At 61.1% G+C, this 57,375-nt stretch carries 52 protein-coding genes and 1 rRNA gene (2 of these 53 cut by a window edge); 38 read left to right on the forward strand and 15 right to left on the reverse strand.

The window, feature by feature from the left end; genetic code table 11:
- The 3 genes from J3P77_RS19400 to J3P77_RS19410 all read right to left on the reverse strand — a co-directional run.
- Positions 1-1,016, reverse strand: a 16S ribosomal RNA gene (locus tag J3P77_RS19400) (it extends 521 nt beyond the left edge of the window).
- A gap of 551 nt (positions 1,017-1,567) precedes the next feature.
- Positions 1,568-3,061 (reverse strand): CoA-acylating methylmalonate-semialdehyde dehydrogenase, encoded by a 1,494-nt coding sequence (locus J3P77_RS19405; RefSeq protein WP_434678184.1) that lies wholly within the window; start codon positions 3,059-3,061, stop codon positions 1,568-1,570.
- Between the two features lie 72 nt (positions 3,062-3,133).
- Positions 3,134-4,480 carry an aspartate aminotransferase family protein gene (locus J3P77_RS19410; protein ID WP_434678185.1) on the reverse strand — a complete coding sequence of 449 codons (1,347 nt, stop codon included), beginning with the start codon at positions 4,478-4,480 and terminating at the stop codon, positions 3,134-3,136.
- A gap of 111 nt (positions 4,481-4,591) precedes the next feature.
- Between J3P77_RS19410 and J3P77_RS19415 the strand changes: the two genes are divergently transcribed.
- The 9 genes from J3P77_RS19415 (at position 4,592) to J3P77_RS19455 (ending at position 15,911) form a co-directional block, all read left to right on the forward strand.
- Positions 4,592-5,512 (forward strand): LysR family transcriptional regulator, encoded by a 921-nt coding sequence (locus tag J3P77_RS19415; RefSeq protein WP_434678186.1) that lies wholly within the window; start codon positions 4,592-4,594, stop codon positions 5,510-5,512.
- A 90-nt stretch (positions 5,513-5,602) separates the two neighbouring features.
- The gene (locus tag J3P77_RS19420; RefSeq protein WP_434678187.1) at positions 5,603-6,265 is read left to right on the forward strand and encodes a TetR/AcrR family transcriptional regulator; all 663 of its coding nucleotides are present in this window, start codon (positions 5,603-5,605) and stop codon (positions 6,263-6,265) included.
- Between the two features lie 32 nt (positions 6,266-6,297).
- Positions 6,298-6,891 carry an IMPACT family protein gene (locus tag J3P77_RS19425; protein WP_434678189.1) on the forward strand — a complete coding sequence of 198 codons (594 nt, stop codon included), beginning with the start codon at positions 6,298-6,300 and terminating at the stop codon, positions 6,889-6,891.
- Between the two features lie 510 nt (positions 6,892-7,401).
- Entirely contained in the window at positions 7,402-8,955 is a 1,554-nt protein-coding gene (locus J3P77_RS19430; protein ID WP_434678190.1) for an ABC transporter ATP-binding protein, read from the forward strand.
- A gap of 11 nt (positions 8,956-8,966) precedes the next feature.
- A complete protein-coding gene (locus J3P77_RS19435) occupies positions 8,967-10,067 on the forward strand; it encodes an ABC transporter permease (RefSeq protein ID WP_434678191.1) in 1,101 nt (366 codons plus the stop codon).
- Positions 10,067-10,993, forward strand: a complete 927-nt coding sequence (locus J3P77_RS19440; protein ID WP_434682076.1) for an ABC transporter permease — start codon at positions 10,067-10,069, stop codon at positions 10,991-10,993. The genes J3P77_RS19435 and J3P77_RS19440 overlap by 1 nt, the downstream gene beginning before the upstream one ends.
- A 181-nt stretch (positions 10,994-11,174) precedes the next feature.
- Positions 11,175-11,861 carry an SDR family oxidoreductase gene (locus J3P77_RS19445; protein WP_434678193.1) on the forward strand — a complete coding sequence of 229 codons (687 nt, stop codon included), beginning with the start codon at positions 11,175-11,177 and terminating at the stop codon, positions 11,859-11,861.
- A 130-nt stretch (positions 11,862-11,991) separates the two neighbouring features.
- Positions 11,992-13,347 carry an 8-oxoguanine deaminase gene (locus tag J3P77_RS19450; protein ID WP_434678194.1) on the forward strand — a complete coding sequence of 452 codons (1,356 nt, stop codon included), beginning with the start codon at positions 11,992-11,994 and terminating at the stop codon, positions 13,345-13,347.
- Between the two features lie 92 nt (positions 13,348-13,439).
- A complete protein-coding gene (locus J3P77_RS19455) occupies positions 13,440-15,911 on the forward strand; it encodes a hypothetical protein (protein WP_434678196.1) in 2,472 nt (823 codons plus the stop codon).
- A 308-nt stretch (positions 15,912-16,219) separates the two neighbouring features.
- Here the strand turns inward: J3P77_RS19455 and J3P77_RS19460 are convergent, their stop codons facing one another.
- Complete coding sequence (locus tag J3P77_RS19460; RefSeq protein ID WP_434678198.1) at positions 16,220-17,311, reverse strand: calcium:proton antiporter; 1,092 nt, start codon at positions 17,309-17,311, stop codon at positions 16,220-16,222.
- 234 nt (positions 17,312-17,545) lie between these two features.
- On the opposite strand from J3P77_RS19460, the gene J3P77_RS19465 reads away from it, so the two are divergent.
- The 7 genes from J3P77_RS19465 (at position 17,546) to J3P77_RS19495 (ending at position 24,567) form a co-directional block, all read left to right on the forward strand.
- Positions 17,546-18,466, forward strand: coding sequence for a Fe(3+) dicitrate ABC transporter substrate-binding protein (locus tag J3P77_RS19465; protein ID WP_434678199.1), 921 nt, complete (start codon positions 17,546-17,548; stop codon positions 18,464-18,466).
- Positions 18,467-19,456: an iron-dicitrate ABC transporter permease FecC gene (gene fecC, locus J3P77_RS19470; RefSeq protein WP_434678200.1), complete on the forward strand. Its 990-nt coding sequence runs from the start codon at positions 18,467-18,469 to the stop codon at positions 19,454-19,456.
- Positions 19,453-20,421 carry an iron chelate uptake ABC transporter family permease subunit gene (locus J3P77_RS19475; RefSeq protein WP_434678201.1) on the forward strand — a complete coding sequence of 323 codons (969 nt, stop codon included), beginning with the start codon at positions 19,453-19,455 and terminating at the stop codon, positions 20,419-20,421. Before fecC ends, J3P77_RS19475 begins: the two co-directional genes overlap by 4 nt.
- 4 nt (positions 20,422-20,425) lie before the next feature.
- Entirely contained in the window at positions 20,426-21,217 is a 792-nt protein-coding gene (gene fecE / locus J3P77_RS19480) for a Fe(3+) dicitrate ABC transporter ATP-binding protein FecE (protein WP_434678202.1), read from the forward strand.
- 177 nt (positions 21,218-21,394) lie between these two features.
- Complete coding sequence (locus J3P77_RS19485; RefSeq protein ID WP_434678203.1) at positions 21,395-22,489, forward strand: BMP family ABC transporter substrate-binding protein; 1,095 nt, start codon at positions 21,395-21,397, stop codon at positions 22,487-22,489.
- A 60-nt stretch (positions 22,490-22,549) separates the two neighbouring features.
- Positions 22,550-23,524, forward strand: coding sequence for a 2-oxoglutarate and iron-dependent oxygenase domain-containing protein (locus tag J3P77_RS19490; RefSeq protein ID WP_434678204.1), 975 nt, complete (start codon positions 22,550-22,552; stop codon positions 23,522-23,524).
- 89 nt (positions 23,525-23,613) lie between these two features.
- Positions 23,614-24,567 carry an adenosine deaminase gene (locus tag J3P77_RS19495; protein WP_434678205.1) on the forward strand — a complete coding sequence of 318 codons (954 nt, stop codon included), beginning with the start codon at positions 23,614-23,616 and terminating at the stop codon, positions 24,565-24,567.
- 72 nt (positions 24,568-24,639) lie between these two features.
- Here the strand turns inward: J3P77_RS19495 and J3P77_RS19500 are convergent, their stop codons facing one another.
- Together J3P77_RS19500 and J3P77_RS19505 are read right to left on the reverse strand one after the other, a co-directional pair.
- Positions 24,640-25,332, reverse strand: a complete 693-nt coding sequence (locus J3P77_RS19500) for an ArsR/SmtB family transcription factor (protein ID WP_434678206.1) — start codon at positions 25,330-25,332, stop codon at positions 24,640-24,642.
- 448 nt (positions 25,333-25,780) lie between these two features.
- Entirely contained in the window at positions 25,781-26,692 is a 912-nt protein-coding gene (locus J3P77_RS19505; RefSeq protein WP_434678207.1) for a LysR family transcriptional regulator, read from the reverse strand.
- 114 nt (positions 26,693-26,806) lie between these two features.
- Between J3P77_RS19505 and J3P77_RS19510 the strand changes: the two genes are divergently transcribed.
- Complete coding sequence (locus J3P77_RS19510) at positions 26,807-27,826, forward strand: zinc-binding alcohol dehydrogenase family protein (protein WP_434678208.1); 1,020 nt, start codon at positions 26,807-26,809, stop codon at positions 27,824-27,826.
- A gap of 48 nt (positions 27,827-27,874) precedes the next feature.
- Here J3P77_RS19510 and J3P77_RS19515 read toward each other — a convergent pair whose 3' ends face one another.
- Entirely contained in the window at positions 27,875-29,074 is a 1,200-nt protein-coding gene (locus J3P77_RS19515; RefSeq protein WP_434678209.1) for a multidrug effflux MFS transporter, read from the reverse strand.
- 94 nt (positions 29,075-29,168) lie between these two features.
- Positions 29,169-29,366 (reverse strand): heavy-metal-associated domain-containing protein, encoded by a 198-nt coding sequence (locus J3P77_RS19520; protein WP_434678210.1) that lies wholly within the window; start codon positions 29,364-29,366, stop codon positions 29,169-29,171.
- A gap of 159 nt (positions 29,367-29,525) precedes the next feature.
- Between J3P77_RS19520 and J3P77_RS19525 the strand changes: the two genes are divergently transcribed.
- The 3 genes from J3P77_RS19525 (at position 29,526) to cueR (ending at position 32,567) form a co-directional block, all read left to right on the forward strand.
- The gene (locus J3P77_RS19525; protein ID WP_434678211.1) at positions 29,526-29,906 is read left to right on the forward strand and encodes a hypothetical protein; all 381 of its coding nucleotides are present in this window, start codon (positions 29,526-29,528) and stop codon (positions 29,904-29,906) included.
- Positions 29,907-29,976: 70 nt separating this feature from the next.
- The gene (locus tag J3P77_RS19530; protein WP_434678212.1) at positions 29,977-32,175 is read left to right on the forward strand and encodes a heavy metal translocating P-type ATPase; all 2,199 of its coding nucleotides are present in this window, start codon (positions 29,977-29,979) and stop codon (positions 32,173-32,175) included.
- Positions 32,172-32,567, forward strand: coding sequence for a Cu(I)-responsive transcriptional regulator (gene cueR / locus J3P77_RS19535; RefSeq protein ID WP_434678213.1), 396 nt, complete (start codon positions 32,172-32,174; stop codon positions 32,565-32,567). Before J3P77_RS19530 ends, cueR begins: the two co-directional genes overlap by 4 nt.
- A gap of 305 nt (positions 32,568-32,872) precedes the next feature.
- Here cueR and J3P77_RS19540 read toward each other — a convergent pair whose 3' ends face one another.
- Both J3P77_RS19540 and J3P77_RS19545 read right to left on the reverse strand, forming a co-directional pair.
- The gene (locus J3P77_RS19540; RefSeq protein WP_434678214.1) at positions 32,873-33,769 is read right to left on the reverse strand and encodes a PA4780 family RIO1-like protein kinase; all 897 of its coding nucleotides are present in this window, start codon (positions 33,767-33,769) and stop codon (positions 32,873-32,875) included.
- Between the two features lie 202 nt (positions 33,770-33,971).
- Positions 33,972-34,775, reverse strand: a complete 804-nt coding sequence (locus tag J3P77_RS19545) for an AraC family transcriptional regulator (protein ID WP_434678215.1) — start codon at positions 34,773-34,775, stop codon at positions 33,972-33,974.
- An 86-nt stretch (positions 34,776-34,861) separates the two neighbouring features.
- Between J3P77_RS19545 and J3P77_RS19550 the strand changes: the two genes are divergently transcribed.
- Positions 34,862-35,890 carry a bile acid:sodium symporter family protein gene (locus J3P77_RS19550; protein ID WP_434678216.1) on the forward strand — a complete coding sequence of 343 codons (1,029 nt, stop codon included), beginning with the start codon at positions 34,862-34,864 and terminating at the stop codon, positions 35,888-35,890.
- Positions 35,891-35,897: 7 nt separating this feature from the next.
- On the opposite strand, the gene J3P77_RS19555 is transcribed toward J3P77_RS19550, so the two are convergent.
- From J3P77_RS19555 to J3P77_RS19565, 3 genes are all read right to left on the reverse strand, one after another.
- Positions 35,898-37,352, reverse strand: coding sequence for a DUF726 domain-containing protein (locus tag J3P77_RS19555; RefSeq protein WP_434678217.1), 1,455 nt, complete (start codon positions 37,350-37,352; stop codon positions 35,898-35,900).
- Positions 37,353-37,380: 28 nt separating this feature from the next.
- Positions 37,381-37,659 carry a hypothetical protein gene (locus J3P77_RS19560; RefSeq protein ID WP_434678218.1) on the reverse strand — a complete coding sequence of 93 codons (279 nt, stop codon included), beginning with the start codon at positions 37,657-37,659 and terminating at the stop codon, positions 37,381-37,383.
- Between the two features lie 92 nt (positions 37,660-37,751).
- Positions 37,752-39,029, reverse strand: a complete 1,278-nt coding sequence (locus tag J3P77_RS19565; protein ID WP_434678219.1) for an acetyl-CoA C-acetyltransferase — start codon at positions 39,027-39,029, stop codon at positions 37,752-37,754.
- 105 nt (positions 39,030-39,134) lie between these two features.
- Here J3P77_RS19565 and J3P77_RS19570 point away from each other — a divergent pair, with 105 nt between their 5' ends.
- The 6 genes from J3P77_RS19570 (at position 39,135) to J3P77_RS19595 (ending at position 43,741) form a co-directional block, all read left to right on the forward strand.
- Positions 39,135-40,490, forward strand: a complete 1,356-nt coding sequence (locus J3P77_RS19570) for a 3-oxoacyl-ACP reductase (RefSeq protein ID WP_434678220.1) — start codon at positions 39,135-39,137, stop codon at positions 40,488-40,490.
- Positions 40,491-40,519: 29 nt separating this feature from the next.
- Positions 40,520-41,377: a MaoC/PaaZ C-terminal domain-containing protein gene (locus J3P77_RS19575; RefSeq protein WP_434678221.1), complete on the forward strand. Its 858-nt coding sequence runs from the start codon at positions 40,520-40,522 to the stop codon at positions 41,375-41,377.
- A 69-nt stretch (positions 41,378-41,446) separates the two neighbouring features.
- Entirely contained in the window at positions 41,447-41,752 is a 306-nt protein-coding gene (locus J3P77_RS19580) for a MazG-like family protein (protein ID WP_434678222.1), read from the forward strand.
- Positions 41,749-42,498: a methyltransferase domain-containing protein gene (locus tag J3P77_RS19585; protein ID WP_434678223.1), complete on the forward strand. Its 750-nt coding sequence runs from the start codon at positions 41,749-41,751 to the stop codon at positions 42,496-42,498. Before J3P77_RS19580 ends, J3P77_RS19585 begins: the two co-directional genes overlap by 4 nt.
- A 19-nt stretch (positions 42,499-42,517) precedes the next feature.
- A complete protein-coding gene (locus J3P77_RS19590; protein ID WP_434678224.1) occupies positions 42,518-43,162 on the forward strand; it encodes a DUF4136 domain-containing protein in 645 nt (214 codons plus the stop codon).
- Positions 43,163-43,180: 18 nt separating this feature from the next.
- Positions 43,181-43,741: a DUF4136 domain-containing protein gene (locus J3P77_RS19595; protein WP_434678225.1), complete on the forward strand. Its 561-nt coding sequence runs from the start codon at positions 43,181-43,183 to the stop codon at positions 43,739-43,741.
- Between the two features lie 19 nt (positions 43,742-43,760).
- Here the strand turns inward: J3P77_RS19595 and J3P77_RS19600 are convergent, their stop codons facing one another.
- Positions 43,761-45,428, reverse strand: coding sequence for a diguanylate cyclase (locus J3P77_RS19600; protein ID WP_434678226.1), 1,668 nt, complete (start codon positions 45,426-45,428; stop codon positions 43,761-43,763).
- 322 nt (positions 45,429-45,750) lie between these two features.
- On the opposite strand from J3P77_RS19600, the gene J3P77_RS19605 reads away from it, so the two are divergent.
- The 10 genes from J3P77_RS19605 (at position 45,751) to J3P77_RS19650 (ending at position 55,077) form a co-directional block, all read left to right on the forward strand.
- Positions 45,751-46,908 (forward strand): DUF2515 family protein, encoded by a 1,158-nt coding sequence (locus J3P77_RS19605; protein ID WP_434678227.1) that lies wholly within the window; start codon positions 45,751-45,753, stop codon positions 46,906-46,908.
- Positions 46,905-47,558, forward strand: a complete 654-nt coding sequence (locus tag J3P77_RS19610) for a hypothetical protein (protein WP_434678228.1) — start codon at positions 46,905-46,907, stop codon at positions 47,556-47,558. The genes J3P77_RS19605 and J3P77_RS19610 overlap by 4 nt, the downstream gene beginning before the upstream one ends.
- 49 nt (positions 47,559-47,607) lie before the next feature.
- A complete protein-coding gene (locus tag J3P77_RS19615) occupies positions 47,608-47,733 on the forward strand; it encodes a hypothetical protein (protein ID WP_434678229.1) in 126 nt (41 codons plus the stop codon).
- A 374-nt stretch (positions 47,734-48,107) separates the two neighbouring features.
- Positions 48,108-48,611 (forward strand): Hcp family type VI secretion system effector, encoded by a 504-nt coding sequence (locus J3P77_RS19620; protein WP_434678230.1) that lies wholly within the window; start codon positions 48,108-48,110, stop codon positions 48,609-48,611.
- Complete coding sequence (locus J3P77_RS19625) at positions 48,611-49,108, forward strand: hypothetical protein (protein ID WP_434678231.1); 498 nt, start codon at positions 48,611-48,613, stop codon at positions 49,106-49,108. Before J3P77_RS19620 ends, J3P77_RS19625 begins: the two co-directional genes overlap by 1 nt.
- Before the next feature lie 115 nt (positions 49,109-49,223).
- Positions 49,224-50,303: a DUF2333 family protein gene (locus J3P77_RS19630; RefSeq protein WP_434678232.1), complete on the forward strand. Its 1,080-nt coding sequence runs from the start codon at positions 49,224-49,226 to the stop codon at positions 50,301-50,303.
- Positions 50,303-50,848 (forward strand): NUDIX hydrolase, encoded by a 546-nt coding sequence (locus J3P77_RS19635; RefSeq protein ID WP_434678233.1) that lies wholly within the window; start codon positions 50,303-50,305, stop codon positions 50,846-50,848. The genes J3P77_RS19630 and J3P77_RS19635 overlap by 1 nt, the downstream gene beginning before the upstream one ends.
- A 175-nt stretch (positions 50,849-51,023) precedes the next feature.
- Positions 51,024-51,395, forward strand: a complete 372-nt coding sequence (locus tag J3P77_RS19640; RefSeq protein ID WP_434678234.1) for a translation initiation factor Sui1 — start codon at positions 51,024-51,026, stop codon at positions 51,393-51,395.
- A gap of 104 nt (positions 51,396-51,499) precedes the next feature.
- Positions 51,500-53,413, forward strand: coding sequence for an arginine decarboxylase (speA, locus tag J3P77_RS19645; protein WP_434678235.1), 1,914 nt, complete (start codon positions 51,500-51,502; stop codon positions 53,411-53,413).
- A gap of 149 nt (positions 53,414-53,562) precedes the next feature.
- Entirely contained in the window at positions 53,563-55,077 is a 1,515-nt protein-coding gene (locus J3P77_RS19650; protein ID WP_434678236.1) for a type VI secretion system Vgr family protein, read from the forward strand.
- Here J3P77_RS19650 and J3P77_RS19655 read toward each other — a convergent pair.
- On the reverse strand, positions 54,979-56,319 hold the full coding sequence (locus tag J3P77_RS19655) for an MATE family efflux transporter (protein ID WP_434678237.1): 1,341 nt from the start codon (positions 56,317-56,319) through the stop codon (positions 54,979-54,981). The genes J3P77_RS19650 and J3P77_RS19655 overlap by 99 nt on opposite strands.
- A gap of 254 nt (positions 56,320-56,573) precedes the next feature.
- Here J3P77_RS19655 and J3P77_RS19660 point away from each other — a divergent pair, with 254 nt between their 5' ends.
- Positions 56,574-57,375, forward strand: partial view of an alpha-2-macroglobulin family protein gene (locus tag J3P77_RS19660; protein ID WP_434678238.1) — the beginning only. The gene runs 4,148 nt beyond the window's last position; only the first 802 of its 4,950 coding nucleotides appear in the window; the start codon lies at positions 56,574-56,576; its stop codon lies off the right edge, out of view.

Raw genomic sequence — 57,375 nt, forward strand, 5'->3', positions numbered from 1 at the left:
AATCCATCTCTGGAAAGTTCATTGGATGTCAAGGCCTGGTAAGGTTCTTCGCGTTGCTTCGAATTAAACCACATGCTCCACCGCTTGTGCGGGCCCCCGTCAATTCATTTGAGTTTTAACCTTGCGGCCGTACTCCCCAGGCGGTCAACTTAATGCGTTAGCTGCGCCACTAAGAGCTCAAGGCTCCCAACGGCTAGTTGACATCGTTTACGGCGTGGACTACCAGGGTATCTAATCCTGTTTGCTCCCCACGCTTTCGCACCTCAGTGTCAGTATCAGTCCAGGTGGTCGCCTTCGCCACTGGTGTTCCTTCCTATATCTACGCATTTCACCGCTACACAGGAAATTCCACCACCCTCTACCATACTCTAGCTCGCCAGTTTTGGATGCAGTTCCCAGGTTGAGCCCGGGGATTTCACATCCAACTTAACGAACCACCTACGCGCGCTTTACGCCCAGTAATTCCGATTAACGCTTGCACCCTCTGTATTACCGCGGCTGCTGGCACAGAGTTAGCCGGTGCTTATTCTGTCGGTAACGTCAAAACAGATACGTATTAGGTAACTGCCCTTCCTCCCAACTTAAAGTGCTTTACAATCCGAAGACCTTCTTCACACACGCGGCATGGCTGGATCAGGCTTTCGCCCATTGTCCAATATTCCCCACTGCTGCCTCCCGTAGGAGTCTGGACCGTGTCTCAGTTCCAGTGTGACTGATCATCCTCTCAGACCAGTTACGGATCGTCGCCTTGGTGAGCCATTACCTCACCAACTAGCTAATCCGACCTAGGCTCATCTGATAGCGCAAGGCCCGAAGGTCCCCTGCTTTCTCCCGTAGGACGTATGCGGTATTAGCGTCCGTTTCCGAGCGTTATCCCCCACTACCAGGCAGATTCCTAGGCATTACTCACCCGTCCGCCGCTCGCCGGCATCCCGAAGGACCCGCTGCCGCTCGACTTGCATGTGTTAGGCCTGCCGCCAGCGTTCAATCTGAGCCATGATCAAACTCTTCAGTTCAAACATCTATCTGGGTTTTGAGAAAACCCTAAACTTGGCTCAGCAATCTGGTTACATCTTTGATTTCTCGCGGAGTAACTTGGGTTGCTGATAATCTGTTGACTTCAGTCTGACACCACAAGCACCCACACGAATTGCTTGATTCAGTTGTTAAAGAGCGGTGGGTTGATTCTTTCGTCTCAACCGAGGCGCGCATTCTACAGCGTCCTCTGTATCTGTCAAGCGGTTATTTTCAGAAGTTTCAAAGTTTCCTTATTCACTTCAACCACTTGCGCCTCGATCAACTCTGCGTTGCTCGTCAGCGGGAGGCGAATTCTACAGCGTTACAACCGCGTGTCAAACTCTTTTTTCTCACCGCTGTCGATCAACCTGACCGACGCCACTTCTTCGCTGACCTCTCCGTTAAAACCTTGCAACTCGTTGATTCGCAAGGCTTTTTCGTTTCCGTCTGCGCCGGAAGTGGGGCGAATTATAGAGAGATTCAGGAGCGCGTCAACCGTTAATTTCAAAAAACTGTCACAAATCTCCGCCCCCCCTGAAATCCGTCGTTGCTAGAGGCTCGGGAACGCAAATTGCGACGCCTCATGACTCGCCCGCTGTGGCCAGCGCTGGGTAATGGCTTTACGCCGAGTATAGAAGCGCACGCCATCCGGCCCATACGCATGCAGATCGCCGAACAAGGAACGCTTCCAGCCGCCAAAGCTGTGATAAGCAACCGGGACCGGTAGCGGCACGTTGACGCCGACCATCCCCACTTCGATCTCATCACAGAACAGACGGGCCGCTTCCCCGTCCCGAGTGAAGATGCAGGTGCCGTTGCCGTATTCATGCTCATTGATCAGCTGCATGGCCTGCTCCAGGCTGTCCACGCGCACGATGCACAGCACTGGCCCGAAGATCTCTTCTTTATAGATACGCATCTGCGGTGTGACACGATCGAACAGACAGCCACCCAGGAAGAAGCCCTCTTCATGACCGGGAACTTCCAGTCCACGTCCGTCTACCACCAGTGTCGCACCCGCCCGGACGCCATCTTCTATATAGCCGCTGACCTTGTCGCGATGCTGCCCGGTTACCAGTGGCCCCATGTCCAGGCCGCAAGTGGTGCCCGCACCGATCTTCAGACTCTGGATCTGTGGCACCAGCTTGGCGACCAGCGCATCGGCGATCTGGTCGCCAACGCACACCGCTACCGAAATCGCCATGCAACGCTCGCCGCAGGAGCCGTAAGCGGCGCCCATCAATGCGCTGACTGCGTTGTCCAGATCGGCGTCCGGCATCAGAACCGCGTGATTTTTGGCGCCGCCCAAAGCCTGCACGCGTTTGCCCCGCGCTGCGCCTTCCTTATAGATGTACTCGGCAATCGGTGTGGAGCCCACGAAACTCAGCGCTTTGACTTCGGGCGCTTCAATGAGCGCATCCACGGCAACCTTGTCGCCGTGTACGACATTGAGCACACCGGCAGGCAGACCGGCTTCATGCAGCAACTGAGCGATAAGCAACGTGGAGCTGGGATCCCGCTCCGACGGTTTGAGGATAAAGCAGTTGCCGCAGACGATAGCCAGCGGGTACATCCACAATGGCACCATTGCCGGGAAGTTGAACGGGGTAATACCCGCCACCACGCCCAAGGGCTGGAAGTCCGACCACGCATCAATATTCGGTCCGACGTTGCGACTGTATTCGCCCTTCAGAACCTCCGGCGCCGCACAGGCGTATTCCACGTTCTCGATACCGCGCTTGAGTTCACCTGCGGCATCTTCCAGTGTCTTTCCGTGCTCTTCGCTGATCAGTTGCGCGATACGGGCTTCGTTCTGCTCCAGCAGTTGCTTGAAACGAAACATGACCTGAGCGCGTTTGGCCGCCGGGGTATTGCGCCAGGCGGGAAACGCCGCTTTCGCAGAGTCGATGGCCTGTTGGACGATCTCGCGGCTGGCGAGCGCGACCTTGTGGATGGCTTGCCCAGTGGAGGGGTTGAACACGTCTGCACTGCGTCCGTTGTCGCCAACCAGTTCGCCGTGAATCAAATGCTGGATGTTGCTCATGCGATGACTCCATAAATTTCGTAGCCGCGAGGACGCCGCCGTTCAGATATAAAGAAAGAGACCGGTAGCCCGTCAGTCGATCTGGTTCAGGGCTTCGCCTACGGCGTCAAACATCCGGTCCAGATCCTGAGCCTTGCTGTTGAAGGTCGGACCGAACTGCAGGGTGTCGCCGCCGAAGCGCACATAGAAGCCGGCCTTCCATAACTTCATCCCGGTCTCGAAAGGCCGGACGATCGCGTCGCCATCACGGGGCGCCAGCTGGATTGCGCCAGCAAGACCAAAGTTGCGAATGTCCACGACGTGCCGAGCGCCTTTCACGCCATGCAGGGCGCTTTCGAAATGCGGAGCGATCTGCGCGGCCTGTTGAACAAGATTTTCGCGCTGCAACAAGTCGAGCGCGGCGATGCCTGCCGCACAGGCCACAGGGTGTGCGGAATAGGTATAGCCGTGTGGAAACTCGACCGCGTACTCAGGCGTCGGCTGGTTCATGAAGGTCTGGTAGATTTCGCTGCTCGCAATCACCGCGCCCATGGGAATCGCGCCGTTGGTGATTTGCTTGGCAATGCACATCAGATCCGGCGTGACGCCAAAGCTGTCGGCCCCGAACATTGCGCCGGTGCGGCCAAAGCCGGTGATCACTTCATCGAAGATCAGCAGAATGTTGTGTTGGTCGCAGATCTCGCGCAGCCGCTTGAGATAGCCCTGGGGCGGAACGATCACGCCCGCCGAGCCCGCCATCGGCTCGACGATGACCGCGGCGATGTTGGAAGCGTCATGCAGCTCGATCAACTTGAGCATTTCATCCGCCAACGCGACCCCACCCGCCTCGGGCATGCCTCTGGAGAAGGCGTTGCCGGGCAATAGCGTATGCGGCAGGTGGTCGACGTCCATCAACTGGCCGAACATCTTGCGGTTGCCATTGACGCCGCCAAGGCTGGTGCCCGCAACGTTGACCCCGTGGTAACCGCGAGCACGGCCGATCAGCTTGGTCTTGCTCGCCTGACCTTTGAGCCGCCAGTACGCACGCACCATTTTCACCGCGGTATCGGCGCACTCGGAACCGGAGTTGGTATAGAAGACATGGTTCAGGTTGCCCGGCGTCAGCTCCGTGATCTTTTCCGCCAGCTGAAACGACAAGGGATGACCGAACTGAAAGCCCGGCGAGTAATCCAGCACGCCCAATTGTCTGGCAACGGCCTCCTGAATTTCCTTGCGCGTGTGCCCCGCTCCACATGTCCAGAGTCCCGACAGCCCGTCATAAATCTTGCGGCCCTGGTCGTCGGTCAGATAACTGCCCTGCGCCGCGACGATCATTCGCGGGTCGCGCTGGAAATTACGATTCGCCGTGTAAGGCATCCAGTGAGCATCAAGTTTCAAGGGCGTGGTAACCGGCATTTCGGACGATTCGAACATGTTCATGGAGCGACCCTCATTAACAAGTGAGCAACCGATGATTGCGGCTAAGGTGCCACGCCGCTAAAGTCCGGAAAACTCAACTTTTCCGATCTTCAGTCAAGTGATGACTAAACAATGAGCGCTCGCCGTCCCGATCCACTTGCCCAGGTCAGCGATTTTGATATCCGCCTGCTGCGCATTTTCAAAAGCGTCGTGGAAGCGGGAGGTTTCTCCGCCGCCGAAGGCGTGCTGGGTATCGGCCGTTCGGCTATCAGCCAGCAGATGAGCGACCTGGAGCAACGTCTGGGCTTGCGCCTGTGCCAGCGTGGCAGAGCGGGATTTTCGGTTACCGATGAGGGCCGCGAGGTCTATCAGTCATCCCTGCAGCTGCTGAGTGCGCTGGAAAGTTTCCGCACCGAGGTCAACGGTCTGCATCAGCATTTGCGAGGCGAGTTGAATATCGGTCTGACCGACAATCTGGTCACTCTGCCGCATATGCGCATTACCCACGCTCTGGCTCAGCTCAAGGAGCGCGGCCCGAACGTGCATATCAACATTCGCATGACCGCACCGAATGAAGTGGAACAAGGCGTGCTTGACGGCCGACTGCATGTCGGTGTGGTACCACAGGCCAGCGCCCTGCCCGGTCTCGACTACCAGCCGCTGTACAGCGAGCGCTCGCTGCTTTATTGCGCGGTCGGGCATCCGCTGTTTTACGTGGACGATGGGCAACTGGCCGATGAACGCCTCGCGGCCCAGGAAGCCATTACCCCGACTTTTCGTCTGCCCACCGAAATCCAGGACCACTACCGCGCACTGTCGTGCACGGCGAGCGCGTCCGACCGCGAAGGCATGGCCTTCCTGATCCTGACTGGACGCTATATTGGTTATCTGCCGGACCACTACGCCTGCGCCTGGGTACAGCAAGGACGGCTGCGCGCGCTGAAGCCCGAATCGCGGTTCTATGATCTGAGCCTTGTAACGGTGACACGCAAAGGCCGCCGCCCGCATCTGGTACTGGAAAGCTTTTTGCAGAGTCTTGCCGCGACGCGGTAATCGGCGGCGCATGATCCGACGCTTGTCGGATGACCATCCCTACGTTATCTGTTGAATCGTCGCAGCCCCATGATCTGTCTGGAATCGCCCATGACCCTCGAAGTCCCAGCGCACAGCCAACACACCACCAAGCCTGCCAGCCGCATCCGCCAGAAGAACGAAGAAGCCATCATCAAGGCGGCCGAAGATGAGTTCGCCCGGCACGGCTTCAAGGGCACGAGCATGAACACCATCGCGCTCAAGGCGGGGCTGCCGAAAGCCAATCTGCACTATTACTTCACCAACAAGCTGGGCCTGTACGTTGCCGTTTTGAGCAACATCATCGAGTTGTGGGACAGCACCTTCAATCACCTGAGCGTCGACGACGACCCTGCTCAGGCCTTGGCCCGCTACATCCGCGCAAAGATGGAGTTCTCCCGCCGCAACCCTCAGGCGTCGCGGATATTCGCCATGGAGATCATCAGCGGCGGCGAATGCATGAGCGAGTACTTCAGCCAGGACTACCGCTTGTGGTTTCAGGGCCGCGCGGCGGTGTTCCAGGCCTGGATCGATGCGGGCAAGATGGACCCTGTCGACCCGGTGCACCTGATTTTCTTGCTCTGGGGCAGCACCCAGCACTACGCCGATTTCGCGACGCAGATCTGCCGGGTGACAGGCCGCACTCGCCTGACCCGACAGGACATGGACGCTGCCAGCGAGAATCTGATCCGGATCATCCTCAAGGGTTGCGGCCTCGTACCGCCAGCCTTGTAGAATCGCTGTCCTGTCGACAGCTGGAATAACGCATGCCTTTTACCCTTGTCGGCCCTTGTGAATTTCGGGAAGAGATTCGCAAGAGCCGCTTCATCACGCTTGCCGCGCCTATTGCCAGCGCCGCCGAGGCGCAAGCGTTCATTGAACGCAACAGTGACCTGAACGCTACGCATAATTGCTGGGCATGGAAGCTGGGTGCGCAATACCGCAGCAACGACGACGGCGAACCGGGCGGCACGGCCGGGCGCCCGATTCTGGCGGCTATCGAAGCGCAGGACTTTGATCAGGTCGCAGTCCTGGTCATCCGCTGGTACGGCGGAATCCAGCTCGGCACTGGCGGTCTGGCCCGCGCCTATGGCGGCGGCGCCAATAAATGTTTGCAGCAGGCCGAGCGGCTGCCGCTGATCAGTCGCCTGCGATTCGAACTCGAATGCAGCTTCAGCGAGTTGGCGTTGGTAAAGCTGCGAATTGCCGAGCACAGCGGCCTGGTGGAATCCGAAATCTTCGCCGCCAACGGCGTGCAAATGTCGATAGCCGTCGGTCCCCCGCAAGTCGAGCTGCTTCAGCGGCAACTGGCCGACCTGAGCAAAGGACGGATCTTGTTAACCCCATCGCCCGATACATAAAGAGCCGATGAGCGCCGTTCGACACAGTTGCCCACATCTACTGTGCATCCAGCTGTGGATAAGCTGAGCACACCACGCTGTAGGCCTTGTCCGACCTGCGGTTCAGACAAGTGATCATTTTTTGCACATCCTTTGGAACCAACGCAGAAAAACGCCTCAAAACAGCAAGTTGGCCTTGCTTAGCACTCTTTATTCCCTGCCCCGCGCCCGTTATTCCGGCGGATCCAGGTTGCGCACAGTTGCTGTGGAGCAATCTGTGGATAACAGGTGCAAGCCTGCCGCAATCGCTTGGGGCATCGCCATCAGCCCGACCTGATCATTTTTTGTACACATCAATTAGCCATTTCGCCTCATGACCGCCCTTGGCTGGTGCCGGGCACGCATTCGTGCGTCAAACAGGAGCACCAAGCCAGGTGGGCGCAACCGCTCTGCCCGTCTGGATCGAAAGCTGACCCCCTGGCCAGGATTTTGCTTTGCTCGACCCAGACCTTTCCGGGATCAGGGCCAGTCATGCCAAACCACGCAACGCCACCGCGCCTGCACTTGCGCCATATCACCAAACGCTATCCGGGATGCGTGGCCAACGATGCCATCGACCTGAGCATCCAGCCCGGTGAAATCCACGCCTTGCTCGGTGAAAACGGCGCGGGCAAGAGCACGTTGATGAAGATCATCTACGGCGTCACCCAGCCGGATGCGGGCTCCATCGTCTGGGAAGGCCAGCCGCTGGTGATGCGCAATCCTGCACAGGCGCGGAGCCTGGGCATCGGCATGGTGTTCCAGCATTTTTCCCTGTTCGAGACTTTGACCGTTGCACAGAACATCGCGCTGGCCATGGGCTCGGCAGCCGGCACGCCGAAGCAGCTGGAACCGCGCATTCGCGAGGTTTCGCGGCGTTACGGAATGGCGCTTGAGCCTCAGCGTCTGGTCCACAGCCTGTCGATTGGCGAGCGGCAGAAAGTCGAGATCATCCGCTGCCTCATGCAGGACATTCGCTTGCTGATCCTTGATGAGCCTACCTCGGTACTGACACCGCAGGAGGCTGACGAATTGTTCGTCACGCTTCGACGTCTTGCCGCCGAAGGCTGCAGCATTCTATTCATCAGCCACAAGCTGGCTGAAGTGCGCGCACTGTGTCACACCGCAACCGTACTGCGCGCAGGCCAGGTTTCCGGGCATTGCGTGCCGTCGGCCAGCACGGATCTGGAGCTGGCGCGGCTGATGGTAGGCGATGCCGAAGGACTGACCGCACGCTACGAAAAGGCCAGCGGCGGCGCTCCGTTCCTGCAGATCGACAAATTGTCGTGGCACAACCCTGATCCGTTTGGCTGTTCACTGCGCGATATCAGTCTTGAGGTGCGCGCCGGGGAAATCCTCGGTATCGCTGGCGTTGCGGGCAACGGCCAGGACGAATTGCTCGGTTTGCTCAGCGGCGAGCAACGGCTTTCCAGAGAGCAGGCGGCGACCCTGCGGTTCGCGGGTACCGCAGTCGGCGATCTGCGGCCCGATGCGCGTCGCAAGCTCGGCCTGGCATTCGTGCCCGCCGAGCGCCTGGGGCACGGTGCCGTCCCGGATCTGAGCCTGAGCGACAACGCTCTGCTCACCGCTTATCAGCAAGGTCTGGTCAGCAAAGGGCTGGTCCAGCGCGGCAAGGTTCGCGCGCTGGCGCAGGAAATCATCCGCCGCTTCGCCGTCAAGACGCCTGACGAGCAGGCAGCGGCGCGCAGCCTCTCCGGCGGCAATCTGCAGAAATTCATTCTCGGTCGCGAAATTCTGCAAAACCCCAGGCTGCTGGTCGCGGCTCACCCGACCTGGGGCGTGGACGTCGGCGCTGCGGCGGCTATTCACCGAGCGCTGATCGCCTTGCGTGACGCCGGTGCGGCGATCCTGGTGATATCCGAGGATCTCGACGAGCTGTTCCAGATCAGCGACCGCATCGCCGCGCTGAGCAGCGGCAGACTTTCAGACCCCGTGCCTGCCGGGCAGACGTGCGTCGTGCAGGTCGGCGGCTGGATGGCGGGACAGTTCGATCATTCTCACCCCCAAGCCGCCGCGCTGGGCTAACGGAGCAAAAGATGCTGCTTTCTCTGGAACCGCGCGGTCAGCAGTCGCGCGCCATGTTATGGGGCTCGCCCTTGCTGGCCGCGGTCCTGACCCTGGTGTGCGGCTCATTGCTGTTCATTGCGCTGGGGCTCGACCCGTTGGTGACGCTGCACACGCTGTTGATCGCACCGGTCAGCGACCTTTACGGCCTGTCGGAGCTAATGGTCAAGACTCTGCCGATCTTGCTCTGCGCCCTGGGACTCGCGGTAGCCTATCAAGCGCGGATCTGGAACATCGGTGCCGAGGGTCAGCTATTGCTGGGCGCGCTGGCCGGCAGCGCCGTGGCGGTCAACCTGATCGACATGCAGAGCCGCTGGGCGCTGGTCTTGATCCTGATCGCCGGAATCCTGGCCGGTGCGGCCTGGGCCGGGCTGACCGCGTGGCTGCGAACGCATTTCAATGCCAACGAAATCCTTACCAGCATCATGCTCAATTACATCGCGCTGAATCTGCTGTTGTATTCGGTCCACGGCCCACTCAAGGACCCGGCCGGCATGAACTTCCCCGAGTCGGCCAGCTTCGGCGATGCCAGTCGTCTGCCACTGCTGATGGAGGACGGTCGCGCCCATGTCGGCGTCTACTTCTCGCTACTGGCGCTGGTGATTGTCTGGGTGCTGCTGCAGCGCAGCTTCGTCGGTTTCCAGATCAAAGTGCTCGGGCTGGACAAGCGGGCGGCCGGCTTCGTGGGGTTCAGGGAAAAACGCCTGGTGTGGCTGGCGCTGCTGATCAGCGGTGCATTGGCCGGTCTGGCCGGCGTATGCGAAGTCACCGGCCCGATTGGCCAGCTCGTCCCGCAGGTGTCGCCAGGTTATGGCTATGCCGCCATCACAGTCGCGTTTCTCGGGCGCCTCAACCCGCTGGGCATTCTGTTCTCCAGCCTGCTGATCGCCCTGCTGTACCTGGGCGGCGAACAGGCGCAGATGGCCTTGAACCTGCCGCCAGCCATCACGCAGTTGTTTCAAGGGATGATGCTGTTCTTCCTGCTGGCCTGCGACGTACTGATCCTTTACCGCCCGCGCCTGAACATGCGCTGGGCAAGACGCCGCATGGCACCCGTCGCAGGAGTCGCATGATGGACATCGATCTGCTGAGCAATATCTTCTATGCCATGGTGCGCTGCGGTACGCCGCTGCTGCTGGTAGCGCTGGGCGAGCTGATCTGCGAGAAAAGCGGCGTGATCAATCTGGGCCAGGAAGGCATGATGCTGTTCGGCGCGGTCGTCGGCTTCATTATCGGCCTGAGCACCGGCAACCTGTGGCTCGGTGTACTGCTGGCGATGCTCGCCGGGATGCTGTTGTCGGCACTGTTTGCGGTGGTGGCCCTGGTGTTCAACGCCAATCAGGTGGCGACCGGGCTGGCACTGACGATCTTCGGCGTAGGCCTGTCCAGCTTCGTCGGCGCGGCCTGGGTCGGCAAGCCGCTGCACGGTTTCGAGCCGGTGGCGCTTCCGTTTTTAAGCGACATCCCGTTGATCGGGCGCATGCTGTTTGCACAGGATGTTCTGGTTTACCTCTCGTTTGCGCTGTTCGCTCTGGTGGCCTGGGCGCTGCTGAAAAGTCGCGTCGGCCTGATCATTCAGGCTGTCGGCGAAAACCCTGATGCCGCCAGCGCCATGGGCTTGCCGGTGCTGCGAGTGCGCACGCTGGCAGTGCTGTTCGGCGGCGCGATGGCGGGGCTCGCCGGCGCTTATCTGTCACTGGCTTACACACCGATGTGGGCCGAGAACATGAGCGCCGGTCGTGGCTGGATCGCTCTGGCATTGGTGGTATTCGCCAGCTGGCGGGTCTGGCGCCTGCTGCTGGGCGCCTGGCTGTTCGGCCTCGCGAGTATCCTGCATTTGGTGGCTCAGGGGATCGGGCTGGCAGTCCCGTCCAATCTGCTGGCGATGTTGCCGTACGTGGCGACCATCCTGGTTCTTGTTCTGCTGTCACGCGATGCCGTGCGGACCCGGCTGTACGCGCCGCTCTCGCTCGGTCAACCGTGGCGCGCAGGGCACTGATGATCGCCAGTTCATAAACAAGCCATGACACCGCGCCGGCGGCTATCAAGGCTACGCTGTGGAAACAGAGCCGCAGGTGCTGTTCAATGTTCGGCCCGCGCCCGCGCCTCGGCTGAACGAAATTGGCCAGCATGTTGCCGAACACTGGACGAGGCCTGTACTTACTGCCAAGGAGTTTTGCATGACCACTAACAAAACCGCGCTGATCATCGGTGCATCCAGAGGCCTGGGGCTAGGGCTGGTGCAGCGCCTTACCGAGCAGGGCTGGGACGTTACCGCGACAGTTCGCGACCCTAACAAGGCCGCCGATTTGAAAGCCCTGTCCGGGGTGCGCATCGAGACGGTGGATATCGACGAAATCGCCTCGCTCGAAGTGCTGATGCAAAAGCTCAAGGGCGAAGTGTTCGATGTGCTCTTCGTCAACGCCGGGATTATCGGCCCCAGACACCAGACCGCTGCCCAATCGACCGCTGCCGAACTGGGCCAGCTGTTCCTCACCAATGCGGTCGCGCCGATTCGGCTGGCCGAGCGGCTGATCGAGCAGATCCGTCCCGAGACCGGCGTTCTGGCCTTCATGAGTTCGGTGCTCGGCAGCGTCGCGTGCCCTGAAGGAGCAGACCTTGCGCTGTATAAAGCCAGCAAGGCAGCGCTCAACTCGATGACCAATACCTTCGTCAGTCAGCTGGGCGAATCACGTCCGACGGTTCTTTCGCTGCATCCCGGATGGGTAAAGACCGACATGGGCGGCGAAGGCGCGGACATCGACGTGCACACCAGCACCACCGGCCTGGTCCAGCAGCTCAAGGCTTACGCTGGGAAGGGCGGACACCATTTCATCAACTACAAGGGCGAGACGATCCCCTGGTAACCGTCCACGCGCGAATGGGCCGATTGCTCGACAATCGGCCACCCCGCTAAACTGACGCGCACACCCTGGATCAGCAGACAGGGCAACACTGAGCTGGCTAACCCTGAACCCATTTTCAGAAGAGCCGCCCATGTCTGCGATTCGTACCTGGTTGAAAAATCCCCTTGCCGCTTTCACTGCCAACGAACTGGACGCCCGTGGCGGTCTGGTGATCGACGGCGGGCTGATCGTCGAAGTGCTGGCTGCCGGTCAGACCCCAGCAGCGCCCTGTGCACAGGTCTTCGATGCCCGCGAGCACGTGCTGCTGCCAGGGCTGATCAACACCCATCACCACTTTTATCAAACGCTGACTCGCGCCTGGGAACCGGTGGTCAATCAGCCGCTGTTTCCCTGGCTCAAGACCCTGTACCCGGTATGGGCGCGACTGACGCCCGAGCAACTGCGCGTTGCCAGTACCGTTGCGTTGGTGGAGCTATTGCTGTCCGGTTGCACCACGGCGGCAGATCACCACTATCTGTTTCCCGACGGGCTGGAACAGGCCATCGACGTTCAGGTCGAGAGCGTGCGCGAGCTGGGCATGCGCGCCATGCTCAGTCGTGGCTCGATGAGCCTGGGCGAAGCGGACGGCGGTCTGCCACCGCAGCACACGGTGCAACAGGCCGAAGTGATACTGGCTGACAGTCAGCGCCTGATCGAGCGCTATCACCAGCGCGGCGATGGCGCGCAGATCCAGATCGCGCTGGCGCCCTGCTCACCTTTCTCCGTCACGCCAGACATCATGGTCGAGAGTGCCGCAATGGCCGAACGGCTGGACGTGCGGCTGCATACGCATCTGGCGGAAACTCTCGACGAAGAAGATTTCTGCCTGCAACGCTTCGGCCTGCGTACCGTGGATTATCTGGACAGCGTCGGCTGGCTAGGCCCGCGCACCTGGCTGGCCCACGGCATTCATTTCAACCCACAGGAAATCGCCCGGCTCGGCGCGGCCGGAACCGGCGTCTGTCATTGCCCCAGCTCGAACATGCGTCTGGCGTCGGGCATCTGTCCGACGCTGGACCTGATTGCGGCCGGCGCGCCGCTGGGTCTGGGTGTCGACGGTTCTGCGTCCAACGACGCCTCGAACATGATCCTCGAAGCACGGCAGGCACTGTACCTCCAACGGCTACGTTACGGCGCGCAAAGCATCACTCCGAAGCGGGTTCTGGGCTGGGCCACCAAAGGCTCGGCGCAGCTGCTGGGACGTACCGATATCGGCGAGCTGGCGGTCGGCAAACAGGCGGATCTGGCCCTGTTCAAGCTGGATGAGCTGCGCTTCTCCGGCAGCCACGATCCGCTTTCGGCCTTGTTGCTGTGCGGTGCGGACAAAGCGGACCGGGTGATGATCGGAGGTCGCTGGCGCGTGATCGACGGGCAGGTCGAAGGGCTGGATATGGCTGGATTGATCGCTACGCATCGTCAGGCAGCGAGACGCTTGTTGCAAGTCTGAGTCAGGATCGCTTAGGTGTGTGAACGGATCGACGCCAGTTTGAATTCCGATTCGCTAGAGTGTCGCTTCCTTCAGCAACCCGGCCAGCTACCGTGCCCAATTCCGCTTCCGCTCCCGATCAGGATGAAAAATCGCTCGGCCGCCTGTTGATCGATCTGGCCTGGCAACTGCTGCTCCTGATCGGTCCGATTGCTGCGCTCGCGCTGCTGCCGCCATTGCAAGGCCTGCTGGTGGTTCTCGCCTGCGCCGCGCTGACCGGGCTCAGCGCCTGGATGGGCTGGGTAAGCATTGCGCGTCTGCTGGTTCAGCTGTGCAGTTCAGCAGTAATCGGCCTGGCGTTCAGCGTCGGTCGCACCTTGCCCGATTACTGGAACGTGGCAGCGGCGGCGGTCGTGTTGTTCGGCGGGCTGGCGCTGGTCGGCAAATGTGAGCGCAGACTTGGGCTGGCGATGCCGGCGGAGCCGGTCAAGGCAACACCCAGGCCACGCGAGGCATCTGCGGATCTTGCTGATCGCGCCAGCGCCTGGGGCGGGGACGAACCGCTGGAAACGCCCGAAGGCGATCCGATTCGGGTGTTCAACCATGGGGAGATCGCCATGGGCGGCCCGACCTACTGCGACTACCTGTTCCCGGATGGCGTCCTGCTGCAAGGCGTGGGCTCCTCGGCGCGCTTCTCCCTGGATGGCCGTTATTTCGCTGCCGCGTTGCCCTCACGCGGCAGTTGGGGATTGATGATACTCGACCGCGAATCCAGGACGGTCTATCACAGCGATCTGGACAGGTTCTGGGAACTCGACGAGTTCACCGAAACACATTTGGTCGGCCGCTGCAGCCCACTGATCGACAACGGCACTTACGAGATCGAGCTGGCCGAGCTGCTGAAATCTTCCCAAGCGGTAAAGCTGATTCCCATCGCCGATATCTGGGTGGAGCCATCCACCTGGGTGGCGGACATGAGCGGTGCGCAGTGTGAATACCCAGGCCCGTATCGCCGGCACAGGGTCGAGGGCCGACTCAGCCTGCCAGCCAGCTTGCGCAATCTGGAGCAACCTCTCGACGCGCTGCGCTATCCGTATTACCAGCTGAGTCTCGATGCAGAACCGACTCCGTTTCAGTTCTACGTGACCTCGCCGCCCATCTGGCGCGCCGACGGCGATGCGTTGTGCGTGCTGGCGCGGGAAGCCGGTGAGCAGCGCCTCAGTTACCGCTACTGGCGGATTGACGGTGGCTGGAGCACGTTGCCTCAGCCGTGGGTAAGCCATGAAAGCGAGCCCTCGCTGCACTGGAGCGAACCGGTAGAACTGGACGGTCGGCACCTGCGCATCGCTGCCTATATAGATTTCCCGCAGCCAGACCGTGGCCGTTACGGCTATGGCTTGCAAAGCATCCACAGCGACACCGAAACCCAGTTCGGCCACGATGCTCAAGGGCGCATGCAGATCACCAGCCGACCGTTGACGCGCGTGCGCCTGCTGATGCCGCTGAGCGGGACGGGCGAGCGCGGCAGCAGCCAGATCGAAACGGCCGGGTTGCACGGCGATGTTCGCGCGCGTCTGATCTGGCAGTGCGACAACAGCCTCGGGCTTGGGGGTTACGCATGTGTCGTTGGCGACTGGGTGCTGCCAGGCCTGTGGTTGCTCGATCATCGCGTGTCAGACTGCGGCAGGTATCTGGCCCTGGTCCCGTTCACCCGCCCGCCAGCCAGCGCGGACAGAGTGGTGGTCGCGGATGTCAGGCAGCGCCGATTGCTTGAAAGCCCGCCATTGCAGGTAGCGCGTCTGCTGGACTTCCAGCGTGGCAGGCTCAGCCTGGCGCGCGTGGTGGGCCGCCTGAGCGGGAACCTGCAAAGCTCGCCTCTGCAGCGTTACAACCAGGCGGCACCGCCCGCCGACGTGGCGGCACGGTTTTGTGAACATCGCGATGACTCGCGTCCGTTCTACGAAGTCGCGGAGCTGGACATCGATACCGACGGTTTACGCCTGAAGCCGCAGTGGCGGTTGGCCGCCGAGCCGCAAGTGGCCAACGCCGACGGCGACTTCGTTCAGCCGGCTCCGAACGGAAACGATGCCGCGTGGATGTTCGGTTGCGAAACCGAATACGCCGACAGCTGGCTACGGGCGTCGTCCGGCCGATTGGGAGGCTGCCTTCTGACAGCTTCGGGCTGCGCTGTCGAAGATCTGGCGCCGTCGCTCATCTGGTCGGCGGACGCCCGATATCTGGCGCTTACCCGCATGCAAGCCGGGATGGAACGCAGCTGGCAGTTAATGCTGCTGGATGTCAGAGAGCGGACGCTCAGGCTTTATCCTCATCCGTTGGGCAATATGCCGCAATTCGAGCAGTTCGACAGCGAGCGGCTGCATGTACGAACGTTCGAAGAGGACTGGGAACCGAGAGACCGAGCAGATAAAGGTCGAGTGACCCGCTTGAGACTGACCGAACTGCTGGCCTTGCCCGCAGAGCAACTGGTCGAACATGACGGCATCTGGTTGCCCGCCTCGCAGCAGCAACACGTGCCGCTGTGGAAAGCGCTGGACAAGGCTCCGCTGGTTTACTGGCAGTCGTGAGCAGGAGCGCGGTTTGTGATGAATAATTTTTGGGTGGAGCTTATTTGACGCACCACTTGTAGGAGCCAGCTTGCTGGCGATAGCGACACACCGGATGCCGGCAATCGTGAGCATGTAACCACAGCTTCCAGCTACAACCCCCTTTTTCAGGTGAGGTGGTTTACTGCCGCTTCGCGCCAGATCGCCAGCAAGCTGGCTCCTACAAGTGCTGCGAGCTGCGCCAAACACGATCTTTGTGGGAGCCAGCTTGCTGGCTATAGCGATCTACCGGGAACTGAAGATCTTGACCCTGTAATCACAACTTCCAGCTACAACCCCAGACACGACAACATGATAAAGGTCGCGAACAGGACGAAGTGGGTCATGCCTTCGATGGCGTTGGTCTGGCCATCGTTGAGGTTGATCGCGCTGACCAGCAAGGTGATAACGATCATCACCGTCTGCACCGGGGTCATCGCCATTTGGAACGGCTGCCCGCTGTAAAGCGCCATGGCTTCCATGGCCGGTACAGTCAGGATGACGGTCGACAGCGAAGCGCCGAGCGCGATGTTTACTACCGACTGCATGCGGTTGGCCAATGCCGCGCGCAGTGCCGTGAGAATCTCGGGAGCAGCGGAGATCACCGCCACCAGAATCGCCGTCATCACCGGCGGTGCGCCTGTACCTTCGAGCCCGAGGTCGACCGCCTTGGACATGACTTCCGCCAAAGCCCCGATCACCACCACGCCCAGCACCAGCGTGGCGATGGAGCGAGTGAGATTGACCGGTTCGCTGTGGCCTTCGAGCGGCTCCTGGCGTTTTTTCTTTTCCGGGTAGTTGTAGCTGAAGAAGTAACTGTGCGGACCGACCTGCATGCGCAGGAACAAGGTGTACAGCACGATCATCGCGCCAATGGTGAACGCCGAATACAGCTTCCATTTCTCGCTGGGGATGAACTCCGGCACGACCATCGACACGCCCATGGCGGTCAGGATCATCACGCTGTAAGTGCGCGCGGAATCATCGTTATAGGATTGCTCGCCATGCTTGAGCCCGCCCATCAGCGCGGCCAGGCCGAGGATGCCGTTGATGTCCAGCATGACTGCCGAATAAATTGTGTCGCGCACCAGCGTCGGCGAAGGTTCGTTACTCATCATGATCGCCAGGATCACTACTTCCACCAGCACGGCAGACAGGGTCAGGATCATCGTGCCGTAAGGGTCGCCGACTTTTTCGGCCAGCACCTCCGCATGGTGCGCGACACGCATCGAGGCGCAGATGATGAAACCGACCAGCACTAGGCCTGCGACCAGCGCCACCACTTGCCCGTTGCCCAGCAACCAGTGCTCCAGAGGGTAAGCGACGCAGGTCGCCACGATGGCCAGAAGGAGAAACGCTTCTTGCTTTAACAGTGTGCCCATGTTGTTCCCGATCACTGCGACAGATCGCCGCACGACACCTTTTCAGGTAATAGTCAATGAAGTCGTTGAGAGTGCGGGCTGTGACAAAAGGTTTCAACGATCCGCCAGGATGAGAACCGCATCCAGCCGCAAATGACTTTTGATCCTGCCGTCACGATATGAAATAGTGCCCGCCGTTTTGATTCGCGGCCCTTCTGGCGCGAAGTTCTTGCTACAGCAAAGGGGTAAATCGTCATGCGCAATTCGCGACTCCTGCAACTGGTGGCCGGTGCCTTGTTGACGCTGTCAGCCAGCGCCCTTCAGGCAGCTCCCATCGACATCGACGACGGACAACACAAGGTCCACTTGCCCGACACCCCCAAGCGCGTGGTGGTGCTGGAATTTTCGTTTCTCGACAGCCTGGCCTCTGTCGGCGTGACGCCGGTGGGCGCGGCTGATGATGGCGACGCCAATCGGGTTTTGCCCAAGGCACGTCAGGCAATCGGCGAATGGCAATCGGTAGGCCTGCGTTCGCAGCCCAATATCGAAGTGATCGCGCGCCTCAAGCCTGACCTGATCATTGCTGACCTCGGTCGTCATCAAGCGCTTTACAACGACCTGTCCAGCCTCGCGCCGACCCTGATGCTGCAATCACGTGGCGAGGACTATCAGGGCAGCCTCAAATCCGCTGCGGTGATCGGCACCGCATTGGGCAAAGGCCCGCAAATGCAGGCGCGGATCGCGGAAAACCAGCAACATCTCAAGCAGATTGCGGCGCAGATCCCGGCGGGCGCCAAGGTGCTGTTCGGCGTTGCCCGTGAAGACAGCTTCTCGGTCCACGGCCCCCACTCCTACGCCGGCAGCGTATTGCAGGCCATCGGTTTGCAGGTTCCGGAAGTACGCAAGAACGCCGCGCCTACCGAGTTAGTCAGCCTTGAACAACTGCTGGCGCTGGATCCGGCCTGGCTGCTGGTCGGTCACTACCGCCGTCCCAGCCTGGTGGACAGCTGGAGCAAGCAGCCGCTGTGGCAGGTACTCGGCGCGGTGCGCAACAAGCAGGTCGCTGAAGTCGATGGCGACAGCTGGGCGCGCAACCGCGGGATCATGGCGTCCGAACAGATTGCCGATGATGCACTGGCCATTCTCAAAGGCGGCAAGGCCGCGCTGAATCCATAAATGCGCCGCTGGTTGCTGACGGCCGCCATTGCCGCTACCTGTCTGGGCCTGTTCTGGGTATCGCTGTTCGCCTTGTCGCCGTTCGACATTACGCGCGCGGACGCGTGGAGCGGTCTGGTCGCGCAAGGCCAGGGCGGCAGCAATATCGCCTACGTGGTCGCGCAACTGCGCGTACCGCGAGCTCTGTGCGCGGCATTGGTCGGGGCCTGCCTCGGCGTGGCCGGTGCCTTGATGCAAGGCATCACCCGCAACCGGCTTGCGTCCCCTTCCCTGTTCGGCGTGACCGCTGGCGCGGCGCTGGGTCTGGCGCTGTTTTCCACCGATCTGATCGCATTGCCCTTCCCGGGCGGCGCACTGCTGATGACATGCCTGGGTGGCGCTCTGGCGTGGATCACGGTCTTCAGCCTGGGTGGCGCCTGGTCGCCAAGTGCCGCTCAGGGTCGGCTGGTGCTGGCCGGGGTCGCGGTCGCCGCGCTTTGTGCGGCGCTGACTCGACTGACGGTGATCCTCGTCGAAGCGCAGGCACAGAGCGTGCTCAACTGGCTGGCCGGTTCGCTGGCCAACGTCGGTGCCAGCCAATTGCAATTGTTGTGGCCTTGCACGCTAATTGGCGTGTTGCTGGCCATCGCCTGCGCGCCGCGTCTCAACCTGATCAACCTGGGCGAAGACGCCGCACGCTCGCTGGGCGTGCGCATCGGGCCGCTGCGCCTGCTGGTATTCGTCGTCAGCCTGCTGCTGGTCGGCGCCAGCGTCTGCGCCGTTGGCCCGATCGGCTTCGTCGGGTTGATTGCGCCGAACATTGCCCGTCAATGGCTCGGCAATGATTACCGCTGGCTGATCCCGGTGAGCGCGGGTCTGGGCGCGGCGATTGTGCTGGCGGCAGATCTGATCAGCCGTGCCGTCGCCTTCCCCGCCGAAACCCCGGCCGGTGTGGTCACGGCGCTGATCGGCGCACCGTTCTTCCTGTTTCTCGCCAGGCGCGCGCTATGAACCGATCGGCTACGAGGCTGCTGATCCTGCTCGGGCTGTTGCTGCTCGCCGTCGCTGTAAGCCTGAGCGCGGGCACGGTCTGGCTGACGCCCGACGCGGTGCTTGGGCATTTGATCGCTCATGACAGCAAGGATTTCGAAGTCTGGAATCACCGCTTGCCGCGCGGCCTGATCGCCATAGTGACCGGTGCTGCGTTCGGCCTGGCCGGTGCCATCGTGCAAGGCGTGATTCGCAATCCGCTGGCATCGCCGGAAATTCTCGGGGTGACCCAGGGCGCGGGCGTGGCGCTGACCGTCGCCATCATCGGTATGCCGCAGCTGCCCATCGTCTGGCTGCCGTTGGTGGCCTGCCTCGGCGGCGCGGCGGGCGCACTGCTGCTGGCGGTATATAACACGGGCGTGCAGTTTTCCGGTGTGCGTTTTGCCCTGTCAGGCGTAGCCATCGCAGTCACGCTGTCGAGCATCACTGAGTTCCTGATTCTGTCCAACCCACTGGACATCAATACCGCGCTGCTGGCGCTGACCGGCAGTCTGTGGAGTCGCAACTGGCACCATGTGCAGCTGGCGCTACCGTTTCTGCTGCTGATTCCAGCGGGACTGCTGTTGGCCAAGCCGCTGAACCTGATCGGCCTGGGCGACGAAGCCGCACAAACCCTGGGCACCCGCCTCAAGCGCATACGCTGGCTGGCGATGAGCTGCGCGGTACTGCTGACCAGTCTGGGCGTGGGCATCATCGGACCGGTGGGTTTTGTCGGGCTGGTAGCACCGCACATGGCCCGGCGTCTGGTGGGCGGGCATCATCAATACCTGTTGCCCGCATCAATGCTGTTGGGCGCACTGCTGCTGGTGCTGGCCGATACGCTGGGCCGGACGCTGATCGCCCCGAGCGAAATTCCGGCCGGCATTCTCACCGCCGTGATCGGTGCGCCGTACTTCCTCTGGCTGCTGGCACGATTCAAAGGTTGAACCCATGAGCATTCTTCAGGCGCGGCAACTCGACATCGGTTACGGCGCGACGCGCATCGTGCAAGACCTGTCGTTCAGTCCGCCACCGGGCAAGGTCACGGCGCTGATCGGCCCCAATGGCTGTGGCAAGTCCACCTTGCTGAAGGCTTTCGCCCGCATTCTCACGCCGCAGTCGGGCAGCCTGACTCTGGACGGCCAGGCCTACGCCCGGATTTCGGCCCGCGAGCTGGCGTGCAAGATCGCCTTTTTGCCGCAAGTTCTGCCGATTCCCGAAGGTGTGAGCGTGCGGCAACTGGTGGCCTACGGGCGCAGCCCGCACAACAGTCTGTGGGGGCGCTTGAGCGGTGCAGACCGAACCCGCGTCGATCAGGCCTTGCAACGCATGGAGCTCGATACCCTCGCCGAACGCCCGCTCTCCGATCTGTCCGGCGGGCAACGGCAGCGCGCCTGGCTGGCGATGATTCTGGCGCAGGATGCCGCCATCGTACTGCTCGATGAACCCACCACCTATCTGGACATCAGCCATCAGGTCGAACTGTTGGACCTGATGCGCCAGCTCAGTGCCGAAGGCAAGACAGTGGTCACCGTTCTGCACGACATCAATCAGGCCTGCCGCTACGCCGACCATCTGGCCGTGATGCAGGCTGGTCGACTGGTGACCAGCGGCGCACCCGAAGACGTGCTGAATGCCGAACTGGTCTGCCAGGTCTTCGATGTTCAGGTGCAAATCCTGCGCGAGCCGGTGGCGGGCACGCCGATGTGTATTGTCGAACGCAGCACTCGCTGCACCAGTTAGCAGCGTCCGGGCGGGCGTCCGCACCGTCGCGCTGCATCCAGTCAGAGCCTTTCGCCGTTGCAAGCGCGGTGGCGTCATAACTTGTCCTGTTGGTCAATTTTTTGCATTGATGGCTTATCCCGCTCGGTGGATCACCGATTGCCGGTACGCCAACATGACCGCAAGGAGCCTGACCCGATGCATCTGACCCACCCACGTCGTCCTTTGAAAAAACTGCTGTGTGCCATGGCCGCTGTCGTCGGGCTGGGCGCGAGTCTGCATGCCGCCGCTGCGGACCCTCTGAAAGTCGGCTTCGTTTACATCGGTCCGATTGGCGACCACGGCTGGACTTACCAGCACGAACAGGGCCGCAAGGCGATGGTCGAGGCGCTGGGCGACAAGGTCGGCAGCAGCTTTGTGGAAAACGTGCCAGAAGGTGCCGACGCCGAGCGGGTCATCCGCAACATGGCCAAGGGTGGCTACGACCTGATTTTCAGCACGTCCTTCGGCTATATGAACCCGACGCTCAAGGTCGCCAGGCAATTTCCCAAGGTGAAGTTCGAGCACGCCACCGGCTACAAGCAGGACAAGAACATGGGCACCTACCTGGCGCGCACGTATGAAGGCCGCTACGTAGGCGGCTACATTGCCGCGAAAATGACCAAGACCAGAAAGATCGGCTATGTCGCTTCGTTCCCGATTCCCGAAGTCCTGCGCGATATCGATGCCATCCAGCTGGCCTTGAACAAATACAACCCCGGCACCGAGATCAAGGTGGTGTGGGTCAACTCGTGGTTCGATCCGGGCAAGGAAGCCGATGCGGCCAACGCCCTGATCGATCAGGGCGTGGATGTGGTCTTCCAGCACACCGACAGTCCGGCACCGATCCAGACGGCCGAGCGGCGCGGTGTGTACGCGGTGGGTTATGCCTCGGACATGGCGCACTTCGGGCCCAAAGCGGTACTGACCTCCATCGTCAACAACTGGGGCCCGCATTACATCCAGGCCGCCGAGGGCGTGATCAACAACACCTGGAAGCCGCAGGATTACTGGGGCGGCCTGAAGGAAGGCACGGTTGAACTGCCGATCAGCGACATCGTGCCGGCGGACATCAAGGCCGAAGCGCTGAAGATCAAGGCCAGTATCGAAAGCGGCGAGTTCCACCCGTTCACCGGCCCGATCAAGGATCAGACCGGCACTGTGAGAATCCCCGCGGGCGCGGTTGCAACCACCGCCGAGCTGGCCTCGATGAACTACTACGTCGAAGGCATCAGCGCCGAGCTGCCCAAGTAACTCGCCTGCCGGACCGTGCCTGGCGCGGTCCGCATACCCAATGGATTTCAGGAACGGTCCATGAACCAGTTACCCATCATCGACATCGCCCCGCTCTACAGCGCCGACACCGAAACTCAAGCCTGGCACGACATCGCGGGCCGCATCGACGCCGCGTGCCGCGAGTGGGGTTTTTTCTACATCAAGGGCCACCCGATTACCGCGCAACGGATCGAGCAAGTGCAGGCATTGGCCAAGGCGTTTTTCGCCTGGCCGATGGAAGACAAATTGCGCATCGATATCACCCGGAGCACCCATCACCGCGGTTACGGCGCGATTGCCACCGAGCAGTTGGACCCTGACCTGCCCAGTGATCTGAAGGAAACCTTCGACATGGGTCTGCACCTGCCTGCCGACCATCCGGAAGTGCTGGCCGGCAAACCACTGCGCGGGCCGAACCGCCATCCGGACATGCCCGGTTGGGAAGCGCTGATGGAGCAGCATTACCTCGACATGCAGGCGCTGGCGCAAACGCTGCTGCGGGCGATGACACTGGCGCTGAGGATCGAGCGGGATTTCTTCGACCAGCGCTTTGAGGAGCCGGTCAGTGTGTTGCGCATGATTCATTATCCGCCACGGCATACCGCGACTTCGGCCGAGCAACAGGGGGCCGGCGCACACACCGATTACGGCTGCATCACGCTGCTGTATCAGGATGCCGCGGGCGGCTTGCAGGTTCGGGACGTGCGCGGCGAATGGATCGATGCGCCGCCCATCGAGGGTACTTTCGTGGTCAATCTTGGCGACATGATGGCGCGCTGGAGCAACGACCGGTATGTGTCCACGCCGCACCGTGTCGTCAGCCCGCTGGGGGTGGATCGTTACTCCATGCCGTTCTTTGCCGAACCGCATCCGGACACCCTTATCGAATGCCTGCCCGGCTGCCAGAGTGAAAGCAATCCCTCTCGCTACCCGGTCACGACGTGCGCCGAGTTTCTGCTTTCGCGATTTGCCGATACCTATGCATATCGACGTGAGCAGGACGCGCTGGCCTGACCGAGAACTGAACGCTCGGTCAGGTTTTGCCCTGTTGGCGGGCGAGCGTCTGTACAATGCTGGCGATCTGCACCTGATGAGAAAAGCACATGTACGATTGGTTGAACGCCCTGCCCAAGGCAGAACTGCACTTGCACCTGGAAGGCTCCCTTGAGCCGGAGCTGCTGTTTGCCCTGGCCGAGCGCAACAAGATCGCCTTGCCATGGGACGACGTCGAGACCCTGCGCAAGGCCTACGCCTTCAACAATCTCCAGGAATTTCTGGACCTGTATTACCGCGGCGCTGACGTGCTGCGCACCGAGCAGGATTTCTACGACCTGACCTGGGCGTACCTGCTGCGCTGCAAGGAACAGAACGTCATTCATACCGAACCGTTCTTCGACCCGCAGACACACACAGACCGGGGCGTGCCGTTCGAGGTGGTCCTGGGCGGCATAACCGACGCATTGAAGGACGGTCAGGCGAAGCTGGGCGTCAGCAGCGGGCTGATCCTCAGCTTCCTGCGCCACTTGAGCGAAGAAGAAGCCGAGAAGACCCTGGACCAGGCGCTGCCGTTTCGCGATGCGTTCGTGGCGGTCGGGCTGGACAGCTCCGAAAAGGGCCACCCGCCGAGCAAGTTCCAGCGCGTTTTCGACCGTGCCCGCAATGAAGGCTTCCTCACCGTGGCTCACGCTGGCGAGGAAGGTCCGCCGGAGTACATCTGGGAAGCGCTGGACCTGCTGAAAATCCAGCGTATCGACCACGGCGTACGCGCCATCGAAGACGAGCGCCTGATGCAGCGGATCATCGACGAGCAGATCCCGCTCACCGTTTGCCCGCTGTCCAACACCAAGCTGTGCGTGTTCGACGACATGTCGCAACACAACATCCTCGATATGCTGGAACGCGGTGTGAAGGTCACGGTGAATTCGGATGACCCGGCGTACTTCGGCGGTTATGTCACCGAAAACTTCCACGCGCTGTACACCCATCTGGGAATGACTCAGGATCAGGCGCAACGCCTGGCCCAGAACAGCCTGGATGCGCGCCTGGTCAAGCCTTGACGCTCGCCAGCTGAACGCGCACCTCTCGCGCCGGGACTTGTGCCCGGCCGAGGGGAGCCCGCATGACGGCACTCACGCCGCCGCCGCGATCTTGCTGATTTCGCGCTGCCCGCTTGAAGACACCTGCAGGGTGCTCGACTCTTCAGTGGTACGCAGCCAGCCCATCTGAATGAACAGCTGCAGCAGGCCCGCGCCCAGCGCGCCGCCCAGATGCGGGCTGCGCTCGCTCCACTCCGGACAGGTGCAGACCGTTTCGCGCTTGCGCTGTGCCAGCGCCGGAACATAGATGCCGCGCTCGGCAAACTTGATCATGCCCTTGCTGGTGACTTCGATGCGCTGCTCCTGCTGCTCGATCCAGCCTGCCTCCAACAGGCGCTGATAAAGCTCCGCCGCCATCTCGCCGCCCAGGTGATCGGCGCAAATCCGCGCGCGTCGCAGCGGCAAGGGCGGCATGGGTTGCGCAACACGCCGGTTGATCTGATCGGCGCTGGCCAGCGAAGCACTGGCCAGCGCTTCGACGGCTGCGCCCACTTCCGGCGCGGCCAGCCGGAAGAAACGCTTGCGCCCGCGCGCTTCCTGCTTCAATAACCCGCCGCTGGCAAGGCGCGCCAGATGTGCGCCCGCCGACGAAGTGGAAAGTCCCGCCAGTAGAGCCAACTCGTCGGCAGGGCGCGCAGTACCATCCATCAACGCCCACATCATTGCGCTTCGCTTGGGGTCGGCCAGCAACGCCGCGATCTGGCTGATGCAAGGTGCATATTCCATGTATTCACTCCCTGTTGATACATTCATCTATCGAGATGACTTATTGACTTGGCAGCGTGACGCTTGCCCAAGTTGAATCTGGATCCAACCTGAGTGATGGCCAGTATAAACTTTATGCTCTTTAACCCAATTAGGTAAAAACCTCTTCGCAGGAAGCCCGCAACAGGCAAATTTGCACAAACACGTTCATCCCGGTACACGTGATCTCGTCACGTCTGGTGTAACCCTGCAAGGCGCAGGGCTCTATTACCGGCATTCCGCGTCAGAACGACGCCTTATCTTACCGACTGGCAGGCAACTTCAGAGTCAAGAAGGCCTAAAACTGACAGCAGACTTGTTCACAAGAACCAATCAAATCCCGCAACGTCAGCCTGATCTTGCGCATGAGCTCTAAACTTTCCGAAGTTTCCGTAGGCCAATTCATCAGGTGCTGTAGCCAATAAACAACTTAAACATTTTCAACTAGCGAATGTTGTGCGCAGCGTTCTCGCAACATCTCCAGCAGCAGATTGACCGGTTTACTCAACTGCGCTCGATGGGCACATAGCAGGTTCAACGGTGCCAGCTCGCCGCGCAACTCCGGCATCAACACCTTCAGGCGGCCGGCGCGAACATCTCCAGCGACATCGAGCGTCGATTTGTAGGCGATGCCTTCACCGGCGACGGCCCACAGACGCACGACGTCGGCATCGTCACTGAACCGATTGCCGCTTACCGTCAACCCGACTTCGCGGCGGCCGTCGTGGAAAGTCCAGTGGTCGTGTACGCGGTCGCCCAGCATGAACAGCAGGCAGTTGTGCTGCGCCAATTGCTCCAGTTGGCGCGGCTCGCCGTGCCGGGCCAGATAACCTGGCGCGGCGCAAAGTACCCGACGATTGGCCGGTGCGACCGGCAGCGCGACGAGGCTGGAATCCTCGGGCTCGCCGTAGCGCAGCGCGACGTCCACCGGCTGGCGAAACAGGTCGGCGATTCGGTCACCCAACAGTAGCCGCACGGCCAGTTGCGGATGTCGCAGCTGAAATTCGTTCAGCCAGGGCAGCAGTACGTTTCGCCCGAAGTCCGATGGCGCCGACAACTGCAAGACACCGTCGCAGCGGTCCTGACTGCCTGCCAGCAGGCGTCGTCCTTCTTCCAGGCTCGCCAGTGCCGCGCGCGCGTATTCGAGGAAACCCTCACCCTCGGCCGTCAGACGCAGGCTTCGCGTCGAGCGGGCCAGCAGTCGAGCGCCCAGTTGCTGTTCAATACGCTTGAGTGCTGCACTGGCGACTGCCGCCGACAAATCCATGACTCGCGCCGCGGCGGAAAGGCTGCCGAGGTCGGCGGCACGGACAAACAGCTGCAGGTCATCGAAACGCAACATGGTCAGAGCTCGATTATCAATGGAATGTTGAAAGAGCCTGCCGTTTTAGCGGGTTTTATCTGCCGTGGAAATAGCGAATCATCCAACTGGCCCATTTCTCATCGAGGATCACCCATGAAAGCCGTTGCCTATTACCAGTCCCTGCCAATCAGCGATACGCAGTCCCTTCAGGACATCGAAGCGCCGGAGCCGGTAGCCGGCCCTCGCGACCTGTTGGTCGAGGTCAAGGCCATTTCGGTGAACCCTGTGGATACCAAAATTCGCCAGAACGTACAGCCCGAAGGCGGCGCGGCGAAAATCCTCGGCTGGGATGTGGCCGGTGTGGTCAAGGCGGTCGGCAGTGAAGTGACGCTGTTCCAGCCCGGCGACAAGGTTTTCTACGCGGGTTCGCTGACTCGCCCCGGTGCCAACAGCGAGCTGCATGTTGTAGACGAACGCATCGTTGGCCACATGCCCAAGTCGCTGAGTTTCGCCCACGCAGCCGCCTTGCCACTGACCGCGATCACCGCGTGGGAACTGCTGTTCGAGCGTCTGCAGGTAGCTGAAGGCAAGGTCGATGACCAGAACAGCCTGTTGATCGTCGGTGCCGCTGGTGGTGTCGGTTCTATTCTGACCCAGCTGGCGCGCCAGCTGACCTCGCTGAAAGTGATAGGCACGGCATCACGTCCGGAAACCGAGCGTTGGGTTCGTGATCTGGGCGCCCATGAGGTACTGGACCACAGCAAAGCGCTCAGCGAAGAGCTCAAGCGCGTCGGTTTGAACTCGGTGACCCACGTGGCCAGCCTGACACAGACCGAGCAGCATCTGGATCAACTGGTGGAAGCCCTCAAGCCTCAGGGCAAGCTTGCGCTGATCGATGACCCAAAGGCGCTGGACGTTACCAAACTCAAGCGCAAGAGCCTGTCGTTGCACTGGGAGTTCATGTACACCCGCTCGATGTTCGAAACCGAGGATATGATCGAGCAGCACAACCTGCTCAATCGAGTAGCGGAGCTGGTCGACGCAGGCACGCTGAAAACCACTTTCGGCGAGCACTTCGGCACGATCAACGCCGAGAACCTGCGCCGCGCGCATGAGCTGCTGGAAAGCGGCAAGGCCAAGGGCAAGATCGTGCTGGAAGGCTTCGAAGCGTAAGAAGCTGGCTACCGGAGAGCGCCGCCTTGCTGGCGGCGCTCTCGTTTTTCATGGCTGCGCGCTGACCTGTGCATCCCGTGCGCGCTGCAGACGACGCGTGTACGCCATCGCGCTCACCGCCAACACGCCGCACAGGCTGATGACCATGGTCATCGGCGTGGCCGTCCCATCATGCAACACACCTACCAGACTGGCGGCGCCCGCCGCGACACTGAATTGCAGAAAGCCCATCAGCGCCGAAGCACTGCCCGCTCGCCTGCCCTGCCCGTTCATGGCACAGGCTGAAGCATTGGGAATGATGCAACCCAGGCTTGCCAGGCAAACGAACAACGGCACCAACAGCGGCCAGAGCTGCTCGGTGCGCAGCAGGCTGATGCCCAGCACGATCAGACCGGCCGCCAGATAGACCCACACCGCGCGCGACAGCAACCACGCCGGGCCGAACTTGCGCAGCATGCGTGCGTTGACCTGCGCCACCAGAATAAACCCGGCGGCGTTGGTGCCGAACAGCCAGCCGTAGTGTTCGGCGGGCACGCCGTAGAGTTTGATGAAGACGAACGGTGAACCCGCGATGTAAGAAAACATGCCCGCCATCGCGATCCCGCCGGTCAGGGCGTGGCCAATGAACACGCGGTCCTTGAACAGGTTGGCGTACTGGCGCAGCGCGCCGCTCAGTGGCTGACGAGGATGGTCGGCCGGCATGCTTTCCGGCAGCCCGATTGCGACAGCAGTCAGACACAGCGCGCTGAACACCGTCAGGCACAGGAATATTGCCTGCCAGCCAGCGCCGTTGACCAGCACGCCACCCAGCATCGGTGCCAGGATTGGCGCCAGGCCCATCACCAGCATCAACTGCGAGAAGACTTTCGCCGACTCGACGGCATTGCATTTGTCGCTGACGATTGCCCGCGCCAGGACCATGCCAGCGCAGCCGCCCAGCGCTTGCACGAAGCGCGCGCCAATCAGCCATTCAAGATTCGGCGCGAACGCGCACGCCAGCGACGCCAGGGTGAAGAGGCTGACACCGACCAGCAGCGGAATGCGTCGTCCGAAGCGATCGGCCACCGGGCCGTAGGCGAGCTGACCAAGCGACAGGCCCAGAAAGTAGGCCGCGAGGGTCAACTGGATGTGTTTTTCATCCGTCCCGAAGTAGGTGGCCATGGCTGGAAAGCCAGGAAGATAGAAATCGATGGCCAGAGGGCCGAAGGCGCTGAGCGCGCCAAGGATCAGGATTATGCGCAAATTCATCGGGGGTCCATCAGCAAATGCAGGGCAGCGGATGAGTTTAACCGCTTGCCCTGCTGATAACGACGAACCACTAAATTAATTCAAGACTTTTCGATCAACCAAGACTGGCCTGATAGCCCTCTTCGGCAATCAGCTCGATGATCCGCTCGGCGGACAACGCGCTAGTTACCTGTACGCGTCCGCTACTCAAATCGACGTTGACGTCCGCCGCCGGGTCGTCATTGGTGATCGCTTGGGTCACCGCACGAACACAATGCCCGCAGGTCATGCCTTGTACTCTGAACAACTGCATGGTGATGCTCCTTGTGTGGATGCTCTTGGTGAATGGACTGGGCGCATCTTCAACCTTCCCCTCATGGCAAGGTCAAGTTTCTGCGTTTCCTGCCGGGCTGGCATTTGCGATGTCGCTGGGCCAAGCTTGGTCATTGACGTTTTCAGCAGGAGTATCAGCATGCGCTGGTCAGTAGTTAGCCTCTTCGCCATCCTCGGTTTTTTCGCGGCTTCGCCCAGTGTTCAGGCAGACCAGGACTACGGCATCCTGATCATTTCCCGGGAACGCCTCGAAGTGGCGACCTCGTGTGAGATCGGTATCTATATTCAGGACCAACTGGCCGGGCGACTGTTCCAGGAAGATTCGGTTTCCTTCAACCTGCCACCGGGCGATGTCTCGGTACGCCTGCGTCGCCTGCCGGGCACCGTCGTCGGCTGCGAGCCGGGCATGGAAGCGCAGAGCAGCACGCGCATCCACCTGCGTGCCGGGGATATCGTCAAGTACCGTATCGCCACCGACCTCAATGGCATGTTCCTCAAGAAAGCCAGCCTCGACTATTGATTCACACTTGACCTTGCCCATGTGGCAAGGTTGATCCTTGCCGGCATCAAGCCTTCAAGGAGTGAGTGAGATGCAAGACACCATCGCCTTCGACCTGCCGATCAGCGGCATGACCTGCGCCAGCTGCGCAGGCCGGGTCGAGCGCGCGCTTGCCAAAGTGCCGGGCGTCAGCAACGTCACGGTGAATCTGGCTAACGAACGCGCCCATGTCCTGGCCGGCCCGCAGACTGACCCCGACACCTTGATAGCCGCCGTAACCCGCGCCGGTTACACCGCGACCCTGGCGCAGGGCAAGCAGGCCGACGCCGACCGCAAGCGCCATGATCTGAGCCGCGAGCGCTGTGCACTGGCGGCCGCTATCGTTCTCGCCACGCCATTGATCCTGCCCATGTTGCTGTCGCCACTGGGGCTGCACTGGATGCTGCCGGCCTGGCTACAGTTCGCGCTGGCAACACCGGTGCAATTCATCCTCGGCGCGCGCTTTTATGTCGCTGCCTGGAAGGCAGTCAGAGCCAGCGCCGGCAATATGGATCTGCTCGTCGCGATAGGCACCAGCGCGGGTTACGGTCTGAGCGTCTATCAGTGGCTGAGCGCCCCGCCCGGCAGCACGCCCCACCTCTACTTCGAAGCGTCCGCCGTGGTCATCGCCCTGGTGTTGATGGGCAAGTATCTGGAAAGCCGCGCCAAGCACCAGACCGCCAGTGCGATACGTGCCCTTGAAGCGCTACGTCCGGAGCGGGCGGTGCAGATTGTGGACGGCCAGGAACATGAGGTCGCCATCGACGCGCTGCGCATCGATGATCGTGTGCTGGTCAGACCCGGCGAGCGGTTTCCGGTAGACGGCCTGGTGGTCGAGGGCCGTAGCCACGCCGATGAAGCGCTCATAAGCGGTGAAAGCCTGCCGGTCGCGAAGCAGGTTGGAGACAAGGTTACCGGCGGCGCCATCAACGGCGAAGGTCGGCTGTTGGTCAGCGTTACGGCGCTGGGCGCGGAGACCGTGCTGGCGCGAATCATTCGTCTGGTCGAAGACGCCCAGGCAGGCAAGGCGCCGATCCAGAAACTGGTCGACAAGGTCAGCCAGGTGTTCGTCCCGGTTGTGCTGGGGGTTGCGCTGTGTACGCTGACTGGCTGGATGCTGGCGGGGGCTTCGCTGGAGAGCGCGGTGATCAATGCGGTGGCCGTGCTGGTCATCGCGTGCCCATGTGCTCTCGGGCTCGCCACACCAACCGCGATCATGGCAGGCACCGGCGTAGCGGCGCGTTTTGGCATTCTGATCAAAGACGTCGAAGCGCTGGAGCGTGCCCATGAAGTCGACTGTGTGGTGTTCGACAAAACTGGCACTCTCACCAGCGGCACACCGCAGATCACTCACATGACGGCCGCGCAAGGCAATGAAGAACAGCTGCTGCAACGCGCTGGCGCTCTGCAACGCGGCAGCGAACACCCGCTGGCGAAAGCCGTGCTGGATGTCTGCCGGGAATGGAACCTGCCGCTGGAAAACGCCGAGGACAGTCGAGCGCTGAGCGGACGCGGCGTTGCCGGCACGGTGAATGGCCACCAACTGGCGCTGGGCAACCGCCGCTTGCTCGAAGAAAGCGGGCTTTCGATGGGTGAACTGGCGGAGTCCGCCCGGGCCTGGGAAGCAGAAGGCCGTACTTTGTCATGGTTGGTTGAACTGGCACCGCAGCCGGCGGTAATCGGCGTATTCGCTTTTGGCGACACGCTCAAGCCCGGGGCCGAACCTGCCATACAAGCGCTGGCGGCGCGTGGCATCGACTGTTCGCTGCTGACCGGAGACAACCAGGGCAGCGCGCGTGCTGTCGCGCAAGCGCTGGGCATCCGCGACGTGTACGCCGAAGTCCTGCCCGCCGAAAAGGCGGACACCGTCGTCCGTCTGAAAGCGAACCGGGTCGTGGCGATGATCGGTGACGGCATCAACGACGCGCCGGCTCTGGCAGCGGCCGACATCGGCATTGCCATGGGCGGCGGAACGGATGTCGCGATGCAGGCGGCCGGGATTACCTTGATGCGTGGTGATCCGCGCCTGGTGCCGGCGGCGCTGGAAATCAGCCGCAGGACCTACGCAAAGATCCGCCAGAATCTGTTCTGGGCCTTCGTTTACAACCTGATCGGCATCCCGTTGGCAGCGCTGGGTTACCTGAATCCGGTGCTGGCCGGCGCGGCAATGGCGCTGTCGAGCGTCAGCGTGGTGAGCAATGCTCTGCTGCTCAAGACCTGGAAGCCTGCGAATCTGGAGGACACGCCATGAACATTGGGCAGGCGGCGAAGAAAAGCGGGTTGAGCGCCAAGATGATTCGTTACTACGAATCCATCGGTCTGCTTGAAGCCGCACACCGCAGTGACAGCGGCTACCGCATTTACAGCGCGCAGGACTTGCACACGCTGGCTTTCATCAAGCGCTCGCGGGATCTGGGATTTTCGCTGGAAGAAGTCGGCAAGCTGCTGACACTCTGGCAGGACCGCCACCGCGCCAGCGCCGATGTGAAGGCGTTGGCGCGGCAACACATCGTCGAGCTGAATCGCAAGATCGAGGAACTGGCCGGTTTGCGCGACACCTTGCAGGACCTGGTGCAACACTGCCACGGCGACCACCGCCCCGACTGCCCGATCCTCAAGGATCTGGCCTCGGGCGCTCAATGAAGTACAAGCGCACCCGGCGCACGCTCTAATCCACGTGGGAAGCATTCGATAAAGCGGGTGATCATACCGGCCCCTTCGCCAGCAAGCTGCCTCCCACGAGATTGCAGTGCTTTGTAGGAGCCAGCTTGCTGGCGATCTGGCGCGCAGCGGCAGCAGACTTGATCAAGCGTGAAGCAGCCTTCGCGAGCAAAGCCAGCCCATGTGGGAGGCAGCTTGCTGGCGAAAGCTCGATCAGGCGATAAAGATATGTGATCCCTACCAGCCTCATCGCCAGCAAACTGGCTCCCAAAGTTACGTGCCTGCTATCACTGCATCCACGGCGGAGGCGGTTCTTCGGTCGTTCGGCCGGGCGGTGCGTCGTCTGCGGCGCGGGCGGCCTGACGACGGGCCTCGTCCAGCCGGGCCGCTTCGATCTCTCGCAGCACTCCGCCTACATCCGCCTCTTCTTCCGGATCGTCGAAATCGCCGGTCAGCACGGTAGACGGCGACAAGGTACCGGCCTGGTAATACGACCACATTTCCTTGGCGTATCGCGTGGCCCTGAGTTCCGGTGCGAAGCGCCCGAAGTACGCGGCCATGTTGCCGACATCGCGTTCCAGCATGCTGAAGGCGTGGTTGTTGCCCGCTGCGTCTACCGCTTGCGGCAGGTCGATGATGACCGGACCGGACGGCGCGAGCAGCACGTTGAACTCCGACAAGTCACCGTGCACCAGGCCCGCGCACAACATCAGCACGATCTGTTCGATCAGAAACGCGTGATACTCGCGCGCCTGGTCCGGCTCCAGCACTACATCATTCAAGCGTGGCGCGGCCTCGCCGTATTCGTCCGCGACCAGCTCCATGAGCAGGACGCCATCGAGGAAGTCGTAAGGCTTGGGAACCCGGACGCCGGCACTGGCCAGTCGAAACAGCGCAGCGACCTCGGCGTTCTGCCAGGCATCTTCGGTTTCCTTGCGACCGAACTTGGAACCCTTCGCCATCGCTCGCGCCTGGCGGCTGTTGCGTACCTTGCGGCCTTCCTGATATTCGGCCGCCTGACGGAAACTGCGTTTATTCGCCTCCTTGTAAACCTTGGCGCAGCGCAGCTCTTTGCCACAGCGCACCACATAAACAGCTGCCTCTTTACCGCTCATGAGCGGGCGCAGCACCTCGTCGACCAGACCGTCTTCGATCAGGGGTTCAATGCGTTTAGGAGTTTTCATCAGCTTTTGTCGGAGGTCCTTTATTGCCAGATACGCGATTGTTGCCGTTATACGGCAATACTCCGCCAGCGAGTAGGGGTAGCGTCCGCCGGCTTTACGGGATTTCGTGTCAGAAAACTCCGCCACCCCCGGTTTAAAGCACCTTTCGTGCCGTGCGTAGACCGAAAGATATTCATCGATACGCGAAGTAGAGAGAAGCGCGCTATTTGAACAGCTCCCCTGGGGTGTATCCAAACAAGCCTCTGAAAGCGGCAATAAAAGCGGACGTCGAGTCATAACCGCAAGCCAGCGCTGTGCTGGTAACGCTCTCGCCCTCTTCCAGCGCGCTCAAGGAAGACAGCAGCCGCGCACGCTGACGCCAGCCACGGAAACTGAGGCCGGTTTCGCGCTGAAACAGACGCATCAGGGTTTTCTCCGATGTGCCGAGACGCCCAGCCCAGTCATGCAGCGTGATGAGCTGACTGGGGTCCTCGATCAGCTCGTTGCACAACCCCAACAGACGAGGATGACGTGGCAGCGGCAGGGAAAAGCCGACCTCGGGAAGCCGCTCCAGCTGATCGAGAAGGACCTGTACCAGTCTCGCTTCCTGGCTGTCGGCTTCCGGGTAAGTGGCCGGCAGAACGCAGAAGCTCTTGATCAGCTCCCGCGCCAGCGGCGTTACTTCCAGCACTCGACAGCGATTCGGCGCCCAGGTGGAATCCTGGGTCCGCACATACAGGCTGCGCATTTCCGCGCGCATCGAGGTGGCTACTTCGTGTTCCACACCGGCGGGAATCCACACGCCCCACTGCGGCGGCGCAAAAAAACTGCCTTCGGCGGTATGCACGCCCAGCACGCCGCTGATGGCGTAGGAAAATTGCACCCAATCATGGGTGTGCAAGGGCGTCCATGAGCCGGCACGCAGACTTTCCGCACGCGCGTAAAGCGGCCGGGGAAGATCTCGCAGCTCCGGAATCTGGCGCTCCGCTGCAGGATCATGAGCAGGAATTTGTCCGTTAGTCGGCATGTTATGGCCTTGTGTCGCAAGACGGCTGAAGAGCAACAGGGTAGCCTGCTCGAATCCATTCTTACAAAAGTATGTTCGGGCCTCCCATGCAAGCATTCAAACATCTCAAGCGCGTCGTCACCGACTGGTTCCTGTGCGGAATGGTTCTGGCGACGGTGCTGGCGTATTTCTTCCCCACATTCGGCGCAACCGGTGGCGGCATGCATGCTGAATACGTCATCAACATTGGCGTGTTCGTGGTGTTCTTCCTGCATGGCGTGAACCTCTCCAGCGAACAGGTTGTGAAGGGCCTCAAGAACTGGCGCCTGCACATGATGATTCAGGGGTTCACCTTCGTAGTGTTCCCGGTCATCTGGCTGATCTGCGACCGATTGCTCGGTTCGCATGTTCCGGCGCTGCTGATGCTGGGCTTCTTCTATCTTTGCGCACTGCCTTCGACCATTTCGTCCTCCGTTGCCCTGACCGGCACCGCGGGCGGCAACGTGCCAGCGGCGATCCTCAACGCCAGCCTGTCCAGCGTACTGGGTATTTTCATTACGCCATGGCTGATCAGCCTGCTGCTGGGTACCGGCGCGGGCGGCATTGACCTGGGCTCTACGCTCCTCAAGCTGTGCGGCATCCTGTTGCTGCCGTTGGTGCTTGGCCAGCTGATGCGTCCGCTGCTTGGCAAGTTCTTCTCGCGCCATAAGAAGTACACCAATCTCATCGACAAGATCGTGATCCTGTTGCTGGTTTACGCCGCCTTCTGCAACTCGATGATTTCGGGGATCTGGCAGAACCAGGGCAGCACGGTGCTGGTGACGGCGTTCGTGGGTACCGCGGTGCTGTTGGCAGTCATTCTGTTCCTGACCACACGGACTGCGCGACTGTTGAAGTTCGACCACGGTGACAAGGTCGCGGCAGTGTTCTGCGCTACTAAAAAGTCTCTGGCCGCCGGCGCGCCCATGGCTGCATTGATCTTCGGTGCGAATCCCGGCCTGGGTCTGATCCTGTTGCCGATCATGATTTATCACCCGATGCAGCTGATCGTCTGCTCGGTGATCGCGGAAAACTACGCCAGCCGCCACAAGCAGCAGCTGTCGGAAGCCGCGCTGGAGGAAGCACGGGCCGCCTAGGCCCGCGCTACATCAGCCCGTCGTCGTCCAGCGTGACGCGCGCGTAGAAGATGACCGCTACTGTAGGAATCAGCGCCGAATAGCCAGGCCTCAGCGCCGTGCCGAACCGCGTCAGCAGGTGCTGCACCGGAGCCTGGCGAATGGCGCCCAACAGGTTCTTGAGCGAGCCGGGACTGCGCCGTGTCGCGACCTCGGTCGAGATGGGTGCGCAATCAGTGGTCAACTCGGCCGGCGGGCCATCCGTCTCTGGCTTGAAGAAAGCAGAAACCGTAAGACGCTCTGCCAGCGCATCGATGTGCGCCGCGTAGACCTCCCACGGCATTGCACGCACGCTGGCACGCGGCATTTCCACCAGCGGGTGCCCGGCGGGGAACGCATGACGGAAGAAGCTGCGCAGCAGCAGTTCTTCGACCTCCACCACCGTAGCGCATTGATGCAAGGCATCGCCCAGCTCGTATTGCCGGGCCAGCATGCCTAACACCCGCGTATAGGAAATCCCCCGTCGCCGTGCTGCGTTGACCAGGCAGTGCCCGGCCACCAGCTGGAATTCACGGACAAACGCATAAGTGCGGTCAGCCTCGCTGTCCTTGAGACGGGTCCAGCGGCTGCTGCGCAAATGTCTGATCGCAGCTTCCAGCAGGTGCGGCGGCGAACGCGTCAGCACGGTATGCAGATAGGTGTCCTGCAGGACCGGATCGGAATGCGCCAACAGCAGCACCGGATTGTCCTGGGTCTGCGCCGTGCAGCCGCTGAAGCCGGTGGCTATCAGAACGTCCTGCAAACGCGTCCAGTAATGGTGGTGGCGATAACGCGCCATGCGCACGTTTTCGAAATGCTCGACCGGGGTCCGCCCCAGGCTTCGCTCGCCCAGGTTCAGCAGCAGAATATGGTCCTCGCTGGAATAAGCATTGATCAGCCGCCCGCCGATACGTTGCTTCAGAAGCTGCGCCTCGGCCGCTTCCACTCGCACCGCAGCGCCCATCAGCAACACGTCGCCGATTTCAAGCCCATGCCTGAGCGGGCGAGTCAGGCCTTTGAGCGCGCTGATCAGCAACCGGCCACCCAGCGAGTGCCCAATCAGGTTGACGCGTTTCACTTCGGGATGCCGTTCGAACAGGTAACGGTCCAGCTGCTCCAGAAGCACCTGACCCATGGCCTCGGCCCGGACGCGAATCCGCGCAAAGTGCCAGGCGCGATCTCCGGCAAGCGCGGCGGCACCGGCCAGCGGGTGAACACGGACTGCCGCCATCAGCAGGCTGCGCGAGCCGTTGTCCATCTGCGCGAAATGGCTCGACGGCCAGAACGCCAGGATGTTCACGCTCTGACGCAGGGTTGCCGGAATGCTGTTGGCCAGCATGCGCCGGTCATCCAGGTCGTGTCCGGCCGAATAGCCGTGAATGAAAATGTTGGCAACGCTGCCCGATGTCCTGGGCAGCGTCAGAAACTTGAAGTGATTATCCACATTGTCCTGTCTCGCCTGGGCGGGGCGGTCAATTTCTCACGATGTATCGCCTGGCGATCAGCCCGATCAGACGCAGGCACAACATGACGCCCGTAATTGCGATCACGCCTTTGGCAACAAGCAGGAACCAGCCTTCGATCTCCTCGGAGATCAGCCCCAACAGCAGCCCCATGCCGGCGATCAACAGGCCGATCAGAGCGAGGCCGATATAGGGTCGAAGCCAGCGGCTTCTCGCACCTTTGTCGACCAGGTAGAGCAGCGTGCCTACCAGAGTCAGAAGGACGGCCGCGCCAATGATGAGCCCCATGTTTCACCTGCCTGTCATACCAGCGAATGCAAGGCAGTCAGGCCTTGCAGACGGTCGATTATGCCTTCTCGACCCCGCTCAATGCTATCCGCTCAGCGCTCCAGAATGGCGGTGACGCCCTGCCCGCCAGCCGCGCAGATGGAAATCAGCCCCCGTCCCTGCCCCGCAGCGTCCAGCAGCTTGGCCAGATTGGCGACAATTCGCGCGCCGGTCGCGGCAAAGGGGTGGCCTGCTGCCAGTGAACTGCCCTTGACGTTGATCCGGCTTCGGTCAATCGAGCCTAATGGCGCGTCGAGGCCCAGCCTGGATTTGCAGTAGTCCGCGTCTTCCCATGCCTTGAGCGTGCAGAGGACCTGTGCCGCGAAGGCCTCGTGGATTTCGTAATAGTCAAAGTCCTGCAAGCTCAAGCCGTTGCGGGCCAACAAGCGCGGGACCGCGTAAACCGGCGCCATCAGCAGGCCTTCCGCCCCCCGAACGAAGTCGACTGCCGCCGCTTCGCCATCACGCCAGTAAGCGAGCACCGGCAAGCCGCGCTCTGCGGCCCATTGCTCGCTGGCAAGCAGCACTACCGAAGCGCCGTCGGTCAGCGGCGTCGAGTTGCCGGCAGTGAGCGTGCCCTTGGCGCTGCGTTCAAAAGCGGGCTTGAGGCTGGCAAGCTTTTCCAGCGTCAGGTCGGGACGCAGGTTATTGTCCCGCGTCAGGCCCCGATAAGGGGTCATCAGGTCATCGTGCCAGCCATTGTCATACGCGACAGCCATCCTGAGATGACTGTCCAGCGCCAGCCGATCCTGCTCGTCCCGGGGGATGGCCCAGTGCTGCGCCATCAGTTCGCAGTGCTGGCCCATTGATAGACCGGTGCGTGGCTCGCCGTTGCGCGGCAACTCCGGTTTGAGGTTATGCGGGCGCAGCTGCATCAGAGCCTTGAGCTTGTCCGCGCCGGTCTTGCTACGGTTGACCTGCAGAAGAATGTTGCGCAGATCTTCGTTGACGCCAATCGGTGCGTCGGAAGTGGTGTCGACGCCACCTGCGATGCCGCATTCGATCTGGCCGAGGGCGATCTTGTTGGCAACCAGCAGCGCGGCTTCCAGGCCAGTGCCGCAGGCTTGCTGAATGTCGTAGGCCGGGGTCTGCGCGCTGAGTCTTGATCCGAGTACGCATTCGCGGGTCAGGTTGAAGTCGCGAGAATGCTTGAGCACGGCTCCGGCGACCACTTCCCCCAGGCGCAACCCGTGCAGATTGAAGCGCTCGATCAGTCCTTCCAGAGCGGCGGTCAGCATTTCCTGGTTACTGGCCGTCGCATAGGGACCATTGGAGCGGGCAAACGGGATACGGTTACCGCCGACGATGGCGACCCGACGTGGCTGCGTCATGAAAAACCCCTTTTCCAAACGGATGGATGAACAGCGTAGACGGTCAAGAACAAACGCCGCCCCTGTGTGTCCATTCTTTGAGCCCACCCCCAAGGAGAGTGTTCCATGCCGTCAGATCGCTACATTGACTTCGCCAATTCCGACATGGGACGTCGCCTGGTGAAAGCCGTCGGTCTGCCGACTCCGACGCGGCTGGAACGCTGGCAGGCCGGACGCCTGCGACCTATCGAAGGCACGCTGCTGATCAGCGCCGGTCCGCTGGCCGATCAGGTCAGGCTTTTCGCCCAGCGACTTACCGATTCGCTGTACAGCTTTGGCACCGACATTCCCAGTGCGACCGTCTGGGTCGCCAATCAAGGACCCAGGCTCAAGGCGGTGGTGTTCGACGCCAGCCCGCTGCAGCGCACCGAGCATCTGAAACAACTTCGCGATTTCTTCCAGCCTCTGCTGCGCGGTCTTGAGCACAGCGCCCATATAGTCATCCTCGGCCATGCGCCAGCCAGCCTCAATGATCCGCTGGCGGCCAGTACCCAGCAGGCAGTCGAAGGTTTCAGCCGCTCGCTGGCCAAGGAAATGCGCGATGGAGGCACGGTCCAGCTGCTGCAAGTGGACAATGGAGCCCTCAACCAGCTGGAGGGCGCGTTGCGCTTTCTGCTCTCGCCCAAGAGCGCGTTCATTTCCGGTCAGGTCATCCGCCTGACGCCTTGCACCAGCCAGGTTCTAGACTGGACGCGGCCACTGGCCGGCCAGAAAGCACTGGTCACCGGGGCAGCGCGCGGCATCGGCGCGTCAATCGCCGAAACCCTGACTCGTGATGGCGCGCACGTCGTGCTGCTGGATGTGCCGCAGGCCAGATCCGAGCTGGAAGCCCTGGCCGCGCGCCTCGGCGGTCAGGCGCTGACGCTGGATATCTGCGCGCAAGACGCCGCCAGCCAGCTTCGCGAACACGTGCCGGACGGCATCGACATTCTGGTCCACAACGCCGGAATCACCCGCGACAAGACGCTGGCCAACATGCCCGAGGATTTCTGGGATTCGGTGCTGTCGGTCAATCTCAACGCTCCGCAGTTGCTGACGCAGGCGCTGCTGGAGAACGGTGGCCTGAACGATAACGCGCGAATCGTGCTGATGGCCTCGATCAGCGGCCTGGCCGGGAATCGCGGCCAGACCAACTACTCGACCAGCAAAGCCGGGCTGATCGGCTTCGCTCGCGCCATGGCGCCCGCCTTGCAGGCGCGTGGCATGACCATCAATGCAGTTGCGCCTGGATTCATCGAAACCCGGATGACCGCCGACATGCCGTTCACCCTGCGTGAAGCCGGTCGGCGCATGAGTTCGCTGGGTCAGGGCGGCCTTCCCCAAGACGTTGCAGAAGCAGTCGCCTGGTTCAGCCAGCCGGGCAGCGGTGCGGTAACCGGCCAGGTATTGCGCGTGTGTGGCCAAAGCGTGATCGGAGCATGAGCTCGATCTGAGCCCAAAGGAGACAGACCATGACTGCTCACTGGCGCTACCTGGATTCGCTGCAGCCACTTCCCAACCTGTTCATCCAGGCGGCATTGCGACGCAAGGTTACCGGGACGCAGCTTCCCGACCTCGGCCTGCGCAGCTGGGTCTCGGTAGACACCGACAACCTGGCGGCGTACCGCAAGACCTGCGGTTTCAAGGAGGCCAGCCTGCTGCCCTCCACCTTTCCCCATGTGATGGCATTCCCGATGCAAATGCAGTTGATGACATCGCGGGACTTCCCATTTCCATTGCTCGGTTTGATCCACATCGCCAACCGGATTCGGGTCCATCGCCCGTTGGGCGGCATCACCCAGCTATACGTCAGTGTCCATGCTTCGGGGTTGCAGGCGCATGCCAAAGGGGCGACGTTCGACCTGGTCACGCAGGTCGAAGACGGGCTCGGGCTGCTGTGGGAGGAAGAAAGCACCCTGCTGTGCAAGGACGCGAAACTTGATGGCTCGCCTCGCGAAGAATCGGAGCCTGCGCCGCTGCCGGTCAGCGAGCTGGCACGCTGGGATACGCCGGCGTATATCGGTCGGCACTACGCCAGGGTTTCGGGCGACTACAACCCGATTCACCTGAGCGCGCCCAGCGCCAGACTCTTCGGCTTCCCGCAGGCAATCGCCCATGGCATGTGGCTCAAAGCCCGGACGCTGGCGACGCTTGACGATCATCTGCCCGCTTCGAACGTCGAGATCAGCGTCGATTTCCACAAGCCGGTGCGGCTGCCGGGCAATGTCGTGCTGTCAGCCAGTGCCGCGGGCTCTCATGGTCAGCTGCGGGTCGATGGCGAGCCTGGTATTGTCCACATGACCGGCAGCTGGCGACCGGCGCAGGAATAGGCCAGCGCCGAAAACCCGCTTGCCTGACGTCTCGTTCCCCTTGAAGCTATGCGCCTTCAGGAGAGCATGATGAACCTCGACGAACTGACCCAACGCCTGCACCGGATTCGTGACCAGAACGACTGGAAGCAGTTTCACAGCCCGAAAAACCTGGCCATGGCCGCCAGCGTTGAAATGGCCGAACTGGTAGAGATTTTCCAATGGCTGCGCGAGGACCAGTCCCGCGAACTGCCGCCGGAGCAACTGGCCCACGCCGGGCAAGAAGTGGGCGATATCGTGCTTTATCTGCTGCTGCTGTGCAGCGAACTGGGGCTGGATATGGAAGCGGTCGTGCGTAGCAAGCTGGCGGACAGCGAGCGGAGATTCGCCAAGTGAGCGACCGTCATTTCGATCAACTGGCCACCCGCTTCGCGGAAAAAATCTACGGCGGCGCCAAGGGCGCTATCCGTCTGGCGGTGCTGCAGGCCGACTTGTCCGAAGCATTACCCCAGCGCCCGTTGCGCGTGCTGGATATCGGCGCCGGGCTGGGGCACATGTCGTTGTGGCTTGCCGAACAGGGCCACCATGTCACGCTCGCCGAGCCGGCCGAACCCATGCTCGAAGGCGCCCGCCAGCGCTTCGCCGAAGCCGGGCGCGAGGCGACCTTCATTCTTGCGCCGTGGCAGGAGCTGCCGGGCCTGCTGGATGAAACCTACGACCTGGTGCTGTGCCACGCCGTTCTGGAATGGCTGGCCGAACCTCACTCCATCCTGCCGGTATTGCGCCGTCTGACAAGAGACGAGGGTTGGTTATCGCTGGCGTTTTACAACCGGGATGCGCTGATTTATCGCAATTTGCTCAAGGGTCACTTCCGCAAAATGCGCAAGAACGACATGGCAGGCGAGAAGCAGAGCCTGACGCCGCAACAGCCGCTTGATCCGAGAGAATTGGCGACGCAACTTGAAGGAAGCTGGCGAGTCGAAACCCAGAGTGGCGTACGAGTGTTCCACGACTACATGCCCGTCGAATTCCAGGCACGCGCCGAGTTGGCCGGGCTGGTGGAAATGGAGCTGGCCCATCGTCGCCATCCGGCTTTTGCAGGACTGGGTCGCTACCTGCACTGGATCTGCCGTCCGGCCTGACACCTTCGCGGAGACCATCATGAAACGTCGTCTCGCCTTGCTTGCCTTCGGTTTCGCTCTGAGTGCCTGTCAAAGCGACAACCCGTACGTCGCCGATTCGAAACCGTTGCCCCCCGCGCCCGCGCAGGCAACGGCCGGTCCGGACATGAGCGCCTATCCGGCACCGCCGCGTGACTATGGCCGATATCAAAGCTGGGCGTGGCTCGACAATCGCCTTCCGCCAGGCACGGCATGGATGGACTCGGCGCAGGTCGCTGAAGCGATCAGCAACGGTCTGGATCAGCGCGGGCTGCGCCCGGCACGCGCCGGTCAGCCAGCCGACGTCTATGTAAGCGCCAGCACCCGCCAGGAAACCCGACTGCGCCAGGAACGCGACTACGATTCCTATTACGATCCGTACTACGGCGGACCACGAGGCTACGGCGGATCGGTGGGCTACGGCGGTTATGGAAACAACGGTTATGGCGGCTATGCCAGCGTGCCCATTGTGCGCACTTATCAGGTGCAGGTGATGGTGGTGCAAATCAACCTGTTCGATGCGCGCACCGGCCAGCCGGTATGGAGTGCCAGCGCCGATACTTCAAGCGGCAGCAGGGAATCGGACCGCACCAAGGCCTTGCGCCAGGCTGTGCAGCAAGCCCTGGCCGCGTATCCTCCTTCATAGACCCCGCGGAGAATTGCCATGTTGCGACATCTGGTTTTGCTGTCTTTCGCCCTGCTTCTTGCTGCGTGCCAGAGCTATCCGGTTGACCGTGACTTCGACGCTCAACGCGACTTCGGCGGCTATCGCAACTGGAGCTGGAAAGAGCCCGCTGTGCAGTACCAACCGGACGACCCGCGATTCAAAAGCGATCTGACTGACCAGCGCATTCGGCAAGCCATCACCGATCAACTCGACCAGCGCGGTCTGCGCCAGGCCGCTGGCAACCAGGGCGACCTTAAGGTTCAGGCGTGGCTGATCGTCGAAAACCGTCAGCAGCTGGTCAGTTCCAATTACGGCGGAGGTTGGGGCCCGTGGGGCGGCTACGGTTATTGGGGCGCTCCGATGAGCACCGAAACGCGCAGCGTGGATTACAAAGTCTCGACCTTGCAGATCGACCTGTATGACGGCAAGGACGGCAAACTGGTGTGGCGCGGCAGCACGGAACGGATTCTGGGCAACAACACTGCCAGCCCGACCGAACGCGACACGGTCATCCGCACCGTGGTGGCGAAGATTCTGGAGCAATACCCGCCGCGTTGATGCAAGTGCAGGAACGCTCTTAGCGATGCAGCAGCTCGTTCTCATGCAGGAGTGAGCTTGCCTGCGAAAGGGACATCACAGCCGCATGCACCTGATTACGCCCCGCATGCTTGGCGCGATACAGCGCGCTGTCGGCCCGGGACGCGAGGCTGAGGCTGTCGTCATCCGGCCCGAGCGCGACAATGCCCGCACTGAAGGTGCAGAACAGATCGGTTGGCTGGGCAGGGTAATGGATCTCTGCAAAGCGATGACGGATTTCTTCGAGCACATTGTGGGCGCGCTGGATATCGGTGTCCGGCATCACAATGGCAAATTCCTCGCCGCCGTAACGGCCGATGAAATCGGTCTTGCGCAGACGCTGCTTGAGAAACAGCGCCAGACTTTTGATGACCCGATCGCCCATGGGATGGCCGTGGCTGTCGTTGACCTTCTTGAAGTGGTCGATATCCAGCATCGCGAAGCACAACGGCTTGCCCTCGCGCCGGGCGCGGAAACTGCAGTCTTCGAGCAGTTGCAGGATGTGCGTGTGGTTGTAGAGGCCGGTGAGGCTGTCGCGAACCATGCGTGACTTGAGGTTCCGCGCGCGGGCCGCACGGTTGCGCACCGTGGTAATCAAGTGGCGCGGCTTGATCGGCTTGGTGAGGAAATCGTCCCCGCCTTCGCTCATGGCATCCAGCTGCTTGTCCTGATTGTCTTCGGCCGACAGGTAAATGATCGGCACGCTGACGTAACGGTCGTTATGGCGAATGACCTTGGCCAGTTCGGTCCCGGTGCAACCTGGCATGTACATGTCGAGAATGATCAGATCCGGCTGGAACTCGGCCAGCTCGGCCATCGCCTGGATCGGGTCCAGCAAGGTACGAGTGACGATGCCGGCTGCGTTAAGCACTCGCTCGGTATGCGTGGCCTGCGCCCGCGAATCATCGATGATCAGCACTTTATAAGGCTCGTACTGGGCAACGCAGGTGAGAACCTCGATTTTCTCCAGCAGGCTCGACGCTTCCAGCGTCCCGGTCAGAAACTCTTCGCCGCCGGCGCGGACCGCCGCCAGACGCATCGGCGTGTCCGTCTCGTGCAGGCTGAAGAACAGCAGCGGCAGCTTGCTCTCCAGACCTTCCTGAACCTGTGTCGCGAGCCGCAGTCCCTGTCCTGCTCCGGAAAAGTCCACGTCCATGATGATCGCGGCCGGATGACGTTGCAGCATCGCCGCCTGGAATTCGGCCACGCTGGTCAGCGAAATGGCTGACAGCCCGAAAAACTCCAGCTGCTTGGCAAGGCGCTCGCCGCGTTCATGGTCCTGAAGCGCGACATACACCGGCTTGCGCAGAGGCGGTAAAGACGTCTGTTCCAGCTTGTCGCCCTGGCGCAGGCCGGTCCGCGACAAACGCTGCATCAGACGATTGAGCTCGGTGATGATATCGCTGCTGAGCCGTCCGCGATTAGCTTCGACCTGCTCCAGAGCCCGATCCAGTTCCTGCGCCAGTTCCAGATGTTCGGCCTGCTCGAATCGCTCCGCAAAGCGCATCAGCCGCAGCGTCGACTCCTTGAGCTCAGCCATGTTGTCAGCCGACCATTCGGCTTTCTGCAGCCGCTGCCACGTTTCCAGAATCTGGCGCGCCTGATGAATGACCCGTTGGGCAAAGTGGTGCTTGAGGCGGTCGCGGCTAGGGTCTTCGAGCTCGGTCATATCCTGACTACTGTGAGGGCGCGTAAGCGGTACGGCTAGTGGCGCTATGCTAGCACTTCTTCTGCGACCAAAAGAGTGCCGTAAGTCACTTATTTGACAACAAACGAGTGGCGTTCAGCCCTGAACGGTCGCTAACACGCAAAAAAGCTCATTTAAGTAACCAACGATTTATGTAGGTTTTTTCAGAGCCTCGGGTAGGCAAGCAGCGCTCTAGAATGCGGTTCTGGAGCGTGCACTGTAGGCCCATTCTGAATTTTTCAGAGCCCGAACCTGGAGCGATTTGGGCTGATATTTTCTCGCGACGTTCAGGAGTACGTCGCGCATGACCCAGTGTTTCAAAGAGCATGAATGTGATCAGCAGAGCCTCGGCCAGAGCATCCGCCCAGTTGGCGACTGCGAGAGTCGGGTACAGCGGCTTTATGATGTCCCCACGAAAGTCACCGACGTACCGGTCCTGCCATGTGAAGGGTTATGGCGGGTCTATCAGAAAGAAGCCGAAGACATTGTTGCGCCGGGCGGGCAGCTCATTGCCAATCCCATTGAACGCAACCGCGCCATCAACGCCGCTTATGCCCGGCTCTGGCTTGAAGACCAGCGCTTTGAATGGGCCGGCCTGGCAGCCTTTGCTTCCAAGCAGGTAGGGTGCGGGCTACTGCATGCGGCTCAGTCAATCGAGGCGATCGAAGCGGAATCCGCAGCATGGGAAAAACTGCGCGAAAGCCGAAGCGAAAACGGCCTGTTCACCTCGGACAAGATGCAGGAACAGGAACAACTGCTGAACGAAGCCCGCCAGGCCGACGCCCGCAACCCGCTGCCGCTGCTCGACAAATCCTTCAATCCTGAACAGCCAAGCCTGACTCAGGAACGGTTCATGTATGTTTACGAGATGATGGCTTTAGGTAATACCACGCTTTTTCTGGACATCTACCCGCTGCATGCATTTTTTGCGAAGCGGGGGTTTAAAGAGCTTGAAACGTGTCTCAGAAAACGCCGCGGAATCTATGGGCATCCAAGGTTTCCGGTGCTTTGGTTGGTTGATCAGCAGACCCTTAAATTTGGGTCTGGCACTGATAACGTTTTAGCAGGGTTCAAAGCTATCGACGAGGAGGACATCCGTGCAAGCGTAGAGAGCCTTGCAGTACATGAGCAGATCAACATTCTCCAGCCTGTCATCTACGAAGACGCGAAGCTGTCAGCTCTCCTTAGAGGTAATCACGCTTATTACGTCACTAATATCCACTTTCTGCCAAAGATCGCCCAGCCTATAGAGCTGACGCTTGCCGGCCAATGCCAAGCAGTCGAAGATGAGCGGACGGTTTCATTCAGCGAAAGTCCACTGGCTAACCTTGCAGACATTCAGCAACGCATGTCTTTTGTACTCCGAGCAGCCCAGCAATTCCACCAACTGCTGAACAGCGACAAGCGGAAAGTTATCGAGGCGTCTATTCTCGATATCGCGAACGGGAACGGCGTCCGATGACGCGTCCACCCGTCCGCCGGAAGCTCTCAGCTCTGCTGTTCGTGGCGGTATTCGCCACTTACTACCTCGGTTCCATATTGATGCCCGCGCCTGAAATCGCCCTGGCTATCGGAGAGCCTTGGGAAGATATGCGTCGGCGCTCAACTGCCAGTATAGGGAAAGCGATCCCAGGCCACATTTGGTTCAGCATGCCAGATACTGACGCAAGCCTGCGTTTCATCGACCCCAAATATGGTTTCACTACTCCGCCAGCACGATTCTTTACGGTCAGCTTCGACGATGAGCATGTTCGAAGTGTGCAGATGTCGCCCCAAGTAGAACCGTTACTGCTGGACGACGCCTTGAAAGTGGTCATGGATATCGAGAAGCAACTGGTCGCCGGGGGATGGATAAATATATTTCCTGATTCCGACCCAACATTCGTTGACACTCCGGAATGGCGGGCCACACTGCGCAGCGCGCCCAATGGCGTAACTACCTATTGGCATGCCGAGGACAAATACCAAGTTTTGCTCATCATGCATCGTTTCAGGTACTCTAAACGTCCGAAAGAAGAACGCTATCTGATTACGCTCAACATGGCACGTCCATGGACACCGCGTGAGGATAGATCTTCTTTGCCACTAAAGCCGCACCCGAGCGGACAGTGACAGTTATAGAGGCAGCAGTGCACTACATCGCAAGCAAGACTGGCATGCGATGAAACGTCCCCTCGTTCGCCGCAAGCTCTCGGCGCAACTGTTCATGGCAGTGGTCGCCGCTTACTACTTTGGCTCCTTGTTGATGCCTGCGCCTGAAATCGCTCTGACCATCGACGAGCCCTAGGAAGATATGCATCGGCGTTCCACCGCTCGTAGAGGTGAAGCACCGCCCGGCAAGCCTGGTTTGGCATGCCTGACACGGAAGCGTCCGCTTTATTGCCGCTTCGCGGCAGATCGTCGGGGTGCCGCCCTCAGCAAAGTAAATCACAGAGGTCGCGCCGTATGTTGGACCTGGGGGAGATCGTCGGATTGCCTCCCAGACTAAGTTCGCTTACACAAAGTCGCGGCGTACGTGAACGCCCACCGCGTTTGCGTAGGAAACTTCCCTTCGTGAAGCACTACGTTACCCCCTCCATTGTCAGTTCGCTCTGGATTTTCAGGATGCTGACCCAGTGACGTTTTCGGCTGATAAGGTCAGGAAAATTCTGGAGTCCACCCATGCCAGCACCCGCTTTTATGACCATCACCGGAGCCAATCAGGGCCTGATTACGGCTGGAGCACTTACGCAGAAATCAGTCGGTTTCGACTGGGCGCCGGAGCATCAGAACAAGATTCTGGTTCAGGCCATCACCCATTCCATTGTCATACCCACAAACGGTGGGAAGGGCAGCCGCATGCATAAACCGTTGACCATCACCAAGGAGATCGACCGGAGTTCGCCACTGTTAAACACCGCGATGTGCTCCAGCGAACTGCTTAAACAGTGCCGGTTGGAGCTGTATCGCACGGATGCCAACGGAGCCCATGAGCATTTCTACACAATTGAGCTGGACGACGCGATGATCGTCGGCGTCGATCTGGTGATGCCCCATCGGCAGGACCCCGCCAACGCTTGCTACACCCAGTTCGAGCGGGTCCACTTCGCTTACCAGTGCATCAGCTGGAAGCACCACACCGGTGAGACCATGGGCGTGGATTTCTGGCAGAGTGCCGACCGGTAATGAAGTTGACTTCTGATCGTTACGCATCGCCTCATGAGCGTGATTACGCGTACCCTGCCGCTGAAGCGAAAGATCTGGTCGGCAGTTCGCTGAGCTCTGGCACCCCGGTCGACGGAGTCGATGATCTGCATCGCGAACTGATGAGCAACCGTCAGGAGGATGCACTTGCGGCGGTGGAGAGCGGCGACTGGCTACTGGTCAAGGATGAAGCGTACTACTTCGACTGGGGCCGGTTCGACAAGGCCGCGCAAGAACAGAAATCCGCGCAGCGTGTGAAGGAGATAAGCAGCAAGCCGTTGCCTGAGGAAAAGGTCGAGAAGCTTGTGGTCCGCATTCTGGACAGCATTACGGGAGAGCCGCTTGCAAACCGGAAAGCACGCTTTATGACTGGCCAGGAGAGCAACGTGCGCAAGACCGACGGGTTGGGCGTTGCGTACTTGTCACCCGCGCCGCCTGGCCATTTGCTTGCAGAGCTGCAACTCCACCTTGTTGAGTAAGCGCTTGCCCGGGCGGCCAACGCTCACTGAGTCTGCCCGCAAATCGCACATTGGGGTAAGGTTGCTGTCGAACGCCACGTGAAGCATTCAACCCAAGACCGAAAGGACCTCCACCATGCTGGATTGGAAGAACCGCGCAGGTAGCGCGGGTGAGCGCACCGCCGAAACTTCGTCGGCCAAGAGACGCGGTTATCTGGGCAGTCTTTTCTATAGCCGGGCGCTGGGGACGTTGATCCTGATTTATCTGCTCGTCACGCTGGTAATCGGCTGGTACTGGAGCAAGGAGCCGGCGCTGTTCCCTGTGCAGCAGAATGCGCAAGCGGCCGCGGAACGTGAAGGCAAGCAGATCGTCATCGGCTATACCACGGTCGAGACACTCAAGAGTGTCACCCGGACGCTGCTCGACAAGCGCGGGGGTTATCTTGCCAACGATCGTCTCCCACCGGGCCTGTGGCTGGACAATATGCCGAGCTGGGAATACGGCGTGCTGGTTCAGGTGCGTGACCTGAGCCGCGCCTTGCGTAAGGACTTCGCCCGTTCGCAGTCCCAATCGGCGGAAGACGGCGATCTGGCTCGTGCCGAGCCGCTGTTCAACTTCGACAACCGCAGCTGGGTGCTGCCGTCCAGCGAATCTCAATACACCGACGGAGTCAACGCGCTTAGCCGTTATCAGGCGCGATTGTCCGATCCCAACCAGAAAGGCGCACTGTTTTACGCCCGCGCCGACAACCTGAACAACTGGCTGGGCGATGTGGGCACCCGCCTGGGTTCTCTGTCGCAGCGTCTGTCGGCGAGTGTTGGTCGGGTCAAGCTCAACAGCACTTTGAAAACCGAAGCCATCGTGTCGGTCAAACCGGGCGAAGTGCCGCAGGTTGACGAGGAAATCGTCGAGACGCCGTGGCTGCAGGTCGACAACGTCTTCTACGAAGCACGCGGTCAAGCCTGGGCGCTGTCGCATCTGCTGCGCGCCATCGAGGTCGACTTCGCCGACGTGCTGGCCAAGAAGAACGCCACTGTCAGCGTGCGCCAGATCATCCGCGAGCTGGAGGCGTCGCAGGAAGGTCTGTGGAGCCCGATGGTCCTCAACGGCAGCGCGTTCGGCATTTTCGCCAACCACTCGCTGGTCATGGCCAACTACATCTCGCGCGCCAACGCGGCGGTCATCGACCTTCGCCAGCTGCTTTCCCAGGGCTGATGTCGATTTCTTCGAACGAGGCCGCGCACCGCGCCGCCTCGGACGCCGAACGGATTGCCTGGGTCGACGATCAGGATCAGTTGCTTGGTTCACTGCCGCGCGCCGAACTGCGCGACAAAGACCTGATCGGCCGTGCGACCTACATCCTCTTGTTCAACAGCGCTGGTGACCTGTGCGTCCATCGCCGCACCCTGAGCAAAGCCGTATACCCCGGCTATTGGGATGTGGCGGCGGGTGGCATGGTCCAGGCCGACGAGAGTTACGAACATTCCGCAGCACGCGAGCTGGAGGAAGAGCTGGGAGTATTCGGCGTGCCGCTGCAAGCGCACGAACGGTTCTTATACGACGAGCCAGGCAACCGCGTCTGGTGCGCGGTGTTCTCCGCCGTCTGGGATGGACCGCTGCGATTGCAGCCTGAAGAGGTGCTTGAAGCGTGCTTTCTTCCTGTGGCCGACGTGTTGCGTCAGGCGCTGGAAAAGCCGTATTGCCCGGACTCGCTGGCGGCGTTGAAACGCTACCGACAGCAGGTCGCAAATGATCAATAAATTGGTGCATTCAGCCCCTTAGCAACTGCGCTTTTTGCCGTTACACTGCGCGACCTTTTCAAACTGGTCCGGCACCTGCCGTTCCATTAGCGCTGCCCCTGCCAGAGTGGGGCTTCGCGGTCGCGACTCAACGATGAGTCAGGCCCATCTTCAGTCCTCAACAAGAGGATTTCCCGTGGCTAAAAAAGCCGCTTCCTTCGCCGCTTTGGGCGGCCTGGTATTTTCAACCGACGCAGGGCGCCATTGCCCGGATTGCCGTCAACCTGTCGATGCCTGCACCTGCAAGCAGACCGTCATCCCCGAGGGAGACGGCATCGCGCGCGTACGCCGCGAAAGCAAAGGCCGTGGTGGCAAGACAGTCACCACCATTAGCGGCGTGCCTCTCGCTGAAGACGCACTCAAGGATCTGGCCAAGGCACTCAAACAGCGCTGCGGCACCGGCGGATCGCTCAAGGATGGCGTGATCGAGATTCAGGGCGATCACGTCGAGCTGCTGCTCGCGGAACTGGCCAGGAAAGGCTTCAAGGCCAAGAAATCCGGCGGCTGACCAAACGCGGTGATTGCCACCGAACCAAAACGGTCATTTCTACTCACTACACTGCGACCAGCCGTTTTATGTTGGCGCTACACGACTTTTTATAGGGGACTTCGATGTCCGTACGACGCACACGCAAAGACGATGGCAGCCAATGGACCGTAGCGGACAGCCGCAGCGTCTATGGTATTCGCCATTGGGGCGCCGGTTATTTTGCAATCAACGAAGCCGGTCGCGTTGAAGTTCGTCCCAACGGTCCGGGCAGCTCGCCCATCGACCTGTACGAGCAGGTCGACGAGTTGCGTAAAAGCGGCCTGTCCTTGCCATTGCTGGTTCGCTTTCCCGACATTCTGCAAGATCGCGTTCGTCAGCTGACCGGCGCGTTCGACAGCAACATTGCGCGCCTGGAATACCAGAACCAGTACACCGCGCTGTACCCGATCAAGGTCAACCAGCAGGAAGCGGTGGTGGAAAACATCATCGCCACACAGAACGTGTCCATCGGTCTGGAAGCCGGTTCCAAGCCTGAGCTGATGGCCGTGCTGGCACTGGCGCCGAAAGGCGGCACCATCGTCTGCAACGGCTACAAGGATCGCGAATTCATCCGTCTGGCCCTGATGGGCCAGAAGCTCGGTCATAACGTGTTCATCGTGATCGAGAAAGAGTCCGAGGTCGAACTGGTGATCGAAGAGGCCGCCGAGCTGAAGGTCGCTCCGCAGGTCGGCCTGCGCGTGCGCCTGTCGTCGCTGGCGTCGAGCAAGTGGGCCGACACCGGCGGTGAAAAGTCCAAGTTCGGTTTGTCTGCCGCACAGCTGTTGTCGGTGGTCGAGCGCTTCCGCAAGGCCGGTCTGGACCAGGGCATCCGCCTGCTGCACTTCCACATGGGTTCGCAGATCGCCAACCTGGCCGACTATCAGCACGGTTTCAAGGAAGCGATCCGTTACTACGGCGAGCTGCGCAACCTCGGCCTGCCGGTCGATCACATCGACGTCGGCGGCGGTCTGGGTGTCGACTATGACGGCACGCACTCGCGCAACGCCAGTTCGATCAACTACGACATGGACGATTACGCCGGTGTCGTGGTGGGCATGCTCAAGGAATTCTGCAACGCGCAGGGCCTGCCGCATCCGCACATCTTCTCGGAAAGCGGTCGCTCGCTGACTGCCCACCACGCGATGCTGGTGGTCCAGGTTACCGACGTCGAAAAGCATAACGACGAAGTGCCGGAAATCTCCGACAAGGAAAGCCTGCCCGAAACCCTGCAGTGGCTGGTAGACCTGCTCGGCCCGACTGACATCGAGATGGTTACCGAAACCTACTGGCGTGCGACGCACTACATGAGCGACATCGCCGCCCAGTACGCTGACGGCAAGATCACGCTGGCGCAGAAAGCCCTTGGCGAGCAGTGCTACTTCGCTGTCTGCCGCCGCCTGCACAACTCGCTCAAAGCACGTCAGCGCTCACATCGTCAGGTGCTGGACGAACTCAACGACAAGCTGGCCGACAAGTACATCTGCAATTTCTCGGTGTTCCAGAGCCTGCCGGATACCTGGGCGATCGGGCAGGTGCTGCCGATCCTGCCGCTGCATCGCCTTGGCGAAGAGCCGCTGCGCCGCGCCGTGCTGCAGGACCTGACCTGCGACTCCGACGGCAAGATCAAGCAATACGTCGACGAGCAGAGCATCGAGACCAGCCTGCCGGTGCATGGTTTGAACCCTGGTGAAGATTACCTGCTGGGGATTTTCCTGGTCGGTGCCTACCAGGAAATTCTGGGCGACATGCACAACCTGTTCGGTGACACCGACTCGGTGAACATCTACCAGAATCAGGACGGCAGCGTGTACCACGCCGGCATCGAGACCCACGACACCATCGAAGACATGCTGCGTTACGTGCACCTGTCGCCGGAAGAGCTGATGACCCATTACCGTGACAAGGTCGCCAGTGCCAGGATCACGCCGCGTGAGCGCACCTACTATCTGGACGCACTGCGTCTGGGCCTGACCCGTTCGTCTTACCTGTCGTCCTGACGCCCTCGTAACACCTGATCGTTCCCGCGCTTCGCGTGGGAACGATCATATCCACATGTAGGCAACTTCCTTTTCCGCCTTGAGCTCTCTACCCCGCCATTCTTCTCGGCCAGAATCCCCGGCCGCATTTCCGGTAGAGAACCGCTCCCATGTACCACCCAGCCCGCGTACCACTCCTTCGCCTGGAGGTCGCCCGCCTGCGCCGTCATTTCCCAATTACATGGTTGCGCGGCTCGGAAGCGATCAGTCAGCCGTACCTTTTCGAATTCGAGATCATCAACAAGGGTTCCGCTCTGGATCCCGCAAGCCTGATGTACAAATCCGTATTCATCAGTTTCAAAGGCGGCCATCACGGATTCAACGGGCAGATCCACGCCGTGACACGCAGCCACTACCAACCGGGCCCAGCCTGTTACAGGCTGAAAGTCGGGCCCCGCCTGGCTTGCCTCGGTCAGCGCAATAACCCGCGCCTGTTCCAGCATTTGAGTGCGACGCAGATCATCGCCCGCGTGCTGGAAGAGCATGGCATTCGCAAAGGCTCGTACCGTTTTGACCTGAAGACCGAATGCCGGGTACGCGATATCTGCACACAGTACCGGGAAACCGACCTGCAACTGGTCGAACGCCTGTGCAGCGAGGAAGGCATTCACTACCACTTTGTCCATTCGCGAGAACATCCCGAGCTGATCTTCGGCGATGGGCTACGCGGCTTCGCCCGCAGCGAAATCGCACCCTGGCGAGCCGTACCGCAGCAAGCGGGCATTACGAAATTCACAGTAGAGGCTTCGGGCGAAGATGCGCCAGGCAGCCGCGCCAGCGAAAAGGCCAGAGGCGCGAGCACGCTGCCGTTTGTCAGCGCCGGGCAACTGCTGCCAGTGGTCGACCATCCGGTTGCCGACTGGAACCACATGTGGCTGGTGACCGGGGTGGAACACGACGCGACACGTCACGATGACCGATCCAAAAGTCAGGATCCTTACTGCAACCGCTTTCAGGCTACCCCTTGGGAAGTCGGTTTCTGCCCGCCCCATCCTGCTGCGCGCGATAAGCCTCCAACGGTGCAGCGGGCCTGGGTTCTCGGTCCTGCCGGCCAGGAAGCCAGACGTGATCGCCATCGCCGCGTGCAGGTCCAGTTTGACTGGGGCCGTCAGGGCTACGGCGCGCGTTACAGCGATTGCTGGCTATCGCTGGCGTCCGGGCTGGACCTGCCGATGGTTGGCGGAATGGCGGTAGCGGTCAGCTTTGTCGACGGCGACATCGATCGTCCGCTCATCGTCGCGGGTCTGAATGCCTCGGCTGACAGCCAGCCTCGGCAGCCTGAGCCGCAGACCGCGCCAGAGCCGGATAGCGTGCGCATGCACCTCGACTGGCAGATGCTACTGGGCGAGAACCGCAGCCTGCGCATTGACGACGGGCCGACGCTGGATCTGCACGGGAACAACGAACTGACCGTCAGGGTCGGCGCCAGCCAGATCCGCCTTGATGCAGGCGGCCTGACCTTGATCAGCCCGCAAGTTACATTTGCCAGCCGCACCGCAGAGCCGGACCCCGATGAAACCCCGGGTTCAGCGGTCGAACCAGCCGTCCGTGCGGGTCAGCCGCCAGGCGATGGAACCCAGACTCAGACCACGCACAAGGGTGAAGGCCAGGAAGGTCAGCCATAGCGCGTGATTGCTCTGATGGCTGGCCACGGACGCAACGGGTGCGATCAACGCGACGCTCACCAGCATTGCGTTGCGCATTTCCCGGGCACGGGTTGCGCCGATGAACAGGCCGTCAAGCAGATAACTCCAGACCGCCAGCAGCGGCATGAGCGCCAGGTATGGCAGATAGGTAATCGCCGTCGCGCGGACCTCCGGGATGTCGGTTTGCAGACTGACGAACAGATGGCCGCCCGCCAGAAACAGCAAGGCGAAAACCATGCTGGCCAGCAGCGACCAGCCACCGGCCACCACCAGCGAGCGGCGCAAGGTGGTGCGGTCACGCGCGCCAATGGCGTGACCGCACAGCGCCTCGACGGCATGAGCCAGACCGTCCAGCGCGTGCGAGGTCAGCAACAGGCCGTTCAGCAACAGTGCATTGGCGGCGACTGTCGCATCCCCCAGTCGCGCGCCTTGCACCGTAATCAGGAACATGACCGACTGCAGCGCGAGGGTGCGCAGGAAGATATCGCGGTTGACGGCCAGCAAGGGCCGCCAGTTGCGCCAGTACTTCAATGCCGCCCAGACAATCTGCCCGGGCCAGGCGCGCAACCCTTGGCGAGTCAGCGCAAGACCGAGCAGCGCGCCCGTCCACTCAGCCAGTACCGAAGCACGCGCCGAGCCGACGACGCCCCAGTCCAGCCCGAGCACGAACCAGAGGTTGAGTACGATATTCACCACGTTGGTGGTCAGCAGGATCGCCAGCGGTGCCCGTGCGTTCTGCGTTCCGAGAAACCAGCCCACCAGCGCATAGCTGGCCAGCGCCGCAGGCAGACCGAACAGGCGGGTATGGAAAAATTCCAGCGTCATCTGCTGCAGGTCGGTCGACGGCTGCATCATGCTCAGTGCCAGATGGCTGAATGGCAGCGCAACCACCCCCAGCAGCAGAGCCAGGCCCAGCGCCATCAGTAGACCTTGCAGCAGCACCTGACGCAACGCCGCGCCGTCGTTGCGGCCCGCGGCCTGTGCGGCGAAGCCGGTGGTGCCCATGCGCAGAAAGCCCATCGCCCACGCAAGAAATGTATACAGGGTCGCACCCACCGCCACGGCGCCCAGTTGATGAGCGTGGGGCAAATGGCCGATCACCGCGCTGTCGACCAGGGCAACGAGCGGCACTGAAATGTTGGAGAGGATCATCGGCGCCGCCAGTGCCCAGACACGACCATGGGTGGGGCGATGACGCCAATCGGTTAACAAGGTGGACATGAAGACTCCCGGCAAGGCGTGCATTGTAGCGTCGGAAACGACGCCGTTCGCTCGGGTTGTGATAACGCTGTGACAGGCCAATTTGCCAGGGCCGACAGCAACAACGAAGCAGACTACAACAAGCGCTGAAATTTCCTACGTTACAGTTGAGAACGTAATCACAATCACAGGCTCGAAACGCGCGATTTGTCTCAAATTGTAAGGCCGACTGCTATATAGTCTGCGCCTCTCAACTGCCCGTTCGTGAGTGCCCCATGCTTAACAAAGGACTGTTCCTGGCCTGCGCGCTTGCGCTGCTGAGTGCCTGCGATTCCTCTTCCACCGACAAACCGGCGTCTGCCGCAGCGCCAGCCTCCCAAGCGGCGGTTGTCGAGACCAAACCCAAACCCGCCGTAGACCTCGCCGCGCTGAGCAAGCGTTATGCCGGCCGTGAGCTGACCGTCATCGACGTGTCTGAAATTCAGGTAGAAGGCGCCAGTACCCTGTCGGTCAGCTTTTCCGTACCGCTGGACCCGGAGCAGAAATTCGGCGAGAAGCTGCATCTGGTGGACAGCAAGAACGGCAAGGTGGACGGCGCATGGGAGCTCTCGGACAACCTGATGGAGCTGCGTCTGCGCCATCTGGAGCCCCAGCGCAAACTGGTGCTGACCGTCGACGCGGGCCTTGTGGCTGTCAATAAGGCGAAACTGGCCGCTGAATACATCAGCCGCCTGGAGACCCGCGACCTGCAGCCGACCGTAGGTTTCGCCAGCCGTGGCAGCCTGTTGCCGACTCGTCTGGCCGAGGGCCTGCCGGTCATCGCGCTGAACGTTGACAAGGTTGACGTCGAATTTTTCCGAATCAAATCCGATTCACTGCCCGGTTTCCTGAGCGAGTGGGAAGGTTCCACGTCGATGTCCAGCTACGGCTCCGAAGAACTGCTGCCGATGGCGGATCTGGTCTACGCAGGGCGCTTCGACCTCAAGCCGGCACGCAACACCCGCGAAACTCTGCTGCTGCCAATTGCCGGAATCAAGGCGCTGCAAGAGCCAGGCGTCTACCTCGCAGTGATGCGCG

It is taken from the genome of Pseudomonas sp. R1-18, from assembly GCF_051132095.1.
Classification (GTDB): domain Bacteria; phylum Pseudomonadota; class Gammaproteobacteria; order Pseudomonadales; family Pseudomonadaceae; genus Aquipseudomonas.

Coding starts and splice junctions, on each gene's coding strand:
- J3P77_RS19430 (WP_434678190.1), top strand. CDS start 7,402: ATGCCAAACCACGCAACGCCACCGCGCCTGCACTTGCGCCATATCACC.
- J3P77_RS19485 (WP_434678203.1), top strand. CDS start 21,395: ATGCATCTGACCCACCCACGTCGTCCTTTGAAAAAACTGCTGTGTGCC.
- cueR (WP_434678213.1), top strand. CDS start 32,172: ATGAACATTGGGCAGGCGGCGAAGAAAAGCGGGTTGAGCGCCAAGATG.
- J3P77_RS19575 (WP_434678221.1), top strand. CDS start 40,520: ATGACTGCTCACTGGCGCTACCTGGATTCGCTGCAGCCACTTCCCAAC.
- J3P77_RS19425 (WP_434678189.1), top strand. CDS start 6,298: ATGCCTTTTACCCTTGTCGGCCCTTGTGAATTTCGGGAAGAGATTCGC.
- J3P77_RS19410 (WP_434678185.1), bottom strand. CDS start 4,480: ATGAACATGTTCGAATCGTCCGAAATGCCGGTTACCACGCCCTTGAAA.
- J3P77_RS19465 (WP_434678199.1), top strand. CDS start 17,546: ATGCGCAATTCGCGACTCCTGCAACTGGTGGCCGGTGCCTTGTTGACG.
- J3P77_RS19635 (WP_434678233.1), top strand. CDS start 50,303: ATGTCGATTTCTTCGAACGAGGCCGCGCACCGCGCCGCCTCGGACGCC.
- J3P77_RS19615 (WP_434678229.1), top strand. CDS start 47,608: ATGAAACGTCCCCTCGTTCGCCGCAAGCTCTCGGCGCAACTGTTCATG.
- J3P77_RS19435 (WP_434678191.1), top strand. CDS start 8,967: ATGCTGCTTTCTCTGGAACCGCGCGGTCAGCAGTCGCGCGCCATGTTA.
- speA (WP_434678235.1), top strand. CDS start 51,500: ATGTCCGTACGACGCACACGCAAAGACGATGGCAGCCAATGGACCGTA.
- J3P77_RS19500 (WP_434678206.1), bottom strand. CDS start 25,332: ATGGAATATGCACCTTGCATCAGCCAGATCGCGGCGTTGCTGGCCGAC.
- J3P77_RS19405 (WP_434678184.1), bottom strand. CDS start 3,061: ATGAGCAACATCCAGCATTTGATTCACGGCGAACTGGTTGGCGACAAC.
- J3P77_RS19420 (WP_434678187.1), top strand. CDS start 5,603: ATGACCCTCGAAGTCCCAGCGCACAGCCAACACACCACCAAGCCTGCC.
- J3P77_RS19630 (WP_434678232.1), top strand. CDS start 49,224: ATGCTGGATTGGAAGAACCGCGCAGGTAGCGCGGGTGAGCGCACCGCC.
- J3P77_RS19515 (WP_434678209.1), bottom strand. CDS start 29,074: ATGAATTTGCGCATAATCCTGATCCTTGGCGCGCTCAGCGCCTTCGGC.
- J3P77_RS19560 (WP_434678218.1), bottom strand. CDS start 37,659: ATGGGGCTCATCATTGGCGCGGCCGTCCTTCTGACTCTGGTAGGCACG.
- J3P77_RS19605 (WP_434678227.1), top strand. CDS start 45,751: ATGACCCAGTGTTTCAAAGAGCATGAATGTGATCAGCAGAGCCTCGGC.
- J3P77_RS19450 (WP_434678194.1), top strand. CDS start 11,992: ATGTCTGCGATTCGTACCTGGTTGAAAAATCCCCTTGCCGCTTTCACT.
- J3P77_RS19580 (WP_434678222.1), top strand. CDS start 41,447: ATGAACCTCGACGAACTGACCCAACGCCTGCACCGGATTCGTGACCAG.
- J3P77_RS19490 (WP_434678204.1), top strand. CDS start 22,550: ATGAACCAGTTACCCATCATCGACATCGCCCCGCTCTACAGCGCCGAC.
- J3P77_RS19525 (WP_434678211.1), top strand. CDS start 29,526: ATGCGCTGGTCAGTAGTTAGCCTCTTCGCCATCCTCGGTTTTTTCGCG.
- fecE (WP_434678202.1), top strand. CDS start 20,426: ATGAGCATTCTTCAGGCGCGGCAACTCGACATCGGTTACGGCGCGACG.
- J3P77_RS19550 (WP_434678216.1), top strand. CDS start 34,862: ATGCAAGCATTCAAACATCTCAAGCGCGTCGTCACCGACTGGTTCCTG.
- J3P77_RS19655 (WP_434678237.1), bottom strand. CDS start 56,319: ATGTCCACCTTGTTAACCGATTGGCGTCATCGCCCCACCCATGGTCGT.
- J3P77_RS19445 (WP_434678193.1), top strand. CDS start 11,175: ATGACCACTAACAAAACCGCGCTGATCATCGGTGCATCCAGAGGCCTG.
- fecC (WP_434678200.1), top strand. CDS start 18,467: ATGCGCCGCTGGTTGCTGACGGCCGCCATTGCCGCTACCTGTCTGGGC.
- J3P77_RS19565 (WP_434678219.1), bottom strand. CDS start 39,029: ATGACGCAGCCACGTCGGGTCGCCATCGTCGGCGGTAACCGTATCCCG.
- J3P77_RS19610 (WP_434678228.1), top strand. CDS start 46,905: ATGACGCGTCCACCCGTCCGCCGGAAGCTCTCAGCTCTGCTGTTCGTG.
- J3P77_RS19495 (WP_434678205.1), top strand. CDS start 23,614: ATGTACGATTGGTTGAACGCCCTGCCCAAGGCAGAACTGCACTTGCAC.
- J3P77_RS19570 (WP_434678220.1), top strand. CDS start 39,135: ATGCCGTCAGATCGCTACATTGACTTCGCCAATTCCGACATGGGACGT.
- J3P77_RS19650 (WP_434678236.1), top strand. CDS start 53,563: ATGTACCACCCAGCCCGCGTACCACTCCTTCGCCTGGAGGTCGCCCGC.
- J3P77_RS19590 (WP_434678224.1), top strand. CDS start 42,518: ATGAAACGTCGTCTCGCCTTGCTTGCCTTCGGTTTCGCTCTGAGTGCC.
- J3P77_RS19625 (WP_434678231.1), top strand. CDS start 48,611: ATGAAGTTGACTTCTGATCGTTACGCATCGCCTCATGAGCGTGATTAC.
- J3P77_RS19510 (WP_434678208.1), top strand. CDS start 26,807: ATGAAAGCCGTTGCCTATTACCAGTCCCTGCCAATCAGCGATACGCAG.
- J3P77_RS19415 (WP_434678186.1), top strand. CDS start 4,592: ATGAGCGCTCGCCGTCCCGATCCACTTGCCCAGGTCAGCGATTTTGAT.
- J3P77_RS19540 (WP_434678214.1), bottom strand. CDS start 33,769: ATGAAAACTCCTAAACGCATTGAACCCCTGATCGAAGACGGTCTGGTC.
- J3P77_RS19620 (WP_434678230.1), top strand. CDS start 48,108: ATGCCAGCACCCGCTTTTATGACCATCACCGGAGCCAATCAGGGCCTG.
- J3P77_RS19460 (WP_434678198.1), bottom strand. CDS start 17,311: ATGGGCACACTGTTAAAGCAAGAAGCGTTTCTCCTTCTGGCCATCGTG.
- J3P77_RS19440 (WP_434682076.1), top strand. CDS start 10,067: ATGGACATCGATCTGCTGAGCAATATCTTCTATGCCATGGTGCGCTGC.
- J3P77_RS19505 (WP_434678207.1), bottom strand. CDS start 26,692: ATGTTGCGTTTCGATGACCTGCAGCTGTTTGTCCGTGCCGCCGACCTC.
- J3P77_RS19530 (WP_434678212.1), top strand. CDS start 29,977: ATGCAAGACACCATCGCCTTCGACCTGCCGATCAGCGGCATGACCTGC.
- J3P77_RS19545 (WP_434678215.1), bottom strand. CDS start 34,775: ATGCCGACTAACGGACAAATTCCTGCTCATGATCCTGCAGCGGAGCGC.
- J3P77_RS19475 (WP_434678201.1), top strand. CDS start 19,453: ATGAACCGATCGGCTACGAGGCTGCTGATCCTGCTCGGGCTGTTGCTG.
- J3P77_RS19600 (WP_434678226.1), bottom strand. CDS start 45,428: ATGACCGAGCTCGAAGACCCTAGCCGCGACCGCCTCAAGCACCACTTT.
- J3P77_RS19520 (WP_434678210.1), bottom strand. CDS start 29,366: ATGCAGTTGTTCAGAGTACAAGGCATGACCTGCGGGCATTGTGTTCGT.
- J3P77_RS19595 (WP_434678225.1), top strand. CDS start 43,181: ATGTTGCGACATCTGGTTTTGCTGTCTTTCGCCCTGCTTCTTGCTGCG.